This window comes from Gordonia sp. NB41Y (assembly GCF_030718915.1).
Lineage (GTDB): Bacteria > Actinomycetota > Actinomycetes > Mycobacteriales > Mycobacteriaceae > Gordonia > Gordonia desulfuricans.
This window is the reverse complement of the sequence record NZ_CP132196.1, coordinates 4,322,953-4,379,700: the sequence shown is the minus strand read 5'-3', so window position 1 is coordinate 4,379,700 and position 56,748 is coordinate 4,322,953. Positions and strand designations below refer to the sequence as shown.

The following is a 56,748-nucleotide window of genomic DNA, read 5'->3' as shown; positions in this document are numbered from 1 at the left end:
CTCGGACTGGGGCTCGACGCCCTCCTTGCCGTCGAAGACGGCAACGGCACCGTCGAGCACGCGCAGGCTGCGCTCCACCTCGACGGTGAAGTCGACGTGACCCGGGGTGTCGATGATGTTGATCTGGTTCTTGTTCCAGAAGCAGGTCACGGCCGCGGAGGTGATGGTGATACCCCGCTCCTTCTCCTGCTCCATCCAGTCGGTGGTCGAGGCACCGTCGTGGGTTTCACCGATCTTGTAGTTGACACCGGTGTAGTAGAGGATTCGCTCGGTGGTGGTCGTCTTGCCGGCATCGATGTGCGCCATGATGCCGATGTTGCGAACCTTGTTGAGGTCGCTGAGCACTTCCTGTGCCACGTGGTTTCCCTTCGGGAATTGCTTTGTACAAGGGACTTGTCGCCCCGCGTGACCGTGCGGGATGCGACGGTCACGCGGAGCAGGTTCTCACCAGCGGTAGTGCGCGAACGCCCGGTTGGCCTCGGCCATCTTGTGGGTGTCCTCACGACGCTTGACCGAAGCACCGAGGCCGTTGGAGGCATCGAGGAGCTCGTTGGCCAGACGCTCGACCATGGTCTTCTCGCGACGCTGCCGCGAGAAGGTCACCAGCCAGCGCAGCGCCAGGGTGTTGGCGCGACCCGGCTTGACCTCGATCGGCACCTGGTAGGTGGCACCACCGACGCGGCGGCTCTTCACCTCGAGGGTCGGCTTGACGTTGTCGAGGGCGCGCTTGAGGGTGACGACCGGGTCGGTGCCGGTCTTCTCGCGGGCCTGCTCGAGGGCCTGGTAGACGATCCGCTCGGCGGTCGACTTCTTGCCGTCGAGGAGGATCTTGTTGATCAGCTGGGTGACCAGGGGCGAACCGTAGACCGGGTCGTTGATCAGCGGGCGCTTGGGTGCGGGTCCTTTACGAGGCATGACTTATCAGCTCCCCTTCTTCGCGCCGTAGCGGCTGCGGGCCTGCTTGCGATCCTTGACACCCTGGGTGTCCAGCGAGCCGCGGATGATCCGGTAACGCACACCCGGGAGGTCCTTCACACGACCACCGCGGACGAGCACCATCGAGTGCTCCTGCAGGTTGTGACCCTCACCCGGGATGTAAGCGGTGACCTCGACGGAGCTGGTCAGGCGCACGCGGGCGACCTTACGCAGCGCGGAGTTCGGCTTCTTCGGGGTGGTGGTGTAGACGCGGGTGCACACGCCGCGACGCTGCGGGCTCCCCTTGAGCGCTGCGGTCTTCTTCTTCGCAGGCTTGTCCGTACGGCCCTTGCGGACCAACTGATTGATTGTTGGCACTTGGTGTGTTCTTCCTTTTCGGCACTGACCGCCCGTGCTTGCCGGCACGGGGCGATCCCTTGCGATTGTCGTCGTTGCGGTTTGTGCTCCGGGCAGGTTGCCGAAATCCGGAAAACCCGGTTTTCGGCGACCTCCACAACTCGCCCCACCAGCACATTCATGCTGGTCAGTACAGTTATCGCTACCCCGAGGTCGGGCGTGTCACGCACACCACGGCGGTATCGCATGTCAGTCCGACGGTCCCGTCACACGGGGCGGGAGTACCCGTGCGACATGCTCACCTCGATCACCGGAGTCGATGACGTCGGCAGGGCACGCGGACTGGCCCGGCATGCGCCAGGCACCGACGACCAACTCTACCGATCGAGTTTGCACAGGTCAAAAATCGGATCCAGGTCGCCAACCACGGGCGACGTGCAGGTGAGCGGAGGGTGATCGATCGATGCCGACCACGCTACGCCCCGATCCGCGCTCGCGGGGCCTGCTGCGCGAAGTTCCTCCTCCTCGGTGTCGGAGAATCCGCAGGCCCGGGCAGGAAAGCCCGCCGGGCGGTGTGGAAGACGACATTCGGGCCGGAAGCGTGCGACGCGGCCTCAGTGCAGGAAGAAGTTCTTGATCACGACGATCACCGCCGCCAGCAGCGCGGTGAACAGGCCTGCGGCCACGGCGCGGAATCCCAGCGGATTGCCCTGCACCCGCTGCGCCACGATCTGCAGGGACGCGATCCGCACCACCACGATCGCACCGGCCACCAGCTGGGTGAGGCGCGTCGGGAACAGGTCGTGATAGCCGAGCGCCAGGACGATCGCCGGCCACACCGCCGACGACATGATCGGCAGTGCGTCGCGGAGTTCGTGGCGGGCCGTGCGGCGAACATCCTCGCGGTCGGGGCGGCCGGACTCCGGCGGGATGCTCGCATCACCCACCAGCTGGGCGAAGACATGCGCGATGTAGGTGGTCGCGCCGGTGGCCAGCACGATCAACGCGGCGGTGCCGTCGGTGATCGTGTGCGCGGTCGCGACGACCACGGCCGCGAGCACCAGGATGTTGCCGTAGACATAGGCCGACAACCGGGACGTCGCACGGTGCCGCGGAAGGGGTCCGTCGCGTCGCTCGGTGAGTTTGCGGAAGAACGACGGCCGTCCCGTGGCATCGTCGTCGGCCTGGTCGGCAACATCCTCGGTCATCGCTGGATTCCCCTGTCGTCCGATGGTCCTTCGGCTGCCGGCCCCGGCGGGTCTCAGTCCTTGGCGTGCGGGAGCTTGGTGGTGGGTCCGCCGCGTTTGGCCGGATTCGACGGCGGCGGCACCATCGGCCCGATGTCGCCGTCCGGGGCGGTGTCGACGTCGACGACCACCGGTGCGTGATCGCTCGGCTTGGTGCCCTTGCGGGCGGCACGGTCGACCCAGGCCGCCGCCACCCGATCCGAGACCGATGTCCCGGCCAGGATCAGGTCGATCCGCATGCCCAGGTCCTTGTGGAACATCCCGGCGCGGTAGTCCCAGTAGCTGTAGATCTGCTCGTCGGGCCAGCGGCGGCGCACCACGTCGGTCAGGCCGAGTCCCTCGAGTCCGGCGAGTGCCTTGCGTTCGGGTTCGGTGACGTGGGTGTGGCCGGCGAAGGCGCGCGGGTCGTAGACGTCGGCGTCGGCCGGGGCGATGTTGATGTCACCGCACAGCATGGTGTCGGCGGCCTCGGGCTCGACCACCTCACGAAGCCGGTCCAGCCAGGCGAGCTTGTAGTGGTAGTGGTCGGAGTCGATCTCGCGGCCGTTGGGGACGTAGAGCGAGTACACCCGCGCCCCACCACACACCGCCGACACCGCACGCGCCTCGGGCTTGTCGTCGCGGTCGGGAAAGCCGGGGGCGCCGTCGAATCCGCGCCGGACGTCGTCGAGCCCCACCTTCGACAGGATCGCCACACCGTTCCACTGCCCCTGACCGACATGCACGAACTCGTAGCCGCGGGCGGTGAACTCGGGTCCGAGGACCGTGCCGAAGACGTCGTCGGACAGTTTGGTCTCCTGCAGGCACACCACATCGGGCTGCCGCTCGTCCAACCACGGCAGCAATCGGGGGATCCGCTGCTTCACCGAGTTCACATTCCAGGTCGCGACACGCATGGGATCAGGCTAGTGCGGTACCCCGACAGCGCGGTAACCCCCGTGACGACCCGCCTACCGTGGGGGTATGCCCCACCGGGCCGCCCGAGACGACTGACGAACGCGGAGAAGGACTTCGCGCGGGTGGTGTTCGGGCCGCGGGCCGACTGGCTCGACACGGTCGTCCTCACCGGGTTCATCGGGTGGCGGGGACGTGCCTTCGTCTTCCCGCTCACCCGGCGGACCGTCCTGTGCAACATCGGTGACTGCGCTGCCCGCCCCACCACGTCGTCGACCCCCGCCTACCCCCAGCCCGGCCGGTTGTTCGTCCACGAGCTCGTCCACGTCTGGCAGTTCACCCATCGCCGCCGCGCCCGGACCCTTGCCACCGCGATCGGGGAGCAGGTCCGCCACCTTCGGGGCACGAACGTCTACCACCTGGCCGCCACCCCGCCCGAGTGGGATGCGATGACGCTGGAACAGCAGGCGACGGTGGTCGACCGCTGGTTCGCCGGCAGCTCACCGACCCGCGCACCGATGGACGCCGACAGCCCGTACCGCCGGTTCGTCGAGCACGTCCGGCACGGCTGAGCCGCCGGGGCAGCGGGGCCTTCCCCTCACCGCCCCGGTGTGTGATGGTGTGAGCATCGACATACCGACCGCCCACCGGCCCGCCCGGAACGACCCGCCACCACCTCGCCGCACCGTGATCGCGCAGAGCTGGCGGCGTTCGGCGCTGTCGGGGGTGCGCCCGGAGTCCACCACGCTCCCCGACCCGGTCGACGTGTCGTCGGCCGATCCGCTGCTCGACGCCGCACGACCGGTCCTCGACGAGGCCGCGGTCCGCATCGCCGACACCGACATGTCGCTGCTGCTGGTCGACCACGAATGCCGGATGGTGTCGCGGGTGACGGCGGGCGCCACCATCGAACGCATCCTCGACGACGCGGGTGCGTCGAGCGGGGTGGCCTTCACCGAGTCCGCGGTCGGCACCACCGCGCTCGGCACCCCCGCCGAGATCCGCCGCGGTGTGCTGGTCAACGGCTCCGAGCACTACCTCGACCGGTTCAAGCAGCTCAGTTGCTTCGGGCAGCCGATCATCCACCCGGCGACCCGTCGCCTCGCGGGCAGCCTGTGCATGACCGAGGTCGGCGACCGCGCCAATCCGCTGTCGATCCCGTTCGTGACCGCGATCGTCAACGACATCGCCGACCGTCTCCTCGACCGGTCACGCGCGCACCAGCGTCGCGTACTCGACGCCTTCCAGCGGGCCGCACCCCGACGCGACGTCGCGGTCGCCGCCCTCGGTGACGATCTGCAGCTCACCAATGCCCTTGCCGCCGACCTGCTCTCCCCCACCGACATCGGCGCCCTGCGGATGGTCGTCGCCGATCCGTCGCTGCACGCGACCTCGATGCGCACCACCCTGACGTCGGGGACGGCGGTGGAGGTGCTCGTCGAACCGGTCGGCGGGACCCGGGGTGCGGCGGTGTTCCATCTGCGGCCGACACCGGCCACCCCCACCCGTTCGCCGGCCCCGGTGTCGGCACCGGGCGCCTCCGTCCCGCCGGTCCGCAGCACCGCGATCACCGGCGAGCCCGGCACCGGCCGCAGCACCGAGGCGCACCGGGTGGCCACCGACCTCGCCGACGTCGCACCCGTGGTCGTCGACGTCGCCGAGACCCTCCTCGAGGGCACCCCGCCGGACGTTCCCGCGCTGCTCACGCAGGCCCGCTCCCGCGGCGCGGCCCTGATCGTCGACGGCGCCGACCTGCTCGACGACCGGTCGCTGACCCTGCTGCGCCATGTCGCCGCGCGGACGTCGCCGACCCCGCTGATCGTGGTGACCGGCCCGGCCACACAGATCGGATCGGGTGCGGCCGCACTGCTCGGGCAATGCGGGCGACGGATCGAACTACCGCCACTGCGGCATCGCACCGCCGAGCTCGCGGTGATCGCGACATCGGTCATCACCGAGCTCGCGCCGGGAACCGAACTGTCCAGCGGCGCCGCCGACGCCCTGCTCTCACAGGAGTGGCCGGGCAACCTCACCGAGCTGGTCACCGCGCTCGGCGACGCGGTCGCGGCGAGCACCACCCGCGGGTCGCGCACCGTCGACCTCGCCGATCTGCCGGAGCGCTACCGCACCACCAGTCGCGCATCGCGCCTGGCCGGCCGTGAGCAGGCCGAACGTCAGGCCATCATCGACGCGCTGGACCGCAACGGCCACAACAAGGTTCATGCGGCCCGCGAACTCGGGATCAGCCGCACCACGCTGTACGCCCGAATCCGCGCGCTCGGGATCTAGAGGCTCGGGACGGGACTCTCGTCACCGGGGACGGGCCCGGCCTCGTCGGCGCGCAGGGTCTGGCGGGCCAGGGCGGTGATCAGGTCGGTCTGGGTGACGATCCCGACGATGTGGTCGCCGTCGAGCACCGGCACGGCGTCACACCCGCCGTCGGCGAGCAGTGGCAGCAGGGCGGCGACCGGGGTGTCGGGGTGTGCCACCGGCAGGTCGACGTCCATCACGTCGACCGCCCCGATCGGGGTGCGGTGTCCGCCGAGTGCGGTGATCAGATGGATCTGGAAGACCACGCCCACATACCTGCCGTCGTCGGCGATCACCGGCAACGAGGTGAACCCGTACTCGCCGAACAACCGCGCGAGTCGTTCCGGCGTGGTGTCGGGCGCCACGGTGATCAGATCGCGCGACATCACCGATGCCGCGTCGAGCGGATCGGTCCGGTGGCCGGCGGCCTGCAGCTCGGCGGCACCGATCAGTCGGGCGAGGTCGGCGACACCGAGGTTCAGCGACTGCCGGTAGCGGGCCAGGATGTCGGTCAGCTCGTCCTCGGTGAGGCCGAGCCGTTCCGGCGGGCGCGGCTCCTCGGCGAACTGACGGAACGGGTAGTGCCGTCGGGTGGCCCGCCCGTAGACGGTGGCCACGAGCACCAGCAGCACAGCACCCACCGCGACCGGGGCGAGGGCGAACCGGAAACCCAATGCGTGCACGGCATCCGGTGAGAGTGCCGCGGTGAGCGCGACCGCACCGGCCGGGGGATGCACGGCGCGGCAGGCGATCATCGCGGTGACCGCCAGACCCACGGCCAGCACCACACGCAGAAGTGGTTGGGACACGGTCAGTGTCACCGCGACACCGACCACCGCCGAGAGGACACTGCCGACCACCGTCGGCCAGGGCTGGGCCAGTGGACTGCTGGGCGCGGCGAACACGAGCACGGTGGTGGCCCCGAACGGGGCGATCATGTAGAGGCCGGTGGTCAGGTCGACGCCCGAACACACGAGTACCGCACCGACGACGGCCATGCCGAGCAGGGCGCCGACCCCGGCGCGGACCGCTTCCCACGGCGTTCCGGCCGGCGACGCCGGGCCGAGGCTCCGGATCGCGGCACGGACCGACACCGCGCGTCTGGTGGACATGCTCGGCTCTCCTGTTGTCACGGTCGGGGCGATCTCACGCTAGCGGTGTCCGATTCCCTCACCGGCCACCACCCCGAGTGTGAGAACGCCATTGGCTGAGAAGTGTTCACCCCGATCACCTCGCACGGCACTGCCCGGCCGGACAGTGTTCGGTCAGGTCCGATCGCGGGAACTGTCCACCCCGCACTGTTCAGTTTCTGGACATCCCGGCGCACTCATGCGGTGGCAGAAATAGATGCAGATGCGCATCTATGACCCAGATCACTTCGCCACCGAGTCCCGACCAGGAGCACACATGACTGCCGTCGCCACCGAGCCCTTGCCCGCCGTCCGTGACTTCATCGCCCGCGATCGCCAGATGCTGATCGGCGGTGAGTGGGTGCCGGCCGCGTCGGGCCGCACCTTCGAGACCATCGACCCGGCCACCGGCCGCCCGCTCACCGCGGTCGCCCACGGTGACGCCGCCGACGTCGACCGTGCGGTCCGGGCGGCCCGCGTCGCGTTCACCGACGGGCCGTGGGCGCGGATGAAGCCCAACGAGCGGGAGCGGCTGTTGTGGCGGGTGGGTGACATCCTCACCGAGCGCGCCGAGGAGTTCGGCCAGCTCGAGGCCCTCGACAACGGCAAGGCCGCCACCATCGCCACCGCCGTCGACGTCGCGTGGTCGGCCGACATCTTCCGCTACAACGCCGGTCTGGCCACCAAGATCACCGGCTCCACCGTCGACGTGTCGATGCCGTTCGTCCCCGGCGGCGAGTTCCACGCCTACACGCTGCGCGAGCCGGTCGGTGTGTGCGGGCTGATCGTGCCGTGGAACTTCCCGCTGCTGATGGCCGCCTTCAAGCTGGCCCCGGCACTCGCGGCGGGCAACACCGTGATCCTCAAGCCCGCCGAGCAGACCCCGCTCACCGCGCTGCTGCTCGGAGAGGTGTTCTGCGAGGCAGGCTTCCCGCCCGGGGTGGTCAACATCGTCACCGGTTTCGGTGACGCCGGAGCCGCGTTGTCGGCGCACGACGACGTCGACAAGATCGCGTTCACCGGCTCCACCGAGGTCGGCAAGAAGATCGTCGACGCGGCCAAGGGCAACCTGAAGAAGGTGTCGCTGGAGCTGGGTGGCAAGAGCCCCAACATCGTCTTCGCCGACGCCGACTTCGAGAAGGCGGTCGCCGGGTCGGTCGCGGCGTGGATGTTCAACCACGGCCAGTGCTGTGTGGCCGGGACCCGCCTGTTCGTCGAACGTCCCATCTTCGACGACTTCACCGCCGCCGTCGCCGAGGCCGCATCCCAGGCCACCATCGGACCGGGCCTCGACCCGGCCACCGAGCTCGGACCGCTGGTCAGTCAGGAACAGTTCGACCGTGTCTCCGGCTATCTGGCCGCGGGTGTCGCCGACGGTGCACGCGCACTGACCGGCGGAAAGCGCTGGGGCACCGAGGGATTCTTCATCGAGCCGACGGTCTTCGTCGACGTCGAGCCCGACTTCTCGATCGTGCGGGAGGAGATCTTCGGCCCGGTCGTGGCGGCGATGCCCTTCGACGCCGACACCGGGGTGACCGCGGCGGCCAACGACTCGATCTACGGTCTGGCCGCGGGGATCTGGACGCAGGACCTGTCCAAGGCGCACAAGACGGCCCGCCAGATCAAGGCCGGCTCGGTGTGGGTCAACCAGTACAACGGCTTCGACACGGCCATGCCGTTCGGCGGGTACAAGCAGTCGGGCTGGGGTCGTGAACTCGGCCAGTCGGCCATCGAGCTCTACACCCAGACCAAGGCCGTCAACATCGCGCTCTGATCCTCCGCTCCCCCTCTCACCACGATTCACCCATCACGACAAAGGAGTCCACACCATGAGCATGACCACCAAGGCCGCCGTCCTCACCGGCCCCGGCAAGCCGTTCGAGATCGTCGAACTCGACCTCGACGAGCCCCGCGAGGGCGAGGTACTGATCAAGTACACCGCCGCCGGCCTGTGCCATTCCGACCTGCACCTGACCGACGGCGACCTCCCGCCGCGCTATCCGATCGTCGGCGGTCACGAGGGGTCGGGCATCATCGAGGCGATCGGTCCGGGCGTCACCAAGGTCAAGCCCGGCGATCACGTGGTGTGCAGCTTCATCCCCAACTGCGGTACCTGCCGCTACTGTTCCACCGGGCGACAGAACCTGTGTGACATGGGTGCCACCATCCTGGAGGGCTCGATGCCCGACGGCACCTTCCGATTCCATTCCGGCAAGGACGATTTCGGCGCGATGTGCATGCTCGGCACCTTTGCCGAACGGGCCACCATCAGCCAGCACTCGGTGGTCAAGGTCGACGAGTGGCTGCCGCTGGACAAGGCCGTGCTGGTCGGCTGCGGTGTACCGTCGGGCTGGGGTACCTCGGTGTACGCCGGTGGGGTCCAAGCCGGTGACACCGTGGTGATCTACGGCATCGGCGGACTGGGTATCAACGCGGTGCAGGGTGCGGTGTCGGCGGGCGCCAAGTACGTCGTGGCCGTCGATCCGGTCGCCCTGAAGCGCGAGACCGCCCTGAAGTTCGGTGCCACACATGCCTTCGCCGACGCCGACGAGGCCGCGGCCAAGGTCAACGAGCTCACCTGGGGCCAGGGCGCCGATCAGGCACTGATCCTGGTCGGCACCGTCGACGAGCAGGTGGTGCAGAGCGCTACCGCGGTGATCGGCAAGGGCGGCACCGTGGTGATCACCGGTCTGGCCGATCCCACCAAGCTCACCGTGCACGTGTCCGGCACCGATCTGACCCTCAACCAGAAGACCATCAAGGGCACTCTGTTCGGTTCGGCCAATCCGCAGTACGACATCGTCCGGCTGCTCCGTCTCTACGATGCCGGCCAGCTCAAGCTCGACGAGCTGATCACCCAGACCTACACCCTCGACCAGGTGAACGACGGTTACCAGGATCTGCGCGACGGCAAGAACATTCGCGGTGTGATCATCCACGACAGCTGAGTGACACCCACGGACGCGACCACCGCCGAGGTGGTCGCGTCCCCACGGTCCTGGCTCAACCACCCACCACGAGTTGATGATTGAGCCGGGACCGAGCCGGAAAGGCGAGGACCCGAGTCGAAATCCCCGCACCACACCCCCGGGTGCCAAGCACCTCCAAACCGGTCACGCCCCGAGCTCGGCCCACCGAGGTTTCGACACAGGTCCTCGCTCCGCTCGGTCCTGGCTCAACCACCCACGGGCGTCGCTGATTGCACCAGCCCCCTTGATGATTGAGCCGGGACCGAGCCGGAAAGGCGAGGACCCGAGTCGAAATCCCCGCACCACACCCCCGGCACCAACCACCCCCAAACCGGTCACACCCCGAGCTCGATCCACCAAGGTTCCGACACAGGTCCTCGCTCCGCTCAGTCCTGGCTCAACCACCCACCACAAGTTGATGATTGAGCCGGGACCGAGCCGGAAAGGCGAGGACCCGAGTCGAAATCCCCGCAACACACACCGGGCGCCAACCACCTCCAAACCGGTCACACCCCGAGCTCGGCCCACCAAGGTTTCAACACTGCTCATCCACTACCCCTTGATGATTGAGCCGGGACCGAGCCAGAAAGGCGAGGACCCGAGTCGAAATCCCCGCAGCACACCCCGGGTCCCAACCACCTCGGAAACACAGGTCCTCGCTCAACCACCACCAGGCGTCACCGAGTGAGTCTCGATCAGCCCAGCATCGCGCGCATCATCTCCGACCAGGTCGCGACCACCTGGGCGCGACGGGCGGAGTCGTCGGAGAGGGTGTCGGCGAGGCCGAGTCCACGTGCGAGGTCGAGCGTGGCCTGCACAGCACGGTGGGCGGCGTCGTCGTCGGGTTCGGCGCCGAGTACGGCCATCGTCGTACGGTGTGCCGCTCGCGCGAACCTCGCCTCCATCGGCAGGATCAGCGCCCGGAGGGCCGAATCGGATGCCGCGGCCGCCCAGATCTGCAGGGCCGCCTTGAATTCGGTACCGGTGTACATTGCGACCGCATGCTCCACGGCCGCCGACACACGGTCGGCATCGTCGGGCACCGGATGTGCCCGGGTGGCCGAGTCGGCGAGGTCGTCGAAGACCTGCTCGAGCGTCGCGGTGATCAGGGCCTCGCGGGTCGGGAAATGATGTTGTGCCGCACCGCGCGACACCCCGGCCCGCTCGGCCACCGCCGCCACCGTGGCGGCCGACCAGCCGTCCTGCGCGAGCGCCTCGATCGTCGACGACAACAGGCGCTCACGAGTGATCCGTGATCGCTCCTGTTGTGGTTCACGCCGATTCGTGCGGCCTGCGGTGGTCATGGTGTCACTGTAGTGGTCATGCCGTCTCCGACCGTCCGGAGAGGTCCCACGCAGGTGGCCGTTTCCCGAGGAAGGCGGCCATCCCCTCACGTGCCTCGTCGCTGCCGAACAATGCCGCGGACTCCTCGGCGCACAGGCGGGCGTCGCGGTCGAAGTCGCGCAGGATCGACGCCGTGGTCAGCCGCTTGGACGCGGCCAGCCCCTGCGGTGACGCCTTGCCGATACCCGCGAGGATGGCGGCCACCTCGGTGTCGAGGTCATCGGCGGTGGCACAGGCCCGGGTGAGGAGTCCGATCTGCTCGGCCGTTGCCGGATCGAAGGTCTCACCGGTCAGGTAGTAGCGGCCCGACGAGCGCGCGGTCATCTTGGGCAGCAGCACCACCGAGATCATCGCCGGCGCCAGACCGAGCCGTGCCTCGGTGAGTGCGAAGGTCGACGACGGTCCGGCGACGACGATGTCGGCGGCTCCGATCAACCCGAACCCGCCTGCCCGCACGTGCCCGTCGATCCGCGCCACCACCGGTTTCGGCAGTTCCAGGATGGTCCGCATCACCTGCAGCATCGCCTCGGTGCCGGCCGCCGAGGCCTCCTCGACACTCGCGCCACGGCGCAGCGCCTCCCCGAGGTCGGCGCCGGCACAGAAGGTGGACCCCGCGTGGGTGAGCACCACCGCACGCACGTCCGGGGCGGCACCGGCCGCCCGCAACGCCGACAGCAACTGCCCGACAAGCGCCTCGCCCAACGCATTTCGGTTGCTCGGGGAATCCAGCGTGATGGTGGTGATGCCGTTGACGGTGGTGGCGTGCACCACCTCCGGCGATGTCTCGGTCATCGTGTCTCTCCTCGGCCGGGTGCTCGGTGTGACGGGGGGTGGTCAGTACGACTTGGGCAATCCGAGACTCGTCTGCGCGACGAAGTTCAGGATCATCTCGCGGCTGACCGGTGCGATCCGCGCGATCCGGGCCAGACTCAGCATCGGCGCCAGCCCGTATTCACTGGTCAGCCCGTTGCCACCCAGCGAGTGAACCGCCTGGTCGACGATCTTCACGCATGCCTCGGCGGCCGCGTACTTGGCCATGTTGGCCGGTTCGGCGGCACCCCAGTCGTCGCCTGCGTCGTAGAGGGTCGCGGCCTTCTGCATCATCAGCTTGGCCATCTCGAGCTCGATCTTGCCCTGCGCCAGCGGATGTGAGATGGCCTGGTGGGTGGCGATCGGCGCCTTCCACACGGTGCGGTCGGAGATGTAGGCGACGGCCTTGTCGAGGGCGAAGCGCCCCATGCCGACCGCCGAGGCCGCGGCCATGATGCGCTCGGGGTTCAGCCCCGCGAACAGCTGGCTCAGCGCCGCGTCCTCGGAACCGACGAGTGCATCGGCGGGCAGCCGGACGTCGTCGAGGAACAGCTGGAACTGCTTCTCCGGGTTCTGCAGTTCCATCTCGATCAGCGTGTAGGTGAAGCCCGGCGCATCGGTCGGCAGGATGAACAGTGCGGGCTTGAGCTTGCCGGTCTTGGCGTCCTCGGTGCGCCCGACGATCAGCACGGCGTCGGCCTGGTCGACACCGGAGATGAACACCTTCTGCCCGTTGAGGATCCAGTCCGATCCGTCACGGCGCGCGGTGGTGGTGATCTGATGGGAGTTGGAGCCGGCGTCGGGTTCGGTGATACCGAATGCCATGGTGAGCGTGCCCTCGGCGAGACCCGGCAACCACTTCTGCTTCTGTTCCTCGGTGCCGAACCGCGCGATGATGTTGCCGCAGATGGCCGGGGAGACCACCAGCATCAGCAGTCCGGTCCCGGCGGCCGCGATCTCCTCCATCACGATCGCCAGCTCGTACATACCGGCGCCACCGCCGCCGTACTGTTCGGGCAGGTTGACCCCGATGAAGCCGAGTTGCCCTGCCTCCCGCCACAGTTCGTCGGTCTTGCGGCCCTCGCGGGCGCACTCGCGGAAGTAGTCCTGCCCGTACTTGGCGGCCAGTCCGGCGACCGCCGCGCGCAGCTCGGATCGTTCGGTCGTCTCGACGAACGGGTTGTCGGTCATGCGTTCCCCTCCTGCTCGGCCGCGGCAGATGCTGCCCGGGCCCCTTCTGTTCCATTCACGTCTGTTCGGTTCGTATCACCGTCGGTCGACCCGTCGGTGATCACGGCCAGCACATCGCCGACGGCGAGCTGGCGGCCCGGTTCGACGGCGAGGGTCGCCACCACACCGTCGGCGGGGGCGCTGATCGTGTGTTCCATCTTCATCGCCTCGAGCCAGATGATCGGCTGACCGGCGGTGACGGTGTCGCCCTCGGCGACGGCCACCCGGATCACCGCCCCCGGCATCGGCGCCAGCAGCGATCCCGGCCGCTGCACACTGGCCGGGTCGACGAAGCGCGGCGTACGGCGCAGGTGCACACCGAATCCCGGTCCGTCGACGTAGACATCGGTCTCGCCGTAGCGGGCCACCGTCAGGGTCTGCTGCACCCCGTCGGCGTCGGCCAGGGTGACGGTGTCGGCGCCGACGGCGACCACGACCAGCCCCGGGGCGTCCGGCAGTTCCACGCCGTCGCGGGTGTGGCGGTAGCGCACCACCGTCTCGGTGTCGTCGGGCAGCAGATAGGTCTTGGTCTGATAGCCCGACGCCATGTTGCGCCAGCCCGATTCGAGGCTCGCCTGGACGCGGGCGGAGTCCCGGTTGGCGGCGCCGGTCGCGAGGGCCGCCGCGATGGTGGCACGGGTGCGGGCCGCCTCGTCGGCCAGCGGCGCCGACAGCACGTCGATGCCCACCTCGTCGAGGTAGCCGGTATCGGTCTCACCGGCGCGGAAGGTCTTCTCGCGCAGGATGTTCACCAGCAGGTCGCGGTTGGTCACCGGGCCGTGGATCCGCGCATCGGCGAGGGTGCGGGCCAGCATGGCCGCGGCACGCGCCCGGTTCGGCGCCCAGGAGATGACCTTGGCCAGCATCGGATCGTAGAAGGTGGAGATCTCCGAGCCGTCACCGATCGAGGAGTCCAGACGGACACCCGGACGGTCCAGCGGACCGAACGACGTCACGGCGTCGAGTGCAAAGGTGTGCACGGTGCCCGACTGCGGCTGCCATCCGGCGGCCGGGTCCTCGGCGTACAGGCGCACCTCGATGGAGGCACCTCGCGCCGCCGGCGGCTCGGCATCGAGCCTCTCCCCCATCGCGATCCGCAGCTGCCACTCCACCAGGTCGGTGCCGGTGGTCAGTTCGGTGACCGGGTGCTCCACCTGCAGGCGGGTGTTGGTCTCCAGGAAATAGAACCGGCCGCGATCGTCGGCGAGGAACTCCACGGTGCCCGCACCGGTGTAGCCGATCGCGCCCACCGCGGTGCGCGCGGCGGCGTAGAGCCGTTCCCGCATGTCCTCGCCGATCCGCTCGACCAGCGGTGCGGGGGCTTCCTCGACGACCTTCTGGTGACGACGCTGGATGGAGCATTCCCGCTCGCCCACCGCCCAGATCGTCCCGTGGGTGTCGGCGAGCACCTGCACCTCGATGTGGTGTCCGCGTTCGACATACGGTTCACAGAACACCGTGGGATCACCGAACGCCGACTCGGCCTCGCGTCGAGCCGCCGCCACCTGCTCGGCGAGATCGTCGAGCGAACGGACGATCCGCATGCCACGTCCACCGCCACCGGCGGACGCCTTGATCAGCAGCGGCAGGTCGTCGGCGGTGACCGCATCGGGATCGATGTCACCGAGTACCGGCACCCCGGCGTCGGCCATCAGCTTCTTGGCGTTGACCTTGGAGCCCATCGCGGCGATCGCCGACGGCGGCGGGCCCACCCACACCAGTCCGGCGTCGAGCACGGCGGCGGCGAACTCGGCGTTCTCCGAGAGGAATCCGTAGCCGGGGTGGATCGCGTCGGCACCGGCCGCGCGTGCGGCGGCGATGATCTGCTCGCCACGCAGATAGGTCTCGGCAGACGTCGTGCCGGGCAGTCGGATCGCGGTGTCGGCGGCGGCCACATGCGGCGACGCGGCGTCGGGATCGGAGAACACCGCGACGGTGTCGAGCCCCATGGCGGCCGCCGAGGTGAACACCCGGCGGGCGATCTCGCCGCGGTTGGCGACGAGTACCGAGGTGATCGGACCGGCCATGGCCGGTCCGTCGCCTGCGGCTCCCGAGGCGCTCCCGGACGTGGTTGTTGCTGCGGTGATCGTGGTGTTGTTCAACGTTGTCCCCTCACATCCGGAAGACGCCGAAGTTCGACGTCCCCTCCACCGGTCCGCTGTGGATCGCCGACAGGCACAGTCCGAGGATCGTGCGGGTGTCGCGCGGGTCGATCACGCCGTCGTCGTAGAGCATCCCGGACAGGAATGCCGGCACCGACTCGGCCTCGATCTGTGCCTCGATCATCTGGCGCATCGCGGCGTCGGCGGCCTCGTCGACGGTGCCGCCGCGGGCCTCGGTGGCCGCCCGCGACACGATCGAGATGACGCCGGCGAGCTGCGCGGCCCCCATCACCGCGGATTTCGCACTGGGCCAGGAGAACAGGAAACGCGGGTCGAAGGCGCGTCCGCACATGCCGTAGTGCCCCGCACCGTAGCTGGCGCCCAGCAGCACCGACAGATGCGGGACCTTGGAGTTGGAGACGGCGTTGATCATCATCGAGCCGTGCTTGATCATCCCGCCCTTCTCGTACTCCTGCCCCACCATGTAGCCGGTGGTGTTGTGCAGGAACAGCAGTGGGGTGTCGCTGCGGTTGGCGAGCTGGATGAACTGGGCCGCCTTCTGCGATTCCTGGCTGAACAGCACGCCCTGCGCGTTGGCGAGGATGCCGATCGGATAGCCGTGGATACGCGCCCATCCGGTACACAGCGAGTTGCCGTACTCGGACTTGAACTCGTCGAAGTCGCTGTCGTCGACGACGCGGGCGATCACCTCGCGCGGATCGAAGGGGATCTTCAGATCACCGGGGACGATGCCGAGCAGTTCCTCGGTGCTGTAACGGGGTTCGACGACCTCGGCGACCGGCTTCGGCCCCTGTTTGCGCCAGTTGAGGCGGGCCACGATCCGCCGTCCGATCCGCAAGGCGTCCTGCTCGTCGGCGGCATAGTGGTCGGCCAGACCCGACTGCCGGGCGTGCAGTTGTGCGCCGCCGAGGGATTCGTCGTCGCTGTCCTCACCGGTGGCCATCTTGACCAGCGGCGGACCGCCGAGGAACACCTTGGACCGGTTCTCGATCATGACGACGTGATCGCTCATGCCGGGAATGTAGGCGCCACCGGCGGTGGAGTTGCCGAAGACCAGTGCGATGGTGGGGATTCCGGCCGCCGACAGCCGGGTGAGATCACGGAAGAGTCGTCCGCCGGGGACGAACACCTCCTTCTGGGTCGGCAGGTCCGCGCCACCGGACTCCACCAGGCAGATCACCGGCAGCCGGTTGGCCAGCGCGATGTCGTTGGCGCGCAGGTTCTTGCGCAGGGTCCACGGATTGGACGTGCCGCCCTTGACGGTGGGATCGCTGGCGACGACGAGACATTCGATGCCTTCGACCACACCGATCCCGACGATCACCGACGCCCCGACGGTGAAGTCGGAACCGAAGGCCGCGAGCGGACACAGTTCGAGGAAGGCCGAGTCCTCGTCGATCAGCATCTCGATGCGCTCACGGGGAAGCATCTTGTCGCGCTTGCGGTGTCGGGCGACGCTCTTCTCCCCGCCGCCTGCCAGCGCCTTGTCGAGTTCCACCTGGAGCTCGTCGAGTTTGCCGAGCATCTGCTCGCGGTTGCGGGTGTAGTCCTCGCCGGTCGGGTCGAGGGTGGAACGCAGTGCGGTCATCGTTGGTACCCCAATCGTTTTGCGGCCAGTCCGGTGAGGATCTCGGTGGTGCCACCGCCGATGCCGATGATGCGCATGTCGCGATACTGGCGTTCGACCTCGGTGCCGGTCATGTAGCCGAGTCCGCCGTGCAGCTGAACGGCTTTGGACGCCACCCATTCCCCGGCCTCGACGGCGGTGTTCTTGGCGAAGCACACCTCGGCGATCATGTCGTCGTCCGAGGTCACCTTGCGTTCGACGACGGCCCGGGTGTAGGTGCGGGCGACGTCGATCCGGCGGGCCATCTCGGTGAGGGTGTCCTGCACGGATTGTCGTGTGATGATCGGTTTGCCGAAGGTCTCGCGGTCGCGTGCCCAGGCCAGCGACAGGTCCAGGCAGCGCTGCGCGCTGGCATAGGCCTGCACCGCCAGCGACGAGCGTTCGGACACGAAGGCGGTGGCGATCTGGGCGAATCCGGAGTTCTCGGCACCCACCAGGTTGGTCACCGGCACGCGGACGTCGACGAAGGACAGTTCGGCGGTGTCCGAGCATCGCCAGCCCATCTTGTCGAGCTTGCGGGTGACGGTGAATCCCGGTGTGTCCTTCTCGATCACGAGCAGCGACACCCCCGCGGCCCCGTCGCCGCCGGTGCGTACGGCGGTGACGACGAAGTCGGCGCGTACCGCGGAGGTGATGTAGGTCTTGGCGCCGTTGACGATGTAGTGGTCGCCGTCGCGGACCGCCCGGGTCGTCAGGTGCCCGACGTCGCTGCCGCCGCCGGGTTCGGTGATCGCCAGGCTGCCGATCATCTCGCCGGCGAGGGTGGGTCGCACCCAGCGGTCGATCTGGTCGGGGTCACCGGCGGCGATCAGGTGCGGCAGGGCGATTCCGTGGGTGAACAGCGAGGCGAAGACACCGCCGGCGGCACCGGCGTGGTGCAGTTCCTCGGCGAGGACGGTCGCGTCGATCATGTCGCCGCCGCTGCCGCCGATCGCCTCGTCGACGCCCAGTCCGAACAGCCCGAGTTCGGCGGCCGCGCGGTGGACGTCACGGGGGATCTCTCCGTCGCGTTCCCAGTCGTCCTGGTGCGGCAGGACGTGGCGGGTGACGAATCCGCGGACGGTCTCGCGCAGTGCGCGGCGTTCGGGACCGTCCCACACGGGGTCGGTGATCGGCATGTCTGTGGGTCCTCGCAATCGTGGGCGTGGTGCCGGGATGACGTCAGCAGGGAGTGGATTCGAGAGTGGTTCTGGCGCAGCGGTGGACGCTCAGAGGAAGGACCGCGGAATCGGTACCGGCCGGGAGCGCAGCCACTCCCCCATCCCCTTCGCCTGCGGGTCGAAGCGGACGTTGTCGGCGACGCCGCGGCCGAGCACACCCTCGATCACGAAGTTCACCGCGAGCAGGTTGGGCAGCCGGTGACGGTGGATGGTCAGTCCGTGCACCTCGGGGAGCAATTCGGCGAGCAGCTCGGCGTCGAGGGTCTCCTCCAGCCACGCGTAGTGCTGCGGGTCACGCACCCACACACCGATGTTGGCGCTGCCTCCCTTGTCGCCGCTGCGGGCACCGGCGATCCGGCCGAGCGGTTGCAGTTCGGTGGGGCCGAAATCGGTGGTGGCCGTGACCGACTGCGGGTCGGACACATCGGGTTCCACCCGGGTGCGCAGGGGACTCGGGTCGATCCGCTCCACCACACCGTCGGGGAAGGCCACGCGATGCTCGACCAGAGCGGCGTCGACGTAGCCGGGTTCGAACACCCCGAAGGGCGATCCGTTTCCGGGCGGGGCGGTCATGGAGAATCCGGGGTAGCTGGCCAGGGCGAGTTCGACTGCGGTGGAAGAGAATGCGCGCCCCACCTTGCCGGCGTCGGAGTCGCGGGCGACGCACCGCAGCAGGGCACTGGCCTGCTCCTCGGTCTGTGCGTCGGCGCGGTCGAGGCGGGACAGCTCCCAGTTGATCTGCTGCGGCAGCGCGGGCAATGCGGCAAGGAACTGAGCGCGGAACAGTTCGGCCTTGGCCTCGATGTCGAGACCGGTGAGGATCATGGTGATCTCGTTGCGGACGCCGCCGAGATGATTCAGCGACACCTTGGTGGTCTCCGGCGGTGCCTCGCCGCGGACGCCGCTGATCGAGACGCGGTCGGGGCCCTCCTGGCCGAGGGTGATGGAGTCCAGGCGGGTGGTCACGTCGGGGCCCAGGTAGCGGGGGCCGCTCACCTCGTAGAGGAGTTGTGCGGTGACGGTTCCGACGGTGACGGCTCCCCCGGTGCCGTCGTGTTTGGTGATCACCGACGAGCCGTCGGCGGCGATCTCGGCGATGGGGAATCCGATGTGTCCGGCGGCGCGCGACTCGCGCAACGGCAGCTCGGTGAAGAAGGCGTAGTTGCCGCCGGTCGCCTGCGCCCCGCATTCGATGACGTGACCGGCGACCACCGCACCGGCGAGTGCGTCGAGATCGTCGTAGTCCCAGTCGAACACGGCGGCCGCCGGGCCGACGGTGAGCGAGGCGTCGGTGATCCGTCCGGTGACGACGACGTCGGCTCCGGCGTCGAGGGCCGACTTGATCCCGAAGGCGCCGAGATAGGCGTTGGCGGTCAACGGTTTCCCGAGACCCAGGTCGGCGGCGCGACCGAGGAGGTCGTCACCGTCGACGAAGGCGATGCCGGCATCGATGCCGGTCCGGTCGGCGAGTTCGCGCAACGCCACGGCCAGGCCGTGCGGGTTGAGTCCGCCGGCATTGGTGACGATCTTGACGCCCTTGTCGACGGCCAGGCCCAGGCAGTCCTCCATCTGACGCAGGAATGTCTTGGCGTAACCGGCCTTGGGGTCTTTGAGCCGGTCCTTGCCGAGGATCAGCATGGTGAGCTCGGCGAGGTAGTCGCCGGTGAGGAAGTCGAGCTCGCCGCCCTCGAGCATCTCCCGCACCGCGGCGAACCGGTCGCCGTAGAAACCGGACGCATTGCCGATCCGTACGCTCTTCTGCACGGTCATGTGATCAGCCCTCCGCTGTCGTGGTCGCATCCGGGGTGGTCGTCGCGGGTTCGCGTCCGGCCCCCGGAGGACCGGCGAAACACTGTGCGATCGTGGACCATTCACGTGCGTCGTCGCCGACGAAGTGCAGTGCGAGATCGGCGGGGGCACGCCGCTGGGTGACCAGCAGGCAGAAGTCGAGCGCGGGACCGCGCACGATGTCGGTGGCGTCGTCGGGGCCCCAGGTCCACAGCGCCCCCGACGGCGCGACGAGTTCGACGCGGAACGGCTGTGCGGGTGGCTGTTTGCCGTTCACCGCGTAGGCGAAGTCGCGGGTCCGCACGCCGATGTGGGCCACGGCCTTGATCCGGTCGGTGGGTTCGAGGGTGACGCCGAGCGCGTCGGCGACGTCGAGGCCGTGGGCCCAGGTCTCCATCAGGCGGGCGGTGGCCATGGACGTGGCCGACATCGGCGGGCCGAACCACGGGATCTTGGTGCCATCCGGAACGGCGAGCAGCGCCGCCGCCAGGGCTTCCCGGGCGGTCCGCCACTGCGCGAGCAGTTCGGCCCCCGGCAGCCGTGCCCCCTGCTCGGCGGCCTCGTCGACGAAGCCGGTGGGATTCTCCAGCGCTTCGGCGACGACGGCGGCGAACGCCGCCGGATCGGTGGCGGCGATCCCCGACTGGGTGTCGGTCCAACTCAGGTGCGCGATCTGATGGGCGACGGTCCACCCGGGTGCGGGGGTCGCAGTGGCCCAGCCGGCGGCGTCGAGACCGGCGACCAGCTCGTCGAGTACCCGGGACTCTGCGGTGAGGTCGGCCACGACCTCCTGCACGTTCGACATGCGATGAGCGTCACACATCCGACAATAAAAATCAAGCACACATGATTGTTTCTGTCGGAGACTGCGCCGCCGGGCGTGACGCAGCGGGTCGCCGACCCGGGCAGACCCAGGTGGCGGGCGGACCCTAGGAATAGTGGATGTCGGCGCTACCGTCGGCGAGCAGCTTCCCGTCGGCGTCGACCATCGTCGCGCGGAAGGCCGCGATCCGACGACCGATCTTGACCGGCGTGACGTCGACGACGACGTCCACGCCACCGACCGCGGGCGAGCGGTAGAAGCCGAAGGTGAGGTCGCCGACGCGGTAGTCCTTGCCTGCGGCGGCGTGTGCCTGGCCGGCCAGCGAGAAGGCCTGTCCGATGATGGTGGCGATCACGCCGCCGTGCATGGTGCCGAAGACATTCGCCATCCACGGGTCGGTGGCCGCGGTGAAGCGCAGCATGCCGGTGTCGCCGTCGAACTCGATCCGGCCGCCGAGCAGTTCGGCGAGCGGACCGATGGGACGCCGGCCTTCGGCGATCTCGGCGATCACGTCACGTCCGTCGAGGTGGGCCGGAACCGGACCGGGGAGTTCGATGCCGTGTCCGTCGCAGTCCGGGGTGTCGACGGCGATCGGGGTCTCGTCCTCGTCGCCGGCGGCCGGCCGCGCGACCCGCATGTTGCGGGCGAGGCCGGTGCAGCCCAGCGTGCCGTCGGAGGTACGGATGTCGACGGTGGTGATCCCCGTCCCGTCGTCGTGCATCACCACCTCGGCGCTGCAGCTGATCTTCTCGTCGACGTCGATGTGCCCGAGGCCGGACATGGCGAGGCGGGCCTGCATGCTCAGCGCGCCGGCCTCGGCGCCGAGGCGGAAGAACGGGATACCGGCGACGTGGTCGAAGAGCACCCCGAGGGCAGGCAGGTCGATACGCCCGCGATGATCGGCGAATCGCGCGCAGAGTTGTTGCTCGGCGCGGATCGTGGTCCCCTCCACCACCATGTGCCCGATGTGCAGTACGGACATCGGGGTGGCGGATTCGGTCGTGGCAGCGGGAACAGATGGAGCCTCGGTCATGCCCACAGTCCTATCACCCGATACACCCATGTACCCATTTCGACGAAGTGGCCCCTGGATGGGCCCGCTGGTACCGTCGTGTGACGGAAGGGGCTGATGTTACTCATGATGTTGAAGAGAATTGCCGTCTCGGCAGCGGGGGTCCTCGCACTCGCCGTCGCACCCGTTGCCGCCGGAGTCGCCGCTGCCGCACCCGACAGCGGGCCACAGACGAATACGCCGGAATCCGGCACACCGAGCCCTGCAGCACCGGATGCCACCGTTCCGGGGTCGACCGCTCCCACCCAGCCCGCCGTCCGCCAGCTCGACGTGTCCAACCAGACGCCGACCATCGGCATCACGCGCGTGGGCATCCTGCCGACCGGCGGGTTCGTCGCGCCGCTGGCCGCCGCGGCCACGGGTACCGACACCACCGTCGTCTGGCTCGAGCCGATGCCCGGGAACGCGTGCGCCACCAGCCTGCGGACCGCGAAGGTTGCGGTGAGCTGGAAGAACACCTCCACCCACAAGGCCGACGATGCGACCTTCCCGGCCTGCACCTCGGGTAAGCCGACGATCAGTCCGGCGTTGCCGACCGGTGCGGGCACCCTGAGTCTGACCGTCACCGTGCTCGGCGACGGCGGCAACACGGTCACGCTCTCGCCGGGAATCGTCAACGTCAACCGCTAGTAGACATTTTCGCGAATCTGTCCACCGGTAGGTGGAACACGTTCTAGATTTGGGGCATGGCCGACACCGTGACCCAACTCCTCGCCGAACGCAGCGACGACGACAACGTGGCGATCACCTACCAGGACCGCCGATGGACCTGGCGCGAGTACATCGACGAGGCCCGCCGCACGGCGGCCACCGTCCTCACCGACGCCGACCCCGCCCGCCCGATGCACATCGGCACACTGCTGGGGAACACCCCCACCATGCTGATCGCCATCGCGGCGGGCGCGTTCGGCGGCTACGTCACGGCGGGGATCAACAACACACGACGTGGAGACGCACTGCTCGGCGACATCCGGCGCGCCGACTGCCAGATCCTGCTCACCGACGCCGAACACCGCGATCTGCTGGACGGCCTGGATCTGTCGGGGGTCACCGTGATCGACACGTCGAGCCCACAGTGGGCCGAGCGGGTCGCGAATGCCGGTGAGCTGACGCCACATTCGGTGCCGGGTCCGCTCGACCCGTTCATGCTGATCTTCACCTCGGGGACGAGTGGTAACCCCAAGCCGGTTCGGCTGGCACACATGCTGATCCCCTTCGCCGGACCGCCCCTGGTGCAGAAGTTCGGTCTGACCTCCGGCGACGTCTGCTATCTGTCGATGCCGCTGTTCCATTCCGCGGCGCTGCTCGGCGGATACTGCGCCGCGGCGGCCGCCGGTGCGTCGATGGTGCCGGCCCGGTTCTCGGCGTCGACCTTCCTCGACGACATCCGCCGCCACGGCGCGACCTACATGAACTATGTGGGCAAGCCGCTCGCCTACATCCTGGCCACCCCGGAGAAGCCCGACGACGCCGACAACCCGCTGCGCGCGGCGTTCGGCAACGAGGCCACCGATCACGACATCACCGAGTTCGCACGACGATTCGACTGCAACGTCTGGGACGGATACGGGTCGTCGGAGCTGGCGATCATCGTCACCCGTGAGCCCCACACCCCGGCCGGATCGATCGGCAAGGGCTTCCCCGGTGTCGCCGTCTACGACCCGGCCACCGACACCGAGTGTGCCGTCGCCGTCTTCGACGAGAACGGCGCCCTCGCCAACGCCGAGGAGGCGATCGGCGAGCTCGTGAACACCGACGGCGCCGGTATGTTCACCGGTTACTACAACGATGCGGCCACCACCGACGAGCGTCTGTGCGGCGGCAAGTACTGGTCGGGGGATCTCGCCTACCGTGACGCCGACGGCTGGATCTACCTCGCCGGCCGTACCGGCGACTGGATGCGGGTGGACGGCGAGAACATGACCGCCGGACCGATCGAACGCATCCTGCAGCGCATTCCCGGGGTCAATCAGGTTGCGGTATACGGGGTTCCGGACGACCAGGTGGGTGATGCGGTGATGGCCGCCATCGTCCTCGACGACGACGTCAAACTCTCCCCGGACGAGTTCGTCGCCGAGCTGGAGGCACAGCCGGACCTCTCCCCCAAGGCGTGGCCGCGGTATGTGCGGGTCGCCAAGACCCTGCCGACCACGGCGACCAACAAGATCGTCAAGCGGACGCTCAAGGCCCAGGGCCCCACGGCCGGTGACGGCACGCTGTGGGTGCGGGAGCCGCGAACCCACACCTACACCGCGTAGCGGCCCCTTCTGACAACACAAAACCTCAGCCGAGCATCTCGGCCAGTTCGGCCATGCTGTACGGCGCGGTGTCCTTGTGGTCGCGGTAGGCGATGAACGTCGGCTGCTGTGGATCGTAGCGCCCGATGAAACCACCTGAGGCGGTGAAGATCTGGCCCGTGATACCCGACGACAGGTCGCCCGCCAGGAACTCGTAGAGGGCGGCGACGTACTCCGGCGGTGCCGGGTCGAGCGCGGCGTCGCGGGTGTAGTCGTCGAGAATGCCCCGCTCGTGCAGGCTGTGGATGTGCCGCACGTAGTCGTCGCCCGACGACAACCGCGACCTGGCCCCGGGCATCACGACGTTGATGCGCACCCCGAGGCCGGTGAGGTCCCCGGCGGCGGCCAACGCGAGCGCGTTGACGCCCCCTTTCGCCGCCGGGTACCCGCTGCCGCCGAACGTCCCGAGGGATGCGGCCGATCCGGTGAGCACGATCGACCCCGAATTCTGTTCGGCGAACACTCTTCCCGCCACCTGCGTGATGTGGAAGGCACTCATCAGGTGTGCGTCGACCTGCTCGCGGAACTCGTCCTCGGTGATCGTGAGCACCGTCGATCCGGCCGGCTCGGCGATCCCGGCGCAGTTGATCGCGATGTCGAGGGCCCCGAACCCCGACAGCGCGGCGTCGGCCATCTTCTCGGCCACCCCCGCCTGCCCCGCCGCACCACACACGCCGACGGCATAGCCACCGCCGCCGACGATCTCGTCGACGGTGGCGGTCACCGCGGCCTCGTCCCGACCGTTGACCACCACCGACACCCCGCTCCCCGCCAGGGCGTAGGCGACCGCCAGTCCGATTCCCCGGGTGGCGCCCGCGACCATCGCCACCCGCCCGGCCAATCCGGCGTCGGTCATCAGACGCCGCTGGCGACCGGGGTGATCGGGATCGACCGGCCGCGGTCGGTGAAGGAGAAGTCGGCGCCCGAGGAGAACCGTGCGATGGCCACCTCACCGCATTCCTTCTGGTCGTCGTGGCCGAGCACGAACCGCACCCGCAGACCGTCGTCGGTCTGTTCGGCGGCACCGATCGTCCACCGCGGATGTACCGCGACACCGATCGCCGCCAGCGGTTCGGTGTGGTCTGCGGTCAGCACCGTGACCCAGCCGCCGTCGGCATAGGCATCCGACGACGACGGGATGTGCACCACCACCTCACCGTGATCACGGCCGTCCCCCTCCACGGTGGCCGTGACACCGCTGTACTGCTGCGGCCCGAGGACCGGCACCAGGCGGATCACCTGGGCCAGGTCGTCGGCCCCGGTGCCCAACCGCAGGGCCCGCCGCAGACGATCCGCCGACAACCCCGCGATGCCGGTGAACTGTTTGCGGTAGATCTCGAGTGCCTGCTCCGCCGACTCCGCATACCGCGTCACCGACAGCAGGAACCCCAAGGCCAGCAACTGATGTTGCAGCGCGACCTCTTCGGCGATGCGCACCAGGGCGCTCGTCGACCATTCGCGGAACTGCAGGTCCTCCACCAGCGGTCCGCGATAGTCCACCCAGCCGTCGAGGGCCGAGGGGTCGATCTCGGAGAGTTCGGTCGACGCCGCGCGTGAGGTGAACATGGTCTCCGCGTCGGCGGGCAGCGGCAGCTCGTCACGGTCGGGTTCGATCGTCACCGTCCACGCACAGTGTGGATGCCGGTCGGCCGGACGACGCGGCGGCCGGTGGATGGGCCGGATCCGGGCACGCCGGTTGGTGGCGATGGCGGTGGCGTCGAACGTGGGATCCTCGATGTCATGGCACATCGAGGTGACGTACTCGTCGCCGAGGGGTTCCACATCCATCAGTGCGCCACAGTGGTTCAGCACGAACGCACCGTGATAGCGGTCGGTGATCTCGTACCGGAAGTCCATGAACTGCGGTGGTGCGCCGATGTCGAGTTGCAGACATTTGAACATGTCCTCGACACCGTCGCCGTCGATCCCGAGGGCGGTGCGCATGCGGTGGGTGTAGACCGGGCTGGCGGCCATCCACTCCTCGATGGCCACCCGGGTCATGGTCTCGCGGCCGAAGGCACTGATCAGGTGGGCCATGCCGCTGCGGTCGATCAGCTGACCCGACAGCAGCAGTTCGGGAACGAGACCGGCCAACTGCTCGCCGGTGAGGTCGGAGTACGACTGGGCTGTATGCGTCATTCTCGTTCTCTGCGTTCGTGTTCGGCTTTCGTGGGTGTGCATCACCAGAACGGGACGGGTGCCTTGCCGAACGGATACCAGCCCGGCTGGTCGCCGGTGGCCTTCTCGATCCGCTTGAGCATGCCGTCGCTCATCGCGTTGTTCTTGAGCAGTTCGATGAACAGCGCCGACACGTTGCCGTAGTCGAAGAAGTCACGCTGCCAGGAGAACTGGAAGTTCCCGCCGTACCGGAACCAGCTGCCCTGGATGCCCTCGAGTGCGTAGTGGGTGCCGTCTTCGCGGGTCCGCTCGTACACCTGCTTCCACAGTCCGATCATCGATCCGGTGCGGTCGTCGATCACCCACTCTTGATAGGGATAGGTCCAGCCCTCGAGGCCCTCCATCTCCTGACCCAGCGCAATCTCGCGGATCTCGTCGCGGCCGACGGCCATGAAGTCCTTGTCGGGGCCGTAGTTCCAGCCGTAGGTGGCGTCCTCGGTGTAGAACGAGGCGAGCGGCTTCCAGTCACCGGCCTTCTCGGCCTCGATGTTGGCCTGCAGCCAACGCTCTTTCATCTCTTCCAGTTCGGCACGGTCGAACGACATGTATCTCAACCTCTTTCGTCGGTGAACGTCGGTTGTGGGTCAGGGCGGACCCGGTGGTCGGGCGGTGTCGGGGTTCGGCAGGTATCGGGGTTCGGCAGGTCTCGGGGTTCGGCAGGTCTCCGGGTCAGGCGCTCTGCGCATCGTCGTCGACGATGCGCAGCGCCTGGGTGGGGCAGTACTGGACTGCGGCGAGGACCTGCTCGCGCAGGCTCTCGTCCGGGTGGGCGTCGAGGATCTCGGCGTGATCGCGGTGGGCGACGAAGACCTCCGGGGCCTCCATCTCGCACATCCCGTGGCCCTGGCACAGATCCAGATCGATCTCGATCCGCATCAGCCCGCTCCGTTCGCCTCCGCCCGCCGGCGGTACCGGACCCGGCACGGCTGCGCGAGCTGGACGACCATCTTGGAGTGGTCGTTGTGATAGGAATCGGCGGGCTGGGCCATCTCGAACTCGTAGTTCTGGAACAGCACCGAGAAGATCGCCTTGAGCTGCATGATCGCGAATTGTGCTCCGACGCAACGGTGCCGGCCGGCACCGAAGGGAATCCACGTCCACCGGTTGACCAGATCCTCCTGGCGCGGTTTGACGTACCGGTCCGGGTCGAAGGCGTCGGGGTTCGGGAAGTCCTCGGGCAGCCGGTTGGAGATCGCCGGCGACACCGCGATCGACTGTCCGGCCTTGACCTCGAAGTCCTCGATGTGGAAGTCGTTCTGCACCACTCGCATCAGGACGATCAGCGGCGGATGCAGTCGCAGCGCCTCCTTGAGTGCGTTCTCCAGCTTCGGGATCTGGCGCATCGCGGCAAAGCTGTACTCCACCCGCCCGGTGCCGGCGGCGGCGCCGTCGTCGGCCCCCTCGCCGCCACCGCCGCGATAGATGTCGTCGAGCTCGGCATACACCTGCTGCATGTAGTCGGGGTTGCGCAGCAGCTCGATCAGCGTCCAGGCGGCGGTGCCCGAGGTGGTGTGGTGCCCGGCGAACATCATCGAGATGAACATCCCGGTGATGGTGTTGGCGTCGAATCCGACCTGCACGAGCACGTCCATCAGGTCGCGATCGTCTTTGTTCTCGGTGGGGTTCGCGATCCGGTCGTTTATCACACCCTGGATGAACTCGACGAGTTCGGCACGCGCGGAGTCGCGTTTGCGGAAGCTCTCGATGTCGGCGTTGTAGTCGACGTAGGCGATCGGGTCGGTGCCCTTCTCCAGGTCGTGGAACAGGTGCGCGATGTGTCCGTTGAGCTGTTCGCGGAAGCGTCGGCCGATCAGGCAGGCCGAGCTGGTGTAGAGGGTCAGCTCGGCGAAGAACTCGAGCAGGTCGATCTCACCCTCGTCACCCCAGCCGGCGATGATCCGTTCCACCTCGTTGGGGATGGTGATCGCGTGCTGCTTCATGTGCGGCCCCTTGAGCGCCGCGTTGTGGATCGCCTTGGAGCGTTCCTCGGGGCTGGTGTCGAAGACGACGCCCTCACCGAAGACCGGGGTCATGAACGGATAGGCGGCGGCCTGGTCGAGATCTTCTTCCGGGGCCCGGAAGAACTCTTCGTTGGCGGTGGCCCCGGACACCAGCACCACCTCGCGGTCGGCGAGCTGGAACTGTCCGACGTCGCCGCACTCGGAACGGATGCGCCAGAACAGCGCGATCGGGTCGGTGGCGAGTTCATCGAGGTGGCCGTGTTCTCCCTCGCCGCCGGAGACGCGTTTGGGAGTGGTCAGTGTGGTCATCGGTCTTGTCCTTTCGCAGCGAGCTTGTTCTTGGGGACCGCACCCTCTGCCTCGACCTCCACCGAACGCATGTGTGCGCCGCGGGGCATGGTGACCATGGCGGCCACCGCTTGCGCGATATGTTCGGGGGCAAGGAAATTGCCGTGGCGGGCCAGTCCGTGCTTGATCCAGTCGTTGAGCATGTTCTCGGTGACCTCGGGGTCGAGGTCCATCCCCATGCCGGTGAGGGTCTGTCCGGGTCGCACCACGCCGGCGCGCACCCCGGTGCCCTCGAGTTCGAGTTGGATGGTCGCGACCAGGCCGTCGATCCCCGACTTGGCGGCGACGTAGGCCGACGACCAGGGCCGCGGCCGGATCGCCACATCGGAGCCGATGAAGACGAAATCGCCTCGGCCACGGTCGATCATGCCGCCGATCACCGCCCGATACACCCGGTAGGCGCCGTTGAGGTGGATGTTGATCTGGTCGGCGAAGGCCTCGGGGCTGGTCTGGTAGGACAGGCCGACGGCGAGGTCGCCGGCACCGGCGACGACGATCTCCAGGTCACCGAGGGCCGCCTGCGCCTTGGCGACACAGTCGATCACCGAGGCCTCGTCGGTCACGTCCAGGGGAACCGCGACGGCCTCCCCGCCGTCGGCGACGATCTTCTCGGCGAGTGCCTGCAGCCGCTCCACCCGGCGTGCCGCCAGCGCCACCGGATACCCCTGTCCGGCAAGCCATTCGGCGGTGGCCGCACCGATTCCGGAGGAGGCGCCGGCGACCAGCACCGGACGACGGTCGGGATGTGGGACGAAACCCATGTCAGTGTCCTCCGTTCCGGCGGGTGATCCGCACCGGCAGTTCGGCGAAGCCGCGCACGTTGACCGAGTGCACGCGCACGGCGCGCTCGATGTCGATGTCGACGGCGCTGACGGTGCGCGCCACCTCGGCCAGACCGATGTTGGCCTCGAGGCGGGCGAGGTGGGCACCGAGACAGAAGTGGGTGCCCATCCCGAAGCTCATCAGGGCCTGCCCGCAGTTGCGGCCGATCCGGTAGTCATCGGGCTCGTCGAAGACGTCGGCGTCGCGGTTGGCCGATCCCACCAGCAGCAGCACGCGCTGTCCGGCCGGGATCAGATGATCACCGTAGGTGACGTCGTTGGCCACCCGGCGCAGCACCATCTGCGTCGAATTGTCGTAGCGCAGAGTCTCTTCGGTCCATTCGGGCACGGCGTCGGGATCGGCGATCACCTTGGCGAGCTCATCCGGATTGCGCCAGCCCCAATAGAGCGCATTGGCCAGGAGTTTGGTGGTGGTCTCGTTGCCCGCCACCACCATCAGCACCATGAAGCCGACGATCTCGTCCTCGCTGAGACTGGTCTTGTCGCCGTTCTCGTCGTCGATCTCGGCGTCGATCAGCGCGGAGACGAGGTCTTCGCCGGGATTCTTGCGGCGGTCGGCGATCAGGGCGCTGTAGTACTTGTGCAGTTCGAGGTAGGCGTAGATCGCGGCCTCGGGGATGTCGAGCACCCCTTCTTCGCGGTGCAGCAACAGATCCGACTGCCGACGCAGGAATGCACGGTCGGCCTCGGGGACGCCCAGCAGTTCGGAGACCACATCCATCGGGAGCAGGCCGGCGAAGTCGGCGATGTAGTCGAACTCGCCCTTCTCCAGGCACACATCCCAGTGCCGGCGGGTCAGCGTGGTGATCCGCTCGGACAGGTCGTTGACGCGGCGCGGGGTGAAGCCCTTGGAGACGAGCTTGCGGATCCGCATGTGCTTGGGGTCGTCCATCGCCAGGAACGACATGGACTTGTGCGCGTCGGGGCTGTACGACGACGGGTCCAACGAGACTCCCCACGCGTTGGACAGGTTCACCGAATCGCGAAAGGCGCTGCGTACGTCGGCATGCCGGGCGAGTGCCCAGAAGTCCATCGCGCCGTTGTAGTAGACCGGCGCCTCGCTCCGGAGGCGGGCATAGGTGGAATAGGGGTCCTCGTGGAAGTCATAGGCGTACGGATCGAACGGGATCCGTTGCTCCATGCCTGCCTGGGTGACGGTGTCGGTCATCGGAATCGCTCCATGATCTAGGACTGGTTCTCCATGAGTAGGTGGGCTGCGGCGACGAGTCGCTCGGAGGTCTGTTCGTAGCTGAGGTGCCCCATGCCGGCGTGCACGAGCGCTCCGGCATAGAGCATTTCGAGGGCGTCGACGACGGGCCCGGGGTTCTCCGGGTCCACCTCGAGGGCCTCGGCGAGGCGGCGGCGGATGAACCCGCCGATCCGCAGGCGCAGGTGTTCGACGTCGGGGTCGGTGCCCAGCAGTGCGACGGTCACCGCACCGCCGAGCTGCCCCTGGCCGGCAACCACCATCGACACGTCACGCAGTACCTGCGCGACGCGTTCGCTCGGCGGCAGCGCCGTGTCCGGATCGGCGACCCCGTCGGCCAGCCGCCGCCAGAACACCTCGGCCACGAGGTGACTCTTCGACGAGAAGTAGGTGTAGGCAGTCGCCGGTGCCACCCCCGCGAGCTTGGCGACCGCACGCACGGTGAGGCCGTCGAAGCCCTCCTCGTTGAGCACTTCGACGGCGGCGTCGGTGAGGCGGGCGACGGTTTCCGCCTGCTGTGCCGAGAGGCGTCGTCGGGTCGATTCCTGCGATACGGGGCTGGACATGTGACCGACGCTACACTAGGTTCGAACTCGAGTCCAGACACCTGTCCAGATGGAGTTCCAGTTCATGTCTCTCCGACCCGAATCCGCATCGGATCTACTCATCGACGGAAAGCTGGTCCCCGGCAGCGGGGGCGCCTTCGCCATCGTCGATCCAGCCACCGAGGAGACGATCGGCCATGCCGCCGACGCCACCTCCGACGACATGGACGCCGCGATCGCCGCGGCCCGCCGTGCCTTCGACACCACCGACTGGTCGCGTGACCACGCCCTGCGTGCACGCTGCCTGCGCCAGTTGCGCGACGCCCTGCTCGCCCACGCCGACGAGCTGCGCGACCTCACCGTCGCCGAGGTGGGCTGCCCGGTGTTCCTCACCCACGGACCCCAGCTCGAGGGGCCGATCACCGACCTCGGCTACTTCGCCGATCTCGCCGACAACTACGCGTGGACAACCGATCTCGGCGAGGCCAAGCCGATGGGCCTGAAGAACCGGCGCGAGCTGCGCGCCGAGGCGGTCGGCGTCGTCGGCGCCATCACACCGTGGAACTTCCCCCACCAGATCAATTTCGCCAAGATCGGACCGGCGCTGGCCGCCGGTTGCACCGTGGTCCTCAAACCCGCCCCCGACACCCCGTGGTGTGCCGCGCTGGTCGGCAAGGTGATCGCCGAGGAGACCGACTTCCCGCCCGGCGTGATCAACATCGTCACCTCCAGCGACCACGCCCTCGGCGCCCAGCTCGGTTCCGATCCGCGCGTCGACATCGTCTCGTTCACCGGGTCCACCGCGACCGGCAAGAAGGTGATGGCCGGCGCCGCCGAGTCGCTGAAGAAGGTGTTCCTCGAACTGGGCGGAAAGTCGGCATTCATCGTCCTCGACGACGCCGACCTCGCCGCCGCCTGCTCGATGGCCGCCTTCGCCGTGGTCACCCATGCCGGGCAGGGCTGTGCGATCACCACCCGCCTGCTCGTCCCGCGCAGCAAGCTCGACGAGGCCACCGCGATCACCCGCGACAGCCTGGCCGGTCTGGCCGCCGGTGACCCGACCGATCCGGGCACCATCTGCGGGCCGCTGATCTCCGCCCGCCAGCGCGAACGCGTCGAGTCCTACATCGCCCTCGCCCGCGAGGAGGGCGGCACCATCGAGATCGGCGGCGGCCGTCCGGCCGGCAAGGAGAAGGGCTTCTTCGTCGAGCCCACCCTGATCTCCGGCCTCGACAACTCCGCCCGCGTCGCCCAGGAGGAGATCTTCGGTCCGGTGCTGGTGATCCTGCCGTTCGACGATGACGACGACGCCATCCGGATCGCCAACGACTCCCCCTACGGCCTGTCCGGTGCCGTCTGGGGTACCGACGAGGACCGGATCGACCACGTGGTCAACGGTGTTCGCACCGGGACCATGGCCGTCAACGGCGGTATCTGGTATTCCGCCGACGTCCCGTTCGGCGGCTACAAGGCCTCCGGCATCGGCCGCGAGATGGGCGTCGCCGGCTTCGAGGAGTACCTCGAGATCAAGGCCGTCGCCCGCCCCGCCTGACCGGCACCCGTTCCCGATCCACCCACGCACAACCCACCCAGCCACCATTGAGGAGAACCCCATGAGCACAGGACGTTTCGACGGCAGGATCATCATCGTCACCGGCGCCGCCGGCGGCATCGGCGAGGGCTACGCCCGCGGACTCGCCGAAGAGGGCGCCAACGTCGTCGTCGCCGATCTCAACGACGAGGCCGGCGAGAAGGTCGCCGCCGACATCGGTGGCCTGTACGTGCACGCCGACGTCGCCGATCCCGACTCCGCACAGAATCTCGCCGCCGCCACCGTGGAGCGCTACGGCACCATCCACGGCCTGGTGAACAATGCGGCGATCTACGGTGGCATGAAGCTCGACTTCCTGATCACCGTGCCGTGGGACTACTACAAGAAGTTCATGAGCGTCAACCTCGACGGCGCGCTCAACGTGACCCGCGCGGTGTACCCGCACATGACCGACGGCGGCGCGATCGTCAACCAGTCCTCCACCGCCGCCTACGTCTACAGCGGTTTCTACGGACTCGCCAAGGCCGGTATCAACAACCTGACCTTCCAGCTGGCGAACGAGCTGGGCGGCAACAACATCCGGGTCAACGCCATCGCCCCCGGCCCCACCGACACCGAGGCCACCCGCACCACCACCCCCAAGGAGATGGTCGCCGAGATGGTCAAGGCCTTGCCGCTCAAGCGGTTCGGTACCGCCGAGGATCATGTCGGCATGTGCAAGTTCCTGCTGTCGGACGAGGCGAGCTGGATCACCGGCCAGATCTTCAACGTCGACGGCGGCCAGGTGTACCGGCCGTGAGCGCCCCCACCCTCCGTCTCGGGTATGTCGGCCTGGGCAACATCGGCGGTCCGATGGCCGGCAGACTCGCCACATGGCATGGCGGCCTGAGTGTCTTCGACCTGTCCGACGACGCGATCGCCAAGGTCGTCGAGAAGGGGGCGACGCGGGCCGGCTCGCTCGCCGAGCTCGCGGCCTCCGCCGACATCATCGGGATCTGCGTGCTCAACGACGAGCAGGTGCGCACCGTCGTGGCCGGTGACGGCGGCCTGTTGTCGGCGGCACGGGAGGGCACCATCATCACGGTGCACTCCACCATCTCTCCGGAGACCGCCGTCGAGCTGGCCGAAACCTGTGCGGCCCAGGGTGTCACCCTGCTCGATGCCCCCATTTCCGGTGGTGCGGGCGGGGCCGCCGAGGGCCGACTGGCGGTCATGGTCGGCGGACCGCGCGAGGCCTACGAGCGGATCAAGGAGCCGTTCGCGCTCACCTCGGACATGCTGGTGCACGCCGGCGACGAGGTGGGTGCGGGCACCCGGATGAAGCTGGCTCGCAATCTGCTGCACTTCGTCTCGTTCACCGCCACCGCCGAGGCCGCACGGCTGGCCGAGGCCGCCGGGATCGACATCACCAAACTGGGCAAGGTGGTGCGCCACACCGACGCGATCACCGGAGGGGCCGGGTCGATCATGCTCCGCGACACCACCGCCCCGATCGCCGAGGACGACTTCTGGTTCGGCATCTTCACACCGGTGCGCACGCTCGGCGAGAAGGATCTGACCCTGGCCCTCGAACTCGGCGCGCACCTCGGCGTCGACCTGCCGCTCGCCGAACTGGCCCGTCGCGATCTCGCCGCCGCACTCGGCGTCCCCCACACCGAAGGAGAACACCAGTGAGCACCGACGCATCGGGTGCCGAGCCCACCGAACCCACCGACCAGCGCCGCAAGGGCCTGGCCAAGATGGCCGAGGTCTACGGCTGGGAGATGGCCGACGGCCCGGGTGACTATTTCGCGCACACCGCCGACCAGGTCTTCGGCGAGGTGTGGAGTCGCGAGGGCCTGTCCATCCGGGATCGGCGACTGATCCTGCTCGGCGCGCTCGCACAGGCCGGGCAGATCGACGTCGCCGAGATCCAGGCGGGATCCGCCCTGGGCAACGGTGAACTCACCCCCGAGCAGCTCGAGGAGATCAGCCTGTTCCTCTGCTATTACGTGGGCTGGCCGCTGGGCACCAAGATGCACTTCATGTTCGGCAATGTCATCGCCAAACACCGCAAGGAGCAGGCGAAGAAGGCCGCGCAGAGTGACGGGGCACAGCAGTCGTCGTGACCTACACTCGGGACATGAGCGCAGTCGTCACCTTCACCGTCCTGCACGGCGGGAAGGGACACAACATCCTCGGAGCCGCGAAGACCCCCGATCTTGCCGATTCGGGCTATTCCGAAATCGAGTACGCCGCAGGCGGTACCGCCCGACGATTCCTCGCCGATGCCCACGGCGGGCTCGTCGAGGCGGGTACCGCCCCGTACACGACGCGCATCCTGGTGCGCAGACCCGAGCGGGCCGATGACTTCAACGGATTCGTCGTCGTCGAGTGGTTCAACGTGTCCTCCGGGACCGATGCCGCACCCGAATACTCTTATCTGGCAGACGAACTCGTCCGCTCGGGCTATGCCTGGGTGGGGGTGTCGGCGCAGTTCACCGGGATCGAGGGGGGTGCCGGTTCGGTCGGTATGGGTGATGCGCTCGGCGGTCCGCGGGGTCTGGCCGCGAAGGAACCGGAACGGTACGGCACCCTGCATCATCCTGGTGATGCGTTCTGCTGGGACATCTTCGGGCAGATCGGGGCGGCGCTCGCCGGCAACGACTCCCCCGGCCATCCGCTCACCGGCTTGTCGATCCGGCACCTGATCGCTGTCGGCGAATCGCAGTCGGCGATGGCGTTGACCACCTACACCAATCTCTTCGTCGACCATCATCAGGTCTTCGACGGGGTGCTCATCCACAGCCGGTCGATGGGCACCCTGCCGCTGGGGCCGGTGGGTGGTCCGGCCGACATCACCGATGCCTACCGTGGGGAGCCGGTGCCGATCTCCCCCGCCATCACCGTCCCGGTGTTCGTGGTGCAGACCGAGACCGATGTGCTCACCAACTTCCAGTATGTCCGTGCACGCCAGGCTGATTCGGATCATCTCCGGGTGTGGGAGATCGCCGGAACCGCGCACGCCGACCTGCATCAGATCGGCGAGTACGAGTCGATGCTCGGCTGCCCGACACAGGTCAACCGCGGTCAGCAGCGGTTCGTGCTGCGGGCCGCGCTACGGCACCTGCGCGACTGGGTGGTCGGTACCGCCGAACCCCCGGTCGCCCCTCCGCTGCTGGTCACCGATGCATATGGCCATCCGCGGTTCCAGGTCGACGCGGTCGGCAACGTCCTCGACGGGGTGCGCACACCGTGCGTCGACGTCCCGACCCAGGTCCTGAGTGGTGTGGTGGATGCCGATGTGCCCCGGATCTGCGTCCTGTTCGGCAGCACCAGTCCCCTGCCGCCGTCGATCCTCGTCGACCTCTACGCCGACGAGCGGGAATACCTGGCGAGCTACACGTGCGCCGCCGACACCGCCATCACCGCCGGCTTCATCCTCCCCGAGGACCGGGACGCGCTGATCGCCGACGCCCGCACCGACCTCGTCGCCGGAGCCGCCGCCTTCCGGTAGCCCGTGCCCGGTGGTGACCTCCGTGTCGAAACCTCAGACAGCCGGGCTCGCCAACGCGACCATCACGGAGGTCGAGGTGGTCACCACCCAGCGCACGCTGCGGAGATTTCGACACGGGTCCTCGCTACGCTCGGTCCCGGCTCAATTAGCAATGGTGCCCGGCTCAATCGACAGCAACAGCGCTCCTACTCAATCACCCACGCCCAGTTGATGGTTGAGCCGACGAGGAGCGCAGCGACGAGTCGAGTCGAAACCTCAGACAGCCGAACTCGCCAACGCGACCACCACGGAGGTCGAGGTGGTCAGCATCCGGCGCATGCTGCGGAGATTTCGACTCGGGTCCTCGCGGTGCTCGGTCCCGGCTCAATCAGCAATGGTGCCCGGCTCAATCGACAGCAACAGCGCTCCTACTCAATCACCCACGCCCAGTTGATGGTTGAGCCGACGAGGAGCGCAGCGACGAGTCGAGTCGAAACCTCAGACAGCCGAACTCGCCAACGCGACCACCACGGAGATTGAGGTGGTCACCACCCAGCGCACGCTGCGGAGATTTCGACACGGGTCCTCGCTCCGCTCGGTCCCGCCTCAAATCAGCAAATGGGGTCCCGGCTCAATCGCCAGCAACAGCGCTCTTACTCAATCACCCACGCCCAGTTGATGGTTGAGCCGACGAGGAGCGTAGCGACGAGACGTGTCGAAACCTCAGACGGCCGAACTCGGAACGTAACCACCACGAACCCAGACAGCGCTCCGACATGTCAGAGCCCCATCCCGTCCAAGATCTCGACCAGTCGGGTCTCGATCGGCCCGACGGGGGTGATGACTTCCCGGATGGGGAGTCTCATCTGTGTGTCTGTCGGTCCGATGTCGATGGGTGGGTCGAACACCTTGATCACCAGGGCATCAGCATCGATCATGACGAACCCGTCGTCGGTAGTGCTGTCGAGAGTCACCGTGCCCGGTTGACCGGTACTGTTGGTGTTGGTGTTGGTGTCGGTGCCGTGGATTTCGGCACGCACTTCTGCCAGGTGTTCCACATACTGTTGTCCGACATCCGGGAACCGGTTGACCTGTTTCTCGTTCTGGGGTTGGCCGGGTTTCGCATTCCGTTGCCACCACGTGCGGCCCTCATCCGGGCCCGACTCGATTCTCCCGGTCGTGTACTGCCCGGGTAGATCACCGACCATCCGATGATGGGTGGGACACGCCGGTGCCAACTCGATGATGTCGGTGCGGCCACCGTCGGCGAAGTCGTTGACCGCGTGATGGATTTCGACGTGTGCCGCGGCCCGATCACATCCGGGTGCCGAACAGTGATGGCCGTCGGGGGCGGAAAACAACATCAATCGTTGATGTTTGGTGGCTATCCGTTTCGCTTGCCCGAAATACAGGGGGATCGCGGTGTGGTCTTTGAACACCGACAAATACATTTGGGCATCTGCGGCGAGGTCGACCAGGTCCGACATGGGGATGAGGGTTCCGGTCGCGGTGACGGCATACCCGGCTTCGCGGATCAGGTCGTTGACATCGGTTTTGACGATCAGCTGGATCGGCACACCCATGTTGGTTTTGCCGAGCATCCCGTCGGCGAGCACAGCGGTCAGCAGGGCGTTCACCGCATCATGGTTGCGTTGGGGTTGGGTACGCATGTCTTTGACCGCCGCCGCGTCCAGGGTGTTGGGGTCGACGATCTCGGCGGTGCGACTGTCCCCGATCAGGCCGTTCGGTGTGTCGGGGTTGTTGACCCCGTGTTTGCCCCAAGCAGCGAAGAGTGTTTCGAGTCGGGCGCGCAGGATGGGGTCGACGTAGCCGGTCAGTTTGGACATGCCGTCGGCGCCTTGTTTGCCGAGGGTGATTCCGCGTCGACGGTCCCGGTCTTTTTTCTCGATGAGTTCGCCGTCGGGGTCGATGTGGGCGATGATGCGGGAGCCGCAGGTGCCGAGTGCGGATGCCCCGAATTCGGTGGCGTGTCGGGCGAGGGTGCGTTCGGCGGCGATCTTTTCGTCGTAGGCGGCGGCGAGGGGGATTTTCTTGAGCCAGGACAGGGCGATGTCGATGTGGGTGGTGCCGGCATCACCGGAGGCGAACACTTTCGCGAGTTCAGGATATTCGGCCTGGGTGGGTTCGCCGGTCAACGATCGTTCGGGTTGGACGCGGTCCATCCGTTCCAAACGGGCTTTGCAGTTGGAGGCGTGGAGTTCGGTGTCCATGAATGCGAAGATGGTGCGGTAGCCGCGGTCGCGGTGGATGTCTCGGTGGTTGATTTCGGTGATCACTCGGTCGCTTTGGAAGGTCAACCGGTTCAACGATTTTTCGGTGGTTTTCGCGATGGTGATCAGGGTGTCGGCATCACTGGTGGTGAGGTCGGCGGTAGCGAGTAGGTCCAACCCTTGTGTGATCAGGGCGACTGCTTGTGACACACGCGATTGGGGATCGGTTGTGCCGGTTTTGTTGGTCATCGACGCTCACCCCCCTGTCGCGTGAAGATTCTTTTATGATACAGGTGTTCGATGGTGTGTGCAATAGGTTTGGGGTGGTTGGTTTTCGGCTTGGGCTTGGCTTGATCGGCCAGCGGTGGTTGGTGGTTGAGCAGATGAGGAGCGTAGCGACGAGGCGTGTCGAAACCTCAGACGGCCGACGTCGGAACGCAACCACCTCGGGGGTGATCGCCTCCCAGCGTGTGCTGCGGAGATTTCGACTCGGGTCCTCGCTCCGCTCGGTCCCGGCTCAATCAGCAAAAGAGCCCGGCTCAATCAGCCAATCAGCAACGAGGCGTTGGTGGTTGAGCCGATGAGGAGCGTAGCGACGAGACGTGTCGAAACCTCAGACGGCCGACGTCAGGAGCGTCACCACCTCAGAAGTGGGCACCACCCAGCGCATGCTGCGGAGATTTCGACACGGGTCCTCGCTCCGCTCGGTCCCGGCTCAATCACCAACGGACTGCTCAATCAGCTACGCCCAGTGGATGGTTGAGCCGATGAGGAGCGAAGCGACGAGACGTGTCGAAACCTCAGACGGCCGACCTCCGAGACATCACCCGCCTCACGGAGTGAACAGCGGCAAGCCCGGCCGTCAGCCGATTCGCGCGGGGATGCCGGCGATCCGTGCCGAGACTCGATCGAAGAGAATTGTCGGAGTCAGTGCGGCCGCGACGAGTTGGACCTTTGCGGATGCGCCGACCGTGTACCGGGCCCGGGGACGGCGCGCACGAAGCGCCACGTCGACGGTGCGCACGACGGTCTCGACCGGTGACGCGGTCCGCTGGACGAAGCCGATCGTGGAGGCGAGGCCGGCCAGGTGAGGGCCGTACAAGGTCTGCATGGCCGACGACATGCCTGCCCGGTTCTCCTCGATCAGATCATCGGCGGTCCGCCACAGATCGGCGTCGATCGGGCCGGGTTCGATGCAGGTGACCGGTATTCCCCAGGGGCGCAGTTCGACTCGCTGGGCGTCGGCGATCGCCTCCAGCGCGAACTTCGACGCGTTGTACGCACCGGTCATCGGCGTGGACAGTCGGCCACTCAACGACGTCATGTAGATGATCCGGCCACCGGCGGCCCGCAGAAGCGGCAGTACCGCCGTGGTGATCGCGACCTGGGCGACCACGTTGACCTCGAGCTGACGCCGAAGTGACTCCGGGGTGAGGCTTTCCACCGGGCCTGCCACGACGATGCCGGCGTTGTTGACCACCGCGTCCAGGGAGGCGGGCAGACGTTCTGCGAGCCGCGCGATGTGGGTGGCATCGGTGACGTCGAGTTCCACCGGAGTGGTGCCGGGTGGGGCGTCGGCGACATCCCGCACTCCGGCATATACCGTCCATCCCTGTTCGACGAGGTGGGTGCTGATCGCACGACCGATACCTCGGGACGCTCCGGTGATCACGACCGTGGACATGCGGGTTCCTCCGTTCGACGGATGCCGTCACTGGTTGTCACAGTGCGGCTTTCAGTGGTGATGGGTGGTAGACGGCCTTGGTGGCGAGGCGTTCGGCGGCGAGGGGGTCGTGCGCGGGCAGGATCACCGTCGGCTGCGTCCGGGCGTATTCCTTGATGGCACGCAGTGATTCGATGGCCTTGCGGGGCGCGTTGTTCACTCCATCGGTGAGTTCGGCGTCGAGAAGTTCCAGGTCGTAGGTGCTGTCTCCACCGAAGAAGTAGGCGACATCGTCGTCGAGCGCGATGACCGACAGATGTCCCGGAACATGGCCGGGGGTGTCGACGGCGAAAATGGTGCCGTCGGAGGTGATCGGATAGCTCCTGGGGAACGGCCCGACCGGCGGCCCCGACGGTTCGAGGATCAGCGGCATGAACCCGTGAGGCCAGCGCTTGGGCACCGCGCCTTCGACGGTCGCCGGAATGTAGTGGCGGTTGGCGTCCCACTGTTCGGCACTGACATAGATCGGCGCACCGTTGAGGTCGGGGATTCCGTCCCCATGGTCGTGGTGCAGATGGGTCAAGATCACTGCGGTGAGATCGGCGGGTGCGAGACCGTATTCCGCGAGCCTGCTACGAATCCCCTCTTCCGGTCCCACCTTCAGATCCACTGCGACATGGAAGAACGGCTGCCAGAACGGGAAGAAGCCGCGCTGGGAGACATGCGGCGATTCGCCCGAGTCGACGAGGATCACCCCTTCGGGATGCCGGATCAGATAGGTGTTGATCGGCAATGGCACGGTCCATCGCCGATCGGTCAGCACACGGGCACGCCGGAGCAGGACAGGCCGGGTCGCCGACTGTGTCCGATGGCTGGGACGGATCGCGACGGTGCCGGTTTCCAGGATGTCGATGGAGATGGTCATGATCTGCCTTCCGGTGAGGTCGATCGGAATTCGGGTTCGAGCTGGACGCCGGCGCTCTTGATGGTCATCGCGACCATCACGAAGTGACCGACCAGCAGACAGAGTTCGAGGGCCTGATCGGAGCTCGTGGCCTGGGACAACGCCGTCCATTCCGCCTCGTCGAGGTGCCCACGGTCGACGAGAACCGCAGCAGCGGCCAGGAGTCGCGCGAGCTTCGCGTCGTCCACGACCGGTAGGTCGGTGGACACGGCGCGGATCTGTTCAGGTGTGATGCCGAGTGCACCGGCCATGTGGGCGTGGTGAGCCCACTCGTAGGCGCAGCCGGTCCGCCACGCCACGTGCACGATGACGAGTTCCTTGTGGGAGGCAGAGATCCTGCCGCGCAACAGGATCTGCGACAAGAAGACCGAATGTGCGGGAAAGATGCTGCCGAGTCGGGCGAAGGTGCGGAACACCGTGAAGTCGCCGTCGTAGTCGGTGCGGCGTCGGATCATACGGAGTGTGAGTCGTGCGGCCCACCCCATCTGCCCGCGATCCAGCGGCGACACGCGGGCCGCTTCCGGTACGACCCAGTGCCCCTCCGCGGGCACCTCCCATGTGGTTGCTCCAGCCATCGGTGACCTCTCATCAGACCCAAACTTATGACATAAGTAGAGTTAACTAATGGTCTAAGTTAGCCTCGGTCAAGAGGCGATGCGCGATCCGAGCGCGCGGAGACGATGGGGTGTGCAGATGGCGAGACGTCGGACCGACCGGGGCCCGCTGACCCGGACAGAGATCATCGACGCGGCGCTGACCCTCGCCGAATCCGACGGCATCGACAAGCTGTCGCTGGCCAAGGTCGCGGCGGCCGTCGGCGTCCAGACGATGTCGCTGTACAACCACATCGCCAACAAGGCCGATCTGCTCGACGGGATGGCCGAGCGCCTCCTGAACTCCGTCGAGATCCCGACCGCCACCGATTCCTGGCACGACGACATGACCGCGCTCGGCCACGCCTTCCGTGTCGCGGCGATCCGCTACCCACAGACGGCGCCTCTGGTCTTGACACGCCACCTCAACATCCCGGCGATCATCCCCCTGGTCGAGGCCGCTCTCGAGGCCGCGCGGCGGGCCGGCATCCCCGAAGCCGAACGGGTGCGGGTCCTGCGGATGTTCATCGCATACCTGATCGGGGCGCTGATCCGCGAGATCGGACTCGGCGGATCGGTGGCGTCCACCGAGAATGCCTCGCTCTTCGACGACGACCGGTATCCCAATGTCGCGATGCTGGCCGGTGATCTCGCGACGTGCGACCACCTCGAAGAATTCGATCGTGGTCTACGTCTGCAGATCTCGGCCATCGCGGCCGCCTATGCCGACGACGGAGCACATCTCGCCCGCTGATGCCCGACGCGCCCGGTCAACGACATCGAGCGCCCGGTCAACGAGAACGAGCGCCCGGTCAACGACATCGAGCGCCCGGTCAACGAGAACGAGGGCCCGGTCAACGAGAACGAGGGCCCGGTCAACAAAAACTAGCGCCCAGTCAACGAGATCGAGCGCCCGGTCAACGGAAGCTCGCGCCCAGTCAACGAAAACTAACGCCCGGTCAACGAGATCGAGGGCCCGGTCAACGGAGTGGGCGGACGGCTATGCGAGGAAGTCGTCGACGGCGTCCTGGATCCCGCGGGACATCGCATGCCCCACATGACTTCCGGCATACCAGTAGACCTGCCCACCCCAGTGGGCGTGGAGTTTGCGTGCCGCCGACAACGATGTGACCCGGTCGTTCAGTGCCGCGACCACCAGTCGACGGTCCGGGGACGCCATCGGGTCGAGGGCGAGCGGGTCGATCACCGACGACACCGCGGTCACCGGGTCGGACCGCATCAGCGCGGCCAGTTCGCGCCCCCGGGAGCCGGCACGATCCATGTGGTGGGCGAGGGTGCCGTGCAGGTCGAGCATCGGCACCACGGCGAGCGTCCCGCTCACATCCGGTTCGAGGGTGGCCACGAGCGCGGCGATCGGACCGCCCAATGACGTTCCGGCGATGACGATCTCGGCCGGCTCCCGCCGGGCGATCCAGCGGATCAGTGCCCGGATCTCGACCACTGCCCGGATCGTGAGGACCACGTTGACCAGCGGGTCCATCCCCGGGTAGGCCACCTTGCGGAGTCGTCGGGCACCGTGGGCCGGCAGGACCGGCAGTGCGACGTCGTAGTCGAGTGCGCCGTGCAGATGTCCGGCCCGGAAGGCGTACAGATCGTCGTTGCGGCCCTGCGCCGCACCGTGTACCCAGATGATCCAGCGACGGCCCTTGCCCGACCGGCTGAGTACCCGCGCCGACGCCGTCATCCCGGCATACGGGTCGTCCACCACGACCGACTGCGGCAGGAATCCGTCGACGAGGTAGTCGATCTGGTCGAACCGGGTGGTGCCGAACATCTTGCGTTTCTGCGACACGATCCGGGGTGCGTTGGGGCGCTGGTGGATTCCCTCGATACCCAGTGCGGTGAACTCGGCGGCGACGGCATCGCACCGCGCGACATTGCCTTCGATCACCTCCAGCGGCGGGATGTCGCGGATCACCGAGTTGATCGCGATGAAGAACTCGTCGAGCGCCGACTCCCCCACCACCCGCGGACCGACCGCCGACGGCGGCACCCCGGCGTCGGGACGGCCCCGCCCGGCGATGCGGGCCGAGGCGACCGCCCTCGGCAGGACCGAGGCGAACAGACCCGCCCGGGCCACGCCGGTACCCCAGTCGATCACCGCTGATCCCGGGCCGACGAGACCGGGTCGTCGAGCGGCATGGCCGAGGCGGCGAGCGCATCCCGGGTCTCACGCAGCGACTCGCTGATGCGACGCAGGAAACGGGCGGCGTCGGGCATCGACTCCGGCGTCGAGATCAATCCCATGCTGAGTACACCCGCGTAACTGTAGGTGGTGAGGTTGACGTCGGCGGGCGCGATCGCGAGGGCGAACGAGACCCAGTCGACCAGTTCGATGTCGCCGATCCAGCGTGTTTCACGTGGACCCGGCAGGTTGGCGGTGGTGATGGTGTTCATCACCCGCGGCGCCCGATGCGCGGCCAGCCCGCGGAACATCGGTCCCACACGACCGCTGTAGGTGGCGACCGATTCGGTGAGGTCGAAGCCGATGCGCTTGCGGCGCTCGACCGTTGCCGCGCAACTGTCGGCGGTGGCGCGGATGCGTTCGATCGGGTCGGCGATGTCGGTGCGCATGAACGCCGCGGCGGTGGCCACCTGGTTGCCCTCGGTACGCGTGGACGTCAGATCGCGGCACACCCCGAACACCGTGACCGACGGATGCCGCAGGTCGTCGCCGCGTTCGGCGAGTTCGGCGCGCATCGCCCCGGCGATGATGCCGTGCAGCGCTCCGTTGACCGTGGTGTCGAGGGCGACGGCGATCCGCTGGACGTCGGCGAGCGGGATCTGCGCGCTCGCACACACCCGGCGCGCACCGGATGGGGTGTTGAAACTGGTGCGGCGCACGGTGAGTGGCAGCGGGATGTGCCGTGCGGAGTCGGTGGCCGCCGAGTGTCTGGCCGCACGCCAGAACGCGGCCACCACCGCGGGCAGACCGGCGATCAGGCGCCGCGACTCGCGCCGCGCCGACCGGGTCAGGGCGGCCGATGGCGTGGTGGGCACGATCGGATCGACGGGTGCGGGCCGCACGGATTCTCCGGCCGTGCCCGTGGCCGCCATCAGGGTGTTGAGCGCGGCGAGTCCGTCGGCGACGGCATGGTGCACCCGGATCACCACGGCCTGGCGACCGCCTTCGAGACCGTGCACCAGCGTCAACGCCCAGAGCGGCCGCGAGCGATCCAACTGGCGGACGGCGAGTTCGGCACACAGCTCGTCGAGGTCGGCACGCCCGCCCGGGGCCGGCAGCGTGATCTCGTCGAGGTGGGCGGTGATGTCGAAGGCGTTCTCGCGCACCCAGAACGGCCGGACCGTACGTCCGGGTGCACACACCACGCGCTGGGTGGCGCGGGGAAAGGCGCCCAGATACCGGGGCAGGACCTCGGCGAGTTCGGCGACGGTCACCGGCCGGCCGCGACGTGCGGTGTCGAGGACGGCCACCTTGAGCGTGTGCATCGGCGTGGTGGGGGTCTCGAGGTTCAGCATCAGCGCATCGGCTCCCGAGAACCGCTCCGGATCAGGATGATTCATCGGTCACCCCACCCTCCGGAGGTCGTCGGCGAGGACACGTTTGAGGATCTTGCCGGTGGCATTGCGGGGCAGTTCGTCGATGACGTGCACATCGCGGGGGACCTTGAATCCGGCGAGACGGCACCGGACATGATCGCGTAGTTCGCCGGGATCGACGGCCTGCTCGGGCCGTCCGACGACGAAGGCCGCCAGCCGCTGGCCGAACTTCTCGTCGTCCACGCCGATCACCGCGACGTCGGCGACCGCGGGATGCTCCGACAGCGTCTGCTCCACCTCGAGCGGGTAGACGTTCTCACCGCCCGAGACGATCATCTCGTCGTCGCGGCCCACGACGAACAGCCGGCCCGCGGCATCGAGGTAGCCGAGATCACCGGACACCATGTGTCGGCCGGCGAAGTCCTTGGTGTCGGCCGTGGTGTAGCCGTCGAATCCGGAGTTGCCGGCGACGACGATCCGGCCGATCCCGCCGGTGGGTACCTCGTCTCCGTCGTCGTCGAGGATGCGGACGTCGGTGCCGACCAGCGGACGTCCGGCGGTGTCGGGGACGGTGCGCAGATCGGCGGGTGTGGCGGTGCTGATCAGTCCGGCCTCGGTGGCGTTGTAGCTGTTGTAGATCACCTCACCGAAGCGGTTCATGAACTGCTGCACCGCATCCGCGCGCATGCGGGAGCCGCTGGCGGTCACGAATCGCAGGCTCGGGACGTCGATGGTGTCGAGTACGGATGCGGGGAGATCCATGATGCGTTCGAACATCACCGGGACCACCGCCAGTCCGGTGGCACGATGACGCTCGACGAGTTCCATCGTGGCCAGCGGGTCGAAGCGGCGACGCATGATCATGGTGACGCTCATCGTCGCCGCGATCGCGACCTGACCGAATCCCCACGCGTGGAAGATCGGCGCCGCGATCACCATGGATTCGCCTGCACGCCACGGGATGCGGTCGAGTATGGCGGCCAGGGAGGCCACGTCGGTGCTGCCACCGCGGCGGGCACCCTTGGGTGTGCCGGTGGTCCCCGAGGTCAACAGCACCACCCGGCCGGCGCGGGCGGGACGAGGTGCACGGCGGCCGGCGTGGCCGGAGATCACCGACTCCAGCGTGCCGACCGCATTCGGTGTGACAGGGGTATCCGGTGTGGCAGGGGTATCCGATGTGGCAGCGGTATCCGGTGTGACAGGGGCGTCGTCGATCCAGGCGCGCAGGCATCGCAACCGCGGTACCCGCTCGACGGCCTCGGCGACGAGGGCGGCGAACTCGTCGTCGACGATCAGGAGTTCGGCACCCTCGCGGGCGATCACCTCGGCGAACTGCGGTCCGGCGAACCCGGTGTTGAGCAGGATCGCATCGGCACCCAGACGCGAGGTGGCGGCGAGGGATTCGACGAGGCCGCGGTGATTGCGGCACATGATCGCGATCCGGGGCGGCTGCTCGCCGGACCGCGGGCCCAGCAGGTCGGCCAGCCCGGCCGCCAGGGCGTCGGCCCGGGCATCGAGCTCGGCCCACGTCAACGAGCCGCATTCGTCGATCAGCGCGGTATCCTCCGGCGTGCGGGCGGCGGCCAGGCCGATACCGCTGACCGGCGACGGTCCGCCGTGGCGGCGCAGGGTGAGGCCCATCCGCAGATAGCGGTCGGGCCGGGCGGGGCCGAGGAAACCGCTGCGGACGAGGACACCGGTGAGCCAGGTCGCCGATCGGGCACGATCGGCGACGGCATGCACCGGAGAAGCAGCACGCGCGGGAGAAGTGGTGGCGGTGGTCGTCATGGGATCATCCGTCGGGTCGGGCGGGCAGGTCAGCCGATTACCGGGAACCGGCGGTGGCGGGCGAGATCGTCGAGGGCGTGCTGCATGTGCTTGCGGACCATGACGTCGACCTCGGCGATGTCGGGGTCGGTCCCGAACTCGGCACGGATGTCGATCGGGTCGAGCACCTGGGTGACCATCTTGGACGGCAGCGGGACGTTCGGCGGCAATCCGAGGGACAGGCCGAACGGGAACCCGAAGGCCAGCGGGGTGGCATCGATCCGCAGCAGCTTGTCCAGCCGCAGCAGTTTGGCCAGGCCCTCACCGCGGGTGAGGAACAGCTGGGTCTCCTGACCGCCGATGGTGACCATCGGGACGATCGGCACACCGGCCTCCAGAGCGGTGCGGATGTAGCCGGTGCGGCCGTTGAAATCGATCTTCGCGTCGTCACGGGAGGGACGCATGACGTCCCAGTCGCCGCCGGGGAACACCAGGGTGGCCACTCCCTCGCGCAGCGCGGCGACCGCATTGCGTGGGTGGGCGCGCAGGAAGCCGAACCTCGGGAAGATCTGGTCGATGCCGGGCAGGAACAGGGCGTCATGGGCGAGGGTGTAGAGCGGACGCTCGGTGCCGAACTGTTCGGCGAAGGCGACACCGATCAGCGGGACGTCGAAGGCCATCAGTCCGCCGGAGTGGTTGGCGACCAGCAGCGCACCGCCGTCGGGCACCTTCTCCATCCCGCGCACCTCGGAGCGGAAGTACCCCTTGGCGATCAGTCGCAACAGCGGCAGCACCTGCCGCACCCATCCCTCGTCGCGGTCCATCCCGTCGGCCATCTGCCCTCCTCGCCGGAATCCCAGTGGAACAAGAACACGTTCTAGGTCTAAATTAGAACACGTTCTACCCGTTTGTACCATCGCCCGCGCAGCTCAGCGCAGGTATGACCTGGGACGCACAACCCAGTCAGGCGACCCATACGAGCGACCACAGGAGCGTCCATGCAGTTCACCCTCGAGGACATCACCGCCGACGAGATCGACCGGCGGCGCGGCGTCTACGGCCCCCTCACCGACTCCGTCCGCGACCTGATCGACGCGGTGATCCGCACCGAGGTCGACGCCGCCGACATCGACGACGCCCGTCGTCGGATCGACGAGGTGGTCGCGGGTCTGCGCAGCAGTCAGATCGACGGGTCCTACGGTGTGCGGTTCAACTCCGACGCGGTCGGGATGCCCTGGGGAAATGCCGTGATGGGCGTGCGGAACGCGATCGCCCCGCCGGTGCGTACCGTCGCCGACCGCGAGGGCGTCACCGCGGAATTCACCCTGGGCGCCGCTTATGAGGGACCGGCCCACCACGTCCACGGCGGTGTATGTGCGATGGTCCTCGACCAGGTGCTCGGCGAAGCCGCGGCCGCCGACGACATCCCGTGTTTCACCGGCACGATCACCGTCACCTATCGTCGTCCGACCCCGCTCGGCGCGCTCTCGGCGCGGGCGGAGATCGTCGACCGGGACGGCCGCAAGAAGATCGTGCGCGGCACACTGTCCGACGCCGACGGCGTGACCGCCGAGGCCGAGGGTGTGTTCATCGTCCCCAAGAACTGGTCGGGACCCTCGAACCTCAAGTGAGGCGGGTAACGTCGGCCACATGGACAGTGCTGTTCCCGGCCACCAGGAGGCCGCCACCCCGTTCAGCGAGCTGGAGGCCAGTCACGTCCGGGCCGTCTGGGAGCCCCTCGGACTACCGGGGCTGATCGACGTCCACACGCACTTCATGCCGCGGTCGGTGATGGACAAGGTGTGGGCCTACTTCGACTCGGCCGGCCCGCTGCTCGGCCGCGAGTGGCCGATCACCTATCGCGCCGACGAGGACGTGCGGGCGGCGGCGCTGCAGTCGTTCGGGGTGCGCGCCTACTCGTCGCTGGTCTATCCCCACAAACCCGACATGGCCGAGTGGCTGAACGGATGGGCCACCGATTTCGCCGCCCACCATCCCGACTGCCTGCACACCGCCACGTTCTATCCCGAGGAGTCGGCACCGGGCTACGTCGCCGCCGCGATCGAGGCCGGTGCACGAGTGTTCAAGTGTCACATCCAGGTCGGTGACTACTCGGCACTCGACCCGCTGCTCGACGGCGTGTGGTCGCAGCTCGCCGACGCGCAGGTGCCGGTGATCATCCACTGCGGCTCCGGCCCGGCGCCGGGCACCTACACCGGGCCCGTCCCGATCATCAAACTGCTCAAGCGTTTTCCGTCGCTGCCGCTGATCATCGCGCACATGGGCACCCCGGAGTACGACGAGTTCCTCACCCTCGCCGAACGTTACGAGCACGTGCACCTCGACACGACGATGTCGTTCACCGACTTCTCCGAGGAGTCCGCGCCGTATCCGCCCGAACTCCGGCCCCGGCTCCGTGATGCGGGGCCGAAGATCCTGTTCGGCAGCGACTTCCCCAACATCCCCTACACCTACACCCATGCCCTCGAGGCGATCGTGCGCCTCGATCTCGGGGACGACTGGCTGCGTGGGGTGTTCTACGGCAACGCCGCCCGACTGTTCGGCCCGGCGTCGCGGTAGGCAGACCCTCCACACTGACGCACACGCTCCGCGTTTTGCCCGGAGTGTCTGCCGAAGTGTGGAGGGTCTGACCGCTACCGCCGTCGCTGCATCGCCTGGCGAACACGCGCAGCTTCACGGCGGGCATACGGATTCGGTTGCCCGGCACGCGAACCCGCAAGCTTGGCGCCGATGTGCTCGCCGACGGTGATCGGCGAGTAGCGGCTCCCGGCGCCGACACAGCTCGGCAACGTGGAGATGGTGGCGTCGATGTTGCCGTCGTGGAAGTAGGCCGCCGAACGGCGACGTTCGATGCTGCCGTCGACGATCGGCGGCTTGACCCGGTGCAGCGTGGACATCCACCGTTCGTTGGTCCAGCGGGCCATCAGGTCGCCGAGGTTGATCAGCAGCGCACCGTCCTCGGGGGCGACGTCGTGCCAGGTGCCGTGGTGGTCGAGCACCTGCAGCCCCCTCACCTGGTCGGCCCACAGCACGGTGACGATCCCGTAGTCGGTGTGCTCCCCCATGCCGGTGAGCTCACCGTCCAGGTCGATCTCTCCCGGGGGCAGGGCGTAGTTGTTCATCCGCAGCACGTCGAGGGAGTGATCGGTGTAGCCGTCGAAGAAGTCCGGCGGCAGGTCGAGCGCGTCGGCGAAGATCCGGGTGAGCGTATGCGCCACCCGCCGGGCCTCGACGAAGTACGTCGACACCGCCGCCTCGAAGTGCTCGACCGCCGGCCAGGTGTTGTCGGCGTAGTGGTCGGCGGGCAGTTCCAGGTCGGGGTACTCCCCGGCCTCGACGCCGACGTTGTACGCCTCGAAGAAGTCGTTCATCCGGTCGGCCGACTCGATCCCGAGACTCAGCGACAGCGACTCCGATTTCGGGGGCGCATAGCCGCGGTTGATCTCGGCCGGGGTGCGGTAGGCCTTCTTCTCCTCGAGCGGCAGGGCGAAGAAGTCGTCCATCACCGCGGTGAACTCCTCGATCACCACCGACGGGATCTGGTGGCCGAGGATCTGCATGAATCCGAGCGAACTCGCCGCGTCGTCGATCTGCGCGGCGACCACGGCCCGCTGGGCGGGATCACCCCCGGCGACATACGGGGTGATGTCGATGGCCGGTACGTGAAAGGATTCCACGGGGTGGACGGGGGCAGTCATGGCGTCCATGGTGACATCGAATCGGAGAACTCGCTGATCACACGCTATCCGACATCGGTGAGGGCCTGTCCCGGACGGTTCACGCGGTAGGCCACGAAGGCCGGGATGGCCAGTGCCGCAACGATGGTCCCGATGATCACCCCGACACCGCCGAGTGCGGTGGTCAGCGCCACGCCCGCGGTGGCCGCGGCCGCACCGTGGGCGACGTCGGCGATCCGCGGTCCGCCGGCGACCACCACGATGAACACGCCCTGCAGCCGACCGCGCACCTCGTCGTTGGCCGCGGCGAGCAGGATGGTCTGCCGGAACGCCGCCGACGCCATGTCGGCGGCGCCACCGATCATCAGCAGCACCAGCACCACCGGCAGGATCGGCATCGCCGACCCGCCGGCGAAGGCCACCGCGACACCGGCCGCGGTGATCGCCGCACCCCAGATCAGGATGCACACGATCACCGCCAGCCCCTGCCGCTCGACCCGGGTCACCCAGCCGGAGAAGACGCCACCGAACACCGCACCGGCGGAGATGGCGACGAACAGCAGGGCGAAGGCCAGACCGCCGCCGGCCGGGCCGCCGAAATTCTCGTGCGCCATCTGCGGGAACAGCGCACGGGGCATACCGAAGATCATCGCGATGAGATCGACCAGGAACGACGCCATCAGGATCTTGTGTCCGGCCAGGTAGCGCAGGCCCTCGAGCACCGACCGTAGCCCGGCCACCTTGGGTGCGGCGGCGCTGTCCGGCGGCAGCTTCGGCAACCGGATCACCGCCCACAGTGTCGGGATCAGCAGCAGGGTGTCGAGGAAGTACAGGATCGAATACCCGAGGACCGGGATGAGTGCGCCGCCGATCAGCGGCCCGGCGATGGCCCCGGCCTGCATCACCGTCATGTTGAGGCTCAGCGCCGCGGGCAGTTGGTGTTCGGGCAGCAACCGCGGCAGCACCGCGGTCCGGGTGGGTTGGTTGACCGCGAAGAATCCCTGCTGGACGGCGAACAACGCCAATATCAGCCAGACGTTCTGCAGGTCGAGCGCCGCCTGCATCCAGAACAGGCCGCTGCAGACGATCAGTCCGATGGTGGTGCACACCAGGATGAGCCGCCGGTCGAGGACGTCGGCGAGCGCACCGCCCCACAGACCGAAGACCACCAGCGGGACCAGACCGAAGACGCCGGTCAGTCCGACATACGCCGAACTGCCGGTGATCTCGTAGATCTGGGCCGGGACGGCGACGACGGTGAGCTGTGCACCGATGACGGTGACGATGTTCGCCGTCCACAGCCGCCGGAAGAACGGATTCTGCAGTGAAGTGGTATCGGCAAGCAATCGGCGCACCGACACCACTCTATCGAGGGCCCGGCCACCGCTCCGTCCGGGCCCGGCCGGTCACCGCGACGTCACGGCTGCAGCCGTGCGGCCTGCCAGACCCCGTCGATCAGCGACAGCCGGACACGGTTGTGCAAGCGGTTGGCCCGGCCCTGCCAGAACTCCACCCGGGCCGGCTCCAGCCGGTAACCGCCCCAGTCGGCCGGGACCGGGATCGGGTCGTCGCCGTCGAGCCCGCCGTGCCGGGCGGCGATGTCGGCGGCCTTGGCCTCGAGTTCGTGCCGGCTGCCGATCGGCCGGGACTGATCCGAGGCCAGCGCCGACAACTGCGAGCCGCGCGGACGCATCCGCCAGTAGGCCTCGGTGTCCTCCGGGCTCACCGGCACCACAGCACCCCGGAAATGCACCTGCCGTTCCAGTGCGATCCATGGAAAGGTCACCGAGGCCACCGGATTGGCGGCCAGATCGATGCCCTTGTCGGAGTCGTAGCCGGTGAAGAACACCACACCCGACGCGTCGGCACCCTTGCACAGCACGGTGCGGGTGTTGGGTACGCCGTTGGGGTCGACGGTGCCCAGGACCATCGCATTGGGTTCGGGAATCCGGGCCTCGACGGCCTCGCGCAGCCACACCCCGAACAGGTCGAGCCACGGTGGGTCGCCGCGCAGCCAGCTCGGATCGAGATTGTCGCGGACACCGTCGGCGCCCGCCGCCCGATCGCCGTCGCCGACATTCGGCGGGATGCCGCCGCCGTATCCCACCCGCATGTTGGGCAGATCGATCGGCGGGATCGGGGTCGCCGGTGGAATCGGTGTGTCGCTCACCCCTGTAGAACCTACTCCCGCGGCCGACGGTCGGCTCCCCGGTGTGCCACCCCGGGTTCGCTGACCTAAAGTGCTGGTGAGATGCCACAGCCCGGCATCACACAACTTCCCACGACGTCGTGGAGAGAGGTGGTCCCGCCATGGCGGTGAAGGTCCCCGACGATTTCGTCCCCGGCCTCGAGGGGGTGGTGGCCTTCACCACCGAGATCGCCGAGCCCGACAAGAACGGCGGCAACCTGCGGTATCGCGGCGTCGACATCGAGGACCTCGTCGAGAACAAGGTGACCTTTGCCGATGTGTGGGCACTGCTCGTCGACGGCCGGTTCGGTGACGGGCTGCCGCCGGCCGAACCGTTCCCGCTGCCCATCCACACCGGCGACGTCCGCGTCGACGTGCAGGCCGCCCTCGCGATGCTGGCCCCGATCTGGGGATATCAGCCGCTGCTCGACATCGACGACGCGACCGCCCGCGCCAACCTCGCCCGCGCGTCGGTGATGGCGCTGTCCTATGTCGCACAGTCGGCCCGCGGCATCCACCAGCCCGCCGTGCCGCAGCGGATCATCGACGAGTGTCCTACCGTGACAGCACGTTTCATGACCCGATGGCAGGGTGACCCCGACCCCCGGCACATCGAGGCGATCGACGCCTACTGGGTCAGTGCCGCCGAGCACGGCCTGAATGCCTCCACCTTCACCGCGCGGGTGATCGCCTCCACCGGCGCCGACGTGGCCGCCGCCCTGTCGGGGGCGATCGGCGCGATGTCGGGGCCGCTGCACGGTGGTGCACCGGCCCGCGTGCTGCCGATGATCGAGGAGGTCGAGCGCACCGGCGACGCACGTGCGCTGGTCAAGGGCATCCTCGACCGCAAGGAGAAGCTGATGGGCTTCGGCCATCGCGTGTACCGGGCCGAGGATCCGCGGGCCCGGGTGTTGCGCCGTACCGCCCAGCACCTCGGGGTGCCGCGCTACGAGGTGGCCGCGGCGCTGGAGCTCGCCGCCCTGAACGAGCTGCGCGAACGTCGTCCCGATCGGGCGATCGAGACCAATGTCGAGTTCTGGGCCGCGGTGATCCTCGACTTCGCCGGGGTGCCCACGCACATGATGCCCGCGATGTTCACCTGCGGCCGCACCGCCGGCTGGTGTGCCCACATCCTCGAGCAGAAGCGACTGGGCAAGCTGGTCCGCCCGGCCGCCGCCTACACCGGTGCCGCACCCCGCCGACCGGAGGACGTCGACGGTTGGGGTGACGTGGTGAAGCCCGGTTTGTGACGTTCGGCCGCGCCTGTCCCCACAGACGCCCGCCGCCGGGCATGCTGGAGGGTGGGTCACGACCGACGTGACGACCGAAACCGAAGGGATATCCGTCGATGTCGAAGAATGTGAAGATCGCTCTCATCGTGCTCGGCCTCGGGGCTCTCGTGGCACTCACGGTGATCCTCCGACGTGAGAAGACCATCGTCGACGCCACCACCGCGAAGATCGAGGACACCATCGATCAGCTCGATCCGGCGGCCCGCGCCGCCGTCGTGGCCAAGCTGGGTCTCGACGCCAAGGACAAGGCCGTCGAGGCCAAGGACCGCGTCTTCTCCTGATCCGACGATCAGCCCACGTCGCGGCCGGCCCAGCACCGGCAGCCGGCCGCGACGAGGGCCACCGCGATCGCCGTACAGACGATCAGCGGCAACCAGCGCATCGGTTCGATCGGCACCACCGGCGTGTGACCGAACGGTGACAGATCCCTCGCCCACTGCGGCAGATCGAACATCCCGGCCAGCGGCCCGAGGAACAGGGCCGCGATCACCAGCCCCCATCCGAGATGGGTGAGCCCCGGCCGGATCGCGTACAGCAGCACCGCGGCGGATGCGATCACCAGCACCGCCGGGATCTGCGCGGACGCGGCCGCGAACGCATGGCCGGCCGGGCGGGCCCAGCCGCCCCCGGCGATCCCGTTGCCCAGTGTCATCGCCGACGCGGCGACCAGCGGCAGGGCGATCGATCCGGCAACCACCAAGCCGAGCTGGGCGACGTGGAATCGGGTGCGGCCCAACGGCGTCGTCAACAACACCTCGGTCCGGCCGGCCGCCTCCTCGGCCCGCACCCGCTCGGCGAGGTTCACCGACCACCCGCACGCGGCGACCGCCAGCAGCGAGAGCATGGTGAACACGAACAGATCGGTGAGGGTGGCCGCCGCCCCGGACTGCCGCAGCATCTCGGTGACCTGGGCGTTGCCGGCGGCGAGTTGGGCCACCGACGGCTGGATGAAGCCGATGATCAGGGCGTAGGCGCCGATCCCGACCACCCAGGAGGCCAGGACCGGGGCGTGTAACCGGATCGCGATGGCACCGATCGAACCCAGATGCCCGGCATGGGCGGGCCCGGGGCGCGGGGTGAGGATGCCCGCACCCAGGTCCCGGTGCAGGGCAACCCATCCCGCGGCACCCGCACAGACCACGAAGAGCACCAGGCAGGCGAGTGCCGGCAGCAGATCGTTCGCCCCGTAGGGTTCGATCATCTCGGCCCAGCCGATCGGCGTCACCCACCGGAGCCACCCCCATCCGTCAACGGTGTCGGCGACGCCGCGCAGCAGATACCCCGACAAGATCACCACCGCGGCAAGACGATTGGCGATATGCGCGGTGGTGGCCACCTGCGCGGCGAGCAATGCGACCCCGGCCGCGGCGAGACCCGTGCACGCGTACTGGCAGAACACCGCGAACAGCGGGATCGGTTCGGTACCGCCGTCGAGCGGCAGCAGTACCGCCGCCATGCCGACGGCCACCACGGCGCACAGGACGGCGGTGACCACGGTGGCCGCGGCCGGGCCGGCCAGCGGACCGGTCACCGCCGACCGGATCAGTTCCCCACGGCCGAGTTCCTCCTCTTTGCGGGTGTGGCGCACCACGGTGAGCGCGGCGACCACCGCGAGCGCCGTGACCATGAACAGTCCGGCACGCCATACTGCCAGTGCCGCAGTGGAATCGGCGCCGTCCACCGGACCGAGCAGGAACCGGAAGGCGGCATTGGAGCCGGGTCCGGCGAGCAACATCCGCCGCTTGTCCGCATCCCCGTAGGACGCGGCGATCGACGCCGCGGTGGCCGCGTTGATCACGACGAAGACGATCACGGTGACCGGGATGGTGATGCGTTCCCGACGCGCGACCAGACGCACCAGGAGTCCGGTGTGCGTGAACAGATCCCTCATCACGCACCCGCCGACGGAGTCGCCGAGGACCCCACACCGTCGGAATAGGCATGCAGGAACAGCTCTTCCAACGTCGGCGGTTCCACCGACAGATCACCCACACCCGCGCGGGCCAGCGCCCCGGTCACCGCACCGAGCGCGGCGGCGTCCACGGTGAAGGTGACCGGCGTGCCGTGCTCGGCCGGGGTACCCACCTCGAGGTCGTGGACGCCGTCGATGCCGGCGAGTGACCCGGGATCGCCGAGCACCAGGGCGGTGACCCGGGATCGTCGCAGATGCCGCAGCCGGGCAAGGGTTCCCGCCTGCACCGTCCGTCCGGCGCGGATGATGGTGACCGAATCGCACAGCTCCTCCACCTCGGACAGGATGTGGCTGGACATGAGCACGGCGGTGCCGGCGGCGGCGCGTTCACGCACACAGTCGGCGAACACCCGCGTCATCAGCGGGTCGAGTCCGGCGGTGGGTTCGTCGAGGACGAGCAGTTCGGTGTCGGCGCTCAAGGCCGCCACCAGCGCCACCTTCTGACGATTGCCCTTGGAGTACGACGAGGTCTTCTTGGTGGGATCGAGCTCGAATCGCTCGACGAGTTCGGCACGGCGGGAACGGGATCGGTCACCCACGCCCCGCATGTCGAGCAGCAGGTCGATGCACTCGCCGCCGGTCAGCTGCGGCCAGAGACTCACATCGCCCGGCACATAGGCGAGCCGACGATGCACCGCGACGGCATCGGCGAAC

Annotated in this window: 53 protein-coding genes (2 of these 53 cut by a window edge); 17 read left to right on the top strand and 36 right to left on the bottom strand. The window is 68.1% G+C overall.

The window, feature by feature from the left end; genetic code table 11:
- The 5 genes from fusA to Q9K23_RS19015 all read right to left on the bottom strand — a co-directional run.
- Positions 1–357: the 5' end (the start) of an elongation factor G gene (fusA, locus tag Q9K23_RS19035; RefSeq protein ID WP_053778514.1), read on the bottom strand. It extends 1,749 nt beyond the left edge of the window; only the first 357 of its 2,106 coding nucleotides appear in the window; the start codon lies at positions 355–357; its stop codon lies off the left edge, out of view.
- Between the two features lie 87 nt (positions 358–444).
- On the bottom strand, positions 445–915 hold the full coding sequence (rpsG, locus tag Q9K23_RS19030; protein ID WP_020792709.1) for a 30S ribosomal protein S7: 471 nt from the start codon (positions 913–915) through the stop codon (positions 445–447).
- Between the two features lie 6 nt (positions 916–921).
- A complete protein-coding gene (gene rpsL / locus Q9K23_RS19025) occupies positions 922–1,293 on the bottom strand; it encodes a 30S ribosomal protein S12 (protein ID WP_020792705.1) in 372 nt (123 codons plus the stop codon).
- 593 nt (positions 1,294–1,886) lie between these two features.
- Positions 1,887–2,480, bottom strand: a complete 594-nt coding sequence (locus Q9K23_RS19020) for a hypothetical protein (protein ID WP_020792708.1) — start codon at positions 2,478–2,480, stop codon at positions 1,887–1,889.
- Positions 2,481–2,533: 53 nt separating this feature from the next.
- Complete coding sequence (locus tag Q9K23_RS19015; RefSeq protein WP_020792706.1) at positions 2,534–3,415, bottom strand: exodeoxyribonuclease III; 882 nt, start codon at positions 3,413–3,415, stop codon at positions 2,534–2,536.
- 42 nt (positions 3,416–3,457) lie between these two features.
- Between Q9K23_RS19015 and Q9K23_RS19010 the strand changes: the two genes are divergently transcribed.
- On the top strand, positions 3,458–3,985 hold the full coding sequence (locus Q9K23_RS19010; RefSeq protein WP_152972893.1) for a hypothetical protein: 528 nt from the start codon (positions 3,458–3,460) through the stop codon (positions 3,983–3,985).
- Between the two features lie 49 nt (positions 3,986–4,034).
- Complete coding sequence (locus Q9K23_RS19005) at positions 4,035–5,702, top strand: helix-turn-helix domain-containing protein (protein WP_305950238.1); 1,668 nt, start codon at positions 4,035–4,037, stop codon at positions 5,700–5,702.
- On the opposite strand, the gene Q9K23_RS19000 is transcribed toward Q9K23_RS19005, so the two are convergent.
- Positions 5,699–6,835, bottom strand: coding sequence for an HPP family protein (locus tag Q9K23_RS19000; protein WP_053778512.1), 1,137 nt, complete (start codon positions 6,833–6,835; stop codon positions 5,699–5,701). The two genes, Q9K23_RS19005 and Q9K23_RS19000, sit on opposite strands and share 4 nt — an antisense overlap.
- Before the next feature lie 295 nt (positions 6,836–7,130).
- On the opposite strand from Q9K23_RS19000, the gene Q9K23_RS18995 reads away from it, so the two are divergent.
- Both Q9K23_RS18995 and Q9K23_RS18990 read left to right on the top strand, forming a co-directional pair.
- The gene (locus tag Q9K23_RS18995; RefSeq protein ID WP_053778511.1) at positions 7,131–8,627 is read left to right on the top strand and encodes an aldehyde dehydrogenase family protein; all 1,497 of its coding nucleotides are present in this window, start codon (positions 7,131–7,133) and stop codon (positions 8,625–8,627) included.
- A gap of 55 nt (positions 8,628–8,682) precedes the next feature.
- Entirely contained in the window at positions 8,683–9,801 is a 1,119-nt protein-coding gene (locus Q9K23_RS18990) for an NDMA-dependent alcohol dehydrogenase (protein ID WP_020792833.1), read from the top strand.
- A 716-nt stretch (positions 9,802–10,517) separates the two neighbouring features.
- On the opposite strand, the gene Q9K23_RS18985 is transcribed toward Q9K23_RS18990, so the two are convergent.
- The 9 genes from Q9K23_RS18985 to Q9K23_RS18945 form a co-directional block, all read right to left on the bottom strand.
- Positions 10,518–11,126: a TetR/AcrR family transcriptional regulator gene (locus Q9K23_RS18985; protein WP_053778510.1), complete on the bottom strand. Its 609-nt coding sequence runs from the start codon at positions 11,124–11,126 to the stop codon at positions 10,518–10,520.
- A gap of 16 nt (positions 11,127–11,142) precedes the next feature.
- Positions 11,143–11,958: an enoyl-CoA hydratase family protein gene (locus tag Q9K23_RS18980; protein ID WP_053778509.1), complete on the bottom strand. Its 816-nt coding sequence runs from the start codon at positions 11,956–11,958 to the stop codon at positions 11,143–11,145.
- Positions 11,959–12,000: 42 nt separating this feature from the next.
- The gene (locus tag Q9K23_RS18975) at positions 12,001–13,167 is read right to left on the bottom strand and encodes an acyl-CoA dehydrogenase (protein WP_053778508.1); all 1,167 of its coding nucleotides are present in this window, start codon (positions 13,165–13,167) and stop codon (positions 12,001–12,003) included.
- Positions 13,164–15,233: a biotin carboxylase N-terminal domain-containing protein gene (locus Q9K23_RS18970; RefSeq protein ID WP_053778507.1), complete on the bottom strand. Its 2,070-nt coding sequence runs from the start codon at positions 15,231–15,233 to the stop codon at positions 13,164–13,166. Before Q9K23_RS18970 ends, Q9K23_RS18975 begins: the two co-directional genes overlap by 4 nt.
- Positions 15,234–15,318: 85 nt before the next feature.
- Positions 15,319–16,917, bottom strand: coding sequence for a carboxyl transferase domain-containing protein (locus Q9K23_RS18965; protein ID WP_053778506.1), 1,599 nt, complete (start codon positions 16,915–16,917; stop codon positions 15,319–15,321).
- Positions 16,914–18,074 carry an acyl-CoA dehydrogenase family protein gene (locus tag Q9K23_RS18960; protein WP_020792562.1) on the bottom strand — a complete coding sequence of 387 codons (1,161 nt, stop codon included), beginning with the start codon at positions 18,072–18,074 and terminating at the stop codon, positions 16,914–16,916. The genes Q9K23_RS18965 and Q9K23_RS18960 overlap by 4 nt, the downstream gene beginning before the upstream one ends.
- A 90-nt stretch (positions 18,075–18,164) precedes the next feature.
- Positions 18,165–19,886, bottom strand: coding sequence for an acyclic terpene utilization AtuA family protein (locus Q9K23_RS18955; protein WP_053778505.1), 1,722 nt, complete (start codon positions 19,884–19,886; stop codon positions 18,165–18,167).
- 4 nt (positions 19,887–19,890) lie between these two features.
- Positions 19,891–20,709, bottom strand: a complete 819-nt coding sequence (locus tag Q9K23_RS18950) for a TIGR03084 family metal-binding protein (protein ID WP_053778504.1) — start codon at positions 20,707–20,709, stop codon at positions 19,891–19,893.
- A gap of 124 nt (positions 20,710–20,833) precedes the next feature.
- Positions 20,834–21,760, bottom strand: coding sequence for a PaaI family thioesterase (locus Q9K23_RS18945; protein WP_053778522.1), 927 nt, complete (start codon positions 21,758–21,760; stop codon positions 20,834–20,836).
- Between the two features lie 108 nt (positions 21,761–21,868).
- Here Q9K23_RS18945 and Q9K23_RS18940 point away from each other — a divergent pair, with 108 nt between their 5' ends.
- A complete protein-coding gene (locus tag Q9K23_RS18940) occupies positions 21,869–22,429 on the top strand; it encodes a hypothetical protein (protein ID WP_238403974.1) in 561 nt (186 codons plus the stop codon).
- Between the two features lie 56 nt (positions 22,430–22,485).
- Positions 22,486–24,057 (top strand): fatty-acid--CoA ligase FadD1, encoded by a 1,572-nt coding sequence (fadD1, locus tag Q9K23_RS18935; protein ID WP_020792715.1) that lies wholly within the window; start codon positions 22,486–22,488, stop codon positions 24,055–24,057.
- 25 nt (positions 24,058–24,082) lie between these two features.
- Here fadD1 and Q9K23_RS18930 read toward each other — a convergent pair whose 3' ends face one another.
- The 8 genes from Q9K23_RS18930 to Q9K23_RS18895 form a co-directional block, all read right to left on the bottom strand.
- The gene (locus Q9K23_RS18930; protein WP_020792712.1) at positions 24,083–24,952 is read right to left on the bottom strand and encodes an SDR family oxidoreductase; all 870 of its coding nucleotides are present in this window, start codon (positions 24,950–24,952) and stop codon (positions 24,083–24,085) included.
- Complete coding sequence (locus tag Q9K23_RS18925) at positions 24,952–26,235, bottom strand: hypothetical protein (RefSeq protein ID WP_059037162.1); 1,284 nt, start codon at positions 26,233–26,235, stop codon at positions 24,952–24,954. Before Q9K23_RS18925 ends, Q9K23_RS18930 begins: the two co-directional genes overlap by 1 nt.
- Positions 26,236–26,276: 41 nt before the next feature.
- Entirely contained in the window at positions 26,277–26,819 is a 543-nt protein-coding gene (locus Q9K23_RS18920; RefSeq protein WP_020792965.1) for a nuclear transport factor 2 family protein, read from the bottom strand.
- 124 nt (positions 26,820–26,943) lie between these two features.
- Positions 26,944–27,150 (bottom strand): ferredoxin, encoded by a 207-nt coding sequence (locus Q9K23_RS18915; RefSeq protein ID WP_020792964.1) that lies wholly within the window; start codon positions 27,148–27,150, stop codon positions 26,944–26,946.
- Positions 27,150–28,544 (bottom strand): cytochrome P450, encoded by a 1,395-nt coding sequence (locus Q9K23_RS18910; protein WP_053778501.1) that lies wholly within the window; start codon positions 28,542–28,544, stop codon positions 27,150–27,152. Before Q9K23_RS18910 ends, Q9K23_RS18915 begins: the two co-directional genes overlap by 1 nt.
- Positions 28,541–29,344, bottom strand: a complete 804-nt coding sequence (locus Q9K23_RS18905; protein WP_020791150.1) for an SDR family oxidoreductase — start codon at positions 29,342–29,344, stop codon at positions 28,541–28,543. Before Q9K23_RS18905 ends, Q9K23_RS18910 begins: the two co-directional genes overlap by 4 nt.
- 1 nt (position 29,345) lies before the next feature.
- Complete coding sequence (locus Q9K23_RS18900; protein WP_053778500.1) at positions 29,346–30,593, bottom strand: cytochrome P450; 1,248 nt, start codon at positions 30,591–30,593, stop codon at positions 29,346–29,348.
- 17 nt (positions 30,594–30,610) lie between these two features.
- A complete protein-coding gene (locus Q9K23_RS18895; RefSeq protein ID WP_053778499.1) occupies positions 30,611–31,198 on the bottom strand; it encodes a TetR/AcrR family transcriptional regulator in 588 nt (195 codons plus the stop codon).
- 64 nt (positions 31,199–31,262) lie between these two features.
- On the opposite strand from Q9K23_RS18895, the gene Q9K23_RS18890 reads away from it, so the two are divergent.
- The 5 genes from Q9K23_RS18890 (at position 31,263) to Q9K23_RS18870 (ending at position 36,225) form a co-directional block, all read left to right on the top strand.
- Positions 31,263–32,729, top strand: coding sequence for an aldehyde dehydrogenase (locus Q9K23_RS18890; protein ID WP_053778521.1), 1,467 nt, complete (start codon positions 31,263–31,265; stop codon positions 32,727–32,729).
- Positions 32,730–32,790: 61 nt separating this feature from the next.
- Positions 32,791–33,528 carry an SDR family oxidoreductase gene (locus Q9K23_RS18885; RefSeq protein ID WP_020791545.1) on the top strand — a complete coding sequence of 246 codons (738 nt, stop codon included), beginning with the start codon at positions 32,791–32,793 and terminating at the stop codon, positions 33,526–33,528.
- Entirely contained in the window at positions 33,525–34,403 is an 879-nt protein-coding gene (locus tag Q9K23_RS18880; protein ID WP_053778498.1) for an NAD(P)-dependent oxidoreductase, read from the top strand. The genes Q9K23_RS18885 and Q9K23_RS18880 overlap by 4 nt, the downstream gene beginning before the upstream one ends.
- Before the next feature lie 65 nt (positions 34,404–34,468).
- The gene (locus tag Q9K23_RS18875; RefSeq protein ID WP_082366086.1) at positions 34,469–34,837 is read left to right on the top strand and encodes a carboxymuconolactone decarboxylase family protein; all 369 of its coding nucleotides are present in this window, start codon (positions 34,469–34,471) and stop codon (positions 34,835–34,837) included.
- A gap of 14 nt (positions 34,838–34,851) precedes the next feature.
- On the top strand, positions 34,852–36,225 hold the full coding sequence (locus Q9K23_RS18870; protein ID WP_305950237.1) for an alpha/beta hydrolase domain-containing protein: 1,374 nt from the start codon (positions 34,852–34,854) through the stop codon (positions 36,223–36,225).
- 758 nt (positions 36,226–36,983) lie between these two features.
- Here the strand turns inward: Q9K23_RS18870 and Q9K23_RS18865 are convergent.
- Complete coding sequence (locus tag Q9K23_RS18865; protein ID WP_305950558.1) at positions 36,984–38,501, bottom strand: HNH endonuclease signature motif containing protein; 1,518 nt, start codon at positions 38,499–38,501, stop codon at positions 36,984–36,986.
- On the opposite strand from Q9K23_RS18865, the gene Q9K23_RS18860 reads away from it, so the two are divergent.
- Positions 38,418–38,606 (top strand): hypothetical protein, encoded by a 189-nt coding sequence (locus Q9K23_RS18860; RefSeq protein WP_152972951.1) that lies wholly within the window; start codon positions 38,418–38,420, stop codon positions 38,604–38,606. The genes Q9K23_RS18865 and Q9K23_RS18860 overlap by 84 nt on opposite strands.
- A 691-nt stretch (positions 38,607–39,297) precedes the next feature.
- Here Q9K23_RS18860 and Q9K23_RS18855 read toward each other — a convergent pair.
- Genes Q9K23_RS18855 through Q9K23_RS18845 form a run of 3 tightly spaced genes read right to left on the bottom strand, consistent with a single transcriptional unit; the run spans position 39,298 to position 41,517 of the window.
- Positions 39,298–40,119: an SDR family NAD(P)-dependent oxidoreductase gene (locus Q9K23_RS18855; protein ID WP_053776654.1), complete on the bottom strand. Its 822-nt coding sequence runs from the start codon at positions 40,117–40,119 to the stop codon at positions 39,298–39,300.
- Between the two features lie 37 nt (positions 40,120–40,156).
- A complete protein-coding gene (locus Q9K23_RS18850; protein WP_053776653.1) occupies positions 40,157–41,023 on the bottom strand; it encodes an N-acyl homoserine lactonase family protein in 867 nt (288 codons plus the stop codon).
- Positions 41,020–41,517 (bottom strand): carboxymuconolactone decarboxylase family protein, encoded by a 498-nt coding sequence (locus Q9K23_RS18845; protein ID WP_020790370.1) that lies wholly within the window; start codon positions 41,515–41,517, stop codon positions 41,020–41,022. Before Q9K23_RS18845 ends, Q9K23_RS18850 begins: the two co-directional genes overlap by 4 nt.
- Positions 41,518–41,755: 238 nt before the next feature.
- Here Q9K23_RS18845 and Q9K23_RS18840 point away from each other — a divergent pair, with 238 nt between their 5' ends.
- On the top strand, positions 41,756–42,409 hold the full coding sequence (locus Q9K23_RS18840) for a TetR/AcrR family transcriptional regulator C-terminal domain-containing protein (protein WP_053776651.1): 654 nt from the start codon (positions 41,756–41,758) through the stop codon (positions 42,407–42,409).
- Between the two features lie 246 nt (positions 42,410–42,655).
- Here Q9K23_RS18840 and Q9K23_RS18835 read toward each other — a convergent pair whose 3' ends face one another.
- Genes Q9K23_RS18835 through Q9K23_RS18820 form a run of 4 tightly spaced genes read right to left on the bottom strand, consistent with a single transcriptional unit; the run spans position 42,656 to position 47,780 of the window.
- On the bottom strand, positions 42,656–43,777 hold the full coding sequence (locus Q9K23_RS18835; protein ID WP_053776650.1) for an alpha/beta hydrolase family protein: 1,122 nt from the start codon (positions 43,775–43,777) through the stop codon (positions 42,656–42,658).
- Positions 43,774–45,201, bottom strand: a complete 1,428-nt coding sequence (locus Q9K23_RS18830) for a wax ester/triacylglycerol synthase domain-containing protein (RefSeq protein WP_053776649.1) — start codon at positions 45,199–45,201, stop codon at positions 43,774–43,776. The genes Q9K23_RS18835 and Q9K23_RS18830 overlap by 4 nt, the downstream gene beginning before the upstream one ends.
- 3 nt (positions 45,202–45,204) lie before the next feature.
- On the bottom strand, positions 45,205–46,965 hold the full coding sequence (locus Q9K23_RS18825) for an AMP-binding protein (RefSeq protein WP_053776648.1): 1,761 nt from the start codon (positions 46,963–46,965) through the stop codon (positions 45,205–45,207).
- A gap of 29 nt (positions 46,966–46,994) precedes the next feature.
- On the bottom strand, positions 46,995–47,780 hold the full coding sequence (locus Q9K23_RS18820; protein ID WP_020789438.1) for a lysophospholipid acyltransferase family protein: 786 nt from the start codon (positions 47,778–47,780) through the stop codon (positions 46,995–46,997).
- A gap of 162 nt (positions 47,781–47,942) precedes the next feature.
- On the opposite strand from Q9K23_RS18820, the gene Q9K23_RS18815 reads away from it, so the two are divergent.
- Together Q9K23_RS18815 and Q9K23_RS18810 are read left to right on the top strand one after the other, a co-directional pair.
- Positions 47,943–48,575 carry a PaaI family thioesterase gene (locus Q9K23_RS18815; protein ID WP_020789440.1) on the top strand — a complete coding sequence of 211 codons (633 nt, stop codon included), beginning with the start codon at positions 47,943–47,945 and terminating at the stop codon, positions 48,573–48,575.
- A gap of 19 nt (positions 48,576–48,594) precedes the next feature.
- The gene (locus tag Q9K23_RS18810; protein WP_053776647.1) at positions 48,595–49,524 is read left to right on the top strand and encodes an amidohydrolase family protein; all 930 of its coding nucleotides are present in this window, start codon (positions 48,595–48,597) and stop codon (positions 49,522–49,524) included.
- A 74-nt stretch (positions 49,525–49,598) separates the two neighbouring features.
- Here the strand turns inward: Q9K23_RS18810 and Q9K23_RS18805 are convergent, their stop codons facing one another.
- From Q9K23_RS18805 to pdxH, 3 genes are all read right to left on the bottom strand, one after another.
- Positions 49,599–50,672, bottom strand: a complete 1,074-nt coding sequence (locus Q9K23_RS18805; RefSeq protein WP_053776646.1) for a 2-oxoglutarate and iron-dependent oxygenase domain-containing protein — start codon at positions 50,670–50,672, stop codon at positions 49,599–49,601.
- 35 nt (positions 50,673–50,707) lie between these two features.
- The gene (locus Q9K23_RS18800) at positions 50,708–51,997 is read right to left on the bottom strand and encodes an MFS transporter (protein ID WP_053776658.1); all 1,290 of its coding nucleotides are present in this window, start codon (positions 51,995–51,997) and stop codon (positions 50,708–50,710) included.
- 62 nt (positions 51,998–52,059) lie between these two features.
- Positions 52,060–52,755: a pyridoxamine 5'-phosphate oxidase gene (gene pdxH / locus Q9K23_RS18795; RefSeq protein ID WP_053776657.1), complete on the bottom strand. Its 696-nt coding sequence runs from the start codon at positions 52,753–52,755 to the stop codon at positions 52,060–52,062.
- Between the two features lie 197 nt (positions 52,756–52,952).
- Here pdxH and Q9K23_RS18790 point away from each other — a divergent pair, with 197 nt between their 5' ends.
- Both Q9K23_RS18790 and Q9K23_RS18785 read left to right on the top strand, forming a co-directional pair.
- Positions 52,953–54,080 carry a citrate synthase 2 gene (locus Q9K23_RS18790; RefSeq protein ID WP_020794013.1) on the top strand — a complete coding sequence of 376 codons (1,128 nt, stop codon included), beginning with the start codon at positions 52,953–52,955 and terminating at the stop codon, positions 54,078–54,080.
- A 98-nt stretch (positions 54,081–54,178) separates the two neighbouring features.
- Positions 54,179–54,403, top strand: coding sequence for a hypothetical protein (locus Q9K23_RS18785; protein WP_020794014.1), 225 nt, complete (start codon positions 54,179–54,181; stop codon positions 54,401–54,403).
- A gap of 8 nt (positions 54,404–54,411) precedes the next feature.
- Here Q9K23_RS18785 and Q9K23_RS18780 read toward each other — a convergent pair whose 3' ends face one another.
- Together Q9K23_RS18780 and Q9K23_RS18775 are read right to left on the bottom strand one after the other, a co-directional pair.
- Positions 54,412–56,013: an ABC transporter permease gene (locus Q9K23_RS18780; protein WP_305950236.1), complete on the bottom strand. Its 1,602-nt coding sequence runs from the start codon at positions 56,011–56,013 to the stop codon at positions 54,412–54,414.
- A protein-coding gene (locus tag Q9K23_RS18775) for an ABC transporter ATP-binding protein (protein WP_020793411.1) crosses the window boundary here: on the bottom strand, positions 56,013–56,748 show its 3' portion. It continues 209 nt past the right edge of the window; only the last 736 of its 945 coding nucleotides appear in the window; the start codon falls outside the window, past its right edge; its stop codon occupies positions 56,013–56,015. The genes Q9K23_RS18780 and Q9K23_RS18775 overlap by 1 nt, the downstream gene beginning before the upstream one ends.

Coding starts and splice junctions, on each gene's coding strand:
- Q9K23_RS18845 (WP_020790370.1), bottom strand. CDS start 41,517: ATGATCCGACGCCGCACCGACTACGACGGCGACTTCACGGTGTTCCGC.
- Q9K23_RS18920 (WP_020792965.1), bottom strand. CDS start 26,819: ATGTCGTTCGACCGTGCCGAACTGGAAGAGATGAAAGAGCGTTGGCTG.
- Q9K23_RS18840 (WP_053776651.1), top strand. CDS start 41,756: ATGGCGAGACGTCGGACCGACCGGGGCCCGCTGACCCGGACAGAGATC.
- Q9K23_RS18890 (WP_053778521.1), top strand. CDS start 31,263: ATGTCTCTCCGACCCGAATCCGCATCGGATCTACTCATCGACGGAAAG.
- Q9K23_RS18830 (WP_053776649.1), bottom strand. CDS start 45,201: ATGAATCATCCTGATCCGGAGCGGTTCTCGGGAGCCGATGCGCTGATG.
- pdxH (WP_053776657.1), bottom strand. CDS start 52,755: ATGCGGGTGGGATACGGCGGCGGCATCCCGCCGAATGTCGGCGACGGC.
- Q9K23_RS18905 (WP_020791150.1), bottom strand. CDS start 29,344: ATGGGTTTCGTCCCACATCCCGACCGTCGTCCGGTGCTGGTCGCCGGC.
- Q9K23_RS18805 (WP_053776646.1), bottom strand. CDS start 50,672: ATGGACGCCATGACTGCCCCCGTCCACCCCGTGGAATCCTTTCACGTA.
- Q9K23_RS18955 (WP_053778505.1), bottom strand. CDS start 19,886: ATGACCGTGCAGAAGAGCGTACGGATCGGCAATGCGTCCGGTTTCTAC.
- Q9K23_RS18885 (WP_020791545.1), top strand. CDS start 32,791: ATGAGCACAGGACGTTTCGACGGCAGGATCATCATCGTCACCGGCGCC.
- Q9K23_RS19015 (WP_020792706.1), bottom strand. CDS start 3,415: ATGCGTGTCGCGACCTGGAATGTGAACTCGGTGAAGCAGCGGATCCCC.
- Q9K23_RS18900 (WP_053778500.1), bottom strand. CDS start 30,593: ATGACCGACACCGTCACCCAGGCAGGCATGGAGCAACGGATCCCGTTC.
- Q9K23_RS18945 (WP_053778522.1), bottom strand. CDS start 21,760: ATGACCGAGGCTCCATCTGTTCCCGCTGCCACGACCGAATCCGCCACC.
- Q9K23_RS18870 (WP_305950237.1), top strand. CDS start 34,852: ATGAGCGCAGTCGTCACCTTCACCGTCCTGCACGGCGGGAAGGGACAC.
- Q9K23_RS18925 (WP_059037162.1), bottom strand. CDS start 26,235: ATGACGCATACAGCCCAGTCGTACTCCGACCTCACCGGCGAGCAGTTG.
- Q9K23_RS19020 (WP_020792708.1), bottom strand. CDS start 2,480: ATGACCGAGGATGTTGCCGACCAGGCCGACGACGATGCCACGGGACGG.
- Q9K23_RS18960 (WP_020792562.1), bottom strand. CDS start 18,074: ATGCCGATCACCGACCCCGTGTGGGACGGTCCCGAACGCCGCGCACTG.
- Q9K23_RS18815 (WP_020789440.1), top strand. CDS start 47,943: ATGCAGTTCACCCTCGAGGACATCACCGCCGACGAGATCGACCGGCGG.
- Q9K23_RS18825 (WP_053776648.1), bottom strand. CDS start 46,965: ATGACGACCACCGCCACCACTTCTCCCGCGCGTGCTGCTTCTCCGGTG.
- Q9K23_RS18950 (WP_053778504.1), bottom strand. CDS start 20,709: ATGTCGAACGTGCAGGAGGTCGTGGCCGACCTCACCGCAGAGTCCCGG.
- Q9K23_RS18980 (WP_053778509.1), bottom strand. CDS start 11,958: ATGACCGAGACATCGCCGGAGGTGGTGCACGCCACCACCGTCAACGGC.
- Q9K23_RS18850 (WP_053776653.1), bottom strand. CDS start 41,023: ATGACCATCTCCATCGACATCCTGGAAACCGGCACCGTCGCGATCCGT.
- Q9K23_RS18785 (WP_020794014.1), top strand. CDS start 54,179: ATGTCGAAGAATGTGAAGATCGCTCTCATCGTGCTCGGCCTCGGGGCT.
- Q9K23_RS18780 (WP_305950236.1), bottom strand. CDS start 56,013: ATGAGGGATCTGTTCACGCACACCGGACTCCTGGTGCGTCTGGTCGCG.
- Q9K23_RS18875 (WP_082366086.1), top strand. CDS start 34,469: ATGGCCGAGGTCTACGGCTGGGAGATGGCCGACGGCCCGGGTGACTAT.
- Q9K23_RS18895 (WP_053778499.1), bottom strand. CDS start 31,198: ATGTCCAGCCCCGTATCGCAGGAATCGACCCGACGACGCCTCTCGGCA.
- Q9K23_RS18975 (WP_053778508.1), bottom strand. CDS start 13,167: ATGACCGACAACCCGTTCGTCGAGACGACCGAACGATCCGAGCTGCGC.
- Q9K23_RS18820 (WP_020789438.1), bottom strand. CDS start 47,780: ATGGCCGACGGGATGGACCGCGACGAGGGATGGGTGCGGCAGGTGCTG.
- Q9K23_RS18930 (WP_020792712.1), bottom strand. CDS start 24,952: ATGACCGACGCCGGATTGGCCGGGCGGGTGGCGATGGTCGCGGGCGCC.
- fadD1 (WP_020792715.1), top strand. CDS start 22,486: ATGGCCGACACCGTGACCCAACTCCTCGCCGAACGCAGCGACGACGAC.
- Q9K23_RS18985 (WP_053778510.1), bottom strand. CDS start 11,126: ATGACCACCGCAGGCCGCACGAATCGGCGTGAACCACAACAGGAGCGA.
- rpsG (WP_020792709.1), bottom strand. CDS start 915: ATGCCTCGTAAAGGACCCGCACCCAAGCGCCCGCTGATCAACGACCCG.
- Q9K23_RS18970 (WP_053778507.1), bottom strand. CDS start 15,233: ATGGCCGGTCCGATCACCTCGGTACTCGTCGCCAACCGCGGCGAGATC.
- Q9K23_RS18995 (WP_053778511.1), top strand. CDS start 7,131: ATGACTGCCGTCGCCACCGAGCCCTTGCCCGCCGTCCGTGACTTCATC.
- Q9K23_RS18855 (WP_053776654.1), bottom strand. CDS start 40,119: ATGTCCACGGTCGTGATCACCGGAGCGTCCCGAGGTATCGGTCGTGCG.
- Q9K23_RS18910 (WP_053778501.1), bottom strand. CDS start 28,544: ATGACCACACTGACCACTCCCAAACGCGTCTCCGGCGGCGAGGGAGAA.
- Q9K23_RS18790 (WP_020794013.1), top strand. CDS start 52,953: ATGGCGGTGAAGGTCCCCGACGATTTCGTCCCCGGCCTCGAGGGGGTG.
- Q9K23_RS18940 (WP_238403974.1), top strand. CDS start 21,869: ATGTTGAAGAGAATTGCCGTCTCGGCAGCGGGGGTCCTCGCACTCGCC.
- Q9K23_RS19000 (WP_053778512.1), bottom strand. CDS start 6,835: ATGTCCACCAGACGCGCGGTGTCGGTCCGTGCCGCGATCCGGAGCCTC.
- Q9K23_RS18810 (WP_053776647.1), top strand. CDS start 48,595: ATGGACAGTGCTGTTCCCGGCCACCAGGAGGCCGCCACCCCGTTCAGC.
- Q9K23_RS18990 (WP_020792833.1), top strand. CDS start 8,683: ATGAGCATGACCACCAAGGCCGCCGTCCTCACCGGCCCCGGCAAGCCG.
- Q9K23_RS18915 (WP_020792964.1), bottom strand. CDS start 27,150: ATGCGGATCGAGATCGATCTGGATCTGTGCCAGGGCCACGGGATGTGC.
- Q9K23_RS18965 (WP_053778506.1), bottom strand. CDS start 16,917: ATGACCGCACTGCGTTCCACCCTCGACCCGACCGGCGAGGACTACACC.